Origin of the sequence: Ensifer adhaerens (assembly GCF_000697965.2) — a bacterium.
Lineage (GTDB): Bacteria > Pseudomonadota > Alphaproteobacteria > Rhizobiales > Rhizobiaceae > Ensifer > Ensifer adhaerens.
Window position 1 is genome coordinate 2,962,008 of sequence record NZ_CP015880.1, and the last position, 54,231, is coordinate 3,016,238.

Genomic DNA, 54,231 nt, shown 5'->3' on the forward strand with positions numbered 1-54,231 from the left:
GCTCAATGCGCCGATCAAGGCGAGCGAAGGCGATTCCGGCCAATGGCAGGACTGGCTCGTCGACGATCACGACAACCAGGAAGAAATCCTGATCGAGCAGGACGAGCTCGAAAGCCGCAGGGCGCTGCTAGCGAACGCGATGAAGGTGCTCAACGACCGTGAGCGTCGCATCTTCGAAGCACGCCGTCTGACCGAAGATCCGCTGACACTTGAGGATCTTTCGGCCGAGTTCGACATCAGCCGCGAGCGCGTCCGACAGATCGAGGTTCGCGCCTTCGAAAAGGTTCAGGATGCCGTGCGCAAGGCAGCGCTGGAGCGCGCCAATTCCCTGCGCGTCGTCGAAGGCGCCTGAGGCGACTGCAGCACTTCAACAAAGGTTCTGCTTCAAGAGCGCGAAAACCAACAAAAAACCCGGCGGTTGCTTCCGCCGGGTTTTCTGTATCTACCGCTCTTATCGAGCTTACTGGCTGTTGCTTTCGGCAGCCGTTCCCGTCGTCGACCAGGCGCGCATCGCCTGGTTGAAGGCATCCGTACCGCTCTGCCCCTTTTCAAGCGTCAGCAGCGCGCGGCGGCCGTTGCGATAGGTGAGCGGAATATCGATCCAGCTGCGGCTACGCAGCAGTTCGGTGTTGTTGCCGATGGCGTCCGTCGCATCGTTCAGCGCGATCATGTGGAAATCGTCGGTGATCTTGGCCGGAACCGCGATCAAGGCGTCTCCCCGGTCCTGCTCGGTCCGCTTCATCGATACGCGCTGTACGCTGTCGATAGCGCCGCCTTCGAAGTTCGACGGCAGCGAGAACACGAATTCGATGACGTGACTTGCCGGCAGCGACGGATCCGCATTCCGCTTGATCGTCATCAGCGCGGTGAGGCCACGGTCGGGAACGGTGATCTGGGCCTGGATTGCCGGTTCGGGCTTGGCGTCGCCGCCAGGCGACTCCTCCTTCACCGTCCATGCCACGGTTCCCGGAACGGCCGTGGGCGAAGACTGGCCAAGACGCTCCTCGTAGAGGAACATCTTCTCGCCGGTCGCAAGCGCGACTTCAGGCTGGTTCGGCTGGCCCGCCGGCTGGCCTGTCGCAGGCGCTCCGGCCTGGCCGGCCGTGCCGCCCTGCCCGGCGGCCGCTTCGACAGGCTTGCCTGCCTCCGTCTGCGGCGCCACGGACTTGCCTTCCTGCGCCGCGCTCTCGCCGGTTGGGTTGGCCGGGCCGTCGTCGGTCTCCGATCCGTCCGCCATCAGGCGCTGCGTGAACTTGGTCGAGCTGTTGTCCGGAGCGACGGTATCGTCGTGCGCAGCCGGTTCCTGCGTGGCGGTTTCGCCAGCGGGCTGCGGCGGCGTGCTTTGTTCTGCCGGCGCTCCGCCGATGTTTGACACCACCGAGGTTATCGACGCCACCATGCCGGAGATCCAGGCATTGCCGGCCTCGCGGTTCTGCCAGTAGGCAAACCCGCCGCCGCCAAGCGCCAGCAGGGCGACGCCCGCAATCGCGAGACGCTTAATGCTGAAGCGCGACGGCTTCGGCGTGGCCCGGTAAGATGTCGGCCTCGGCGCCACCGGGCTTGCTTCGCCAGCCCGTTCCGGCTCGCGTGCTGCGGCCGCAGCTCCGGCTCCCGCCGCAGCAGTATTGGCCGCGTCCTCGAAACCGAGCAGGTCGTCGATATGATCCCAGGCGGTACCAGCGCGTTCCTGCTGGTTCTGTGCCGCCGGTGCGGCAGTAGCCTGAACTGGCTTTTCGACCGGCCATGACCAGTCGCTGATCTCCGGTTCGGAAGTCTTCTCGGCCCGCCGCTCTTCGATCGCCGCGAAGGGGTCATTGTCGTCGAACGACCAGCCGCGCACCGGGTCCGCCTTGGGCGTCGCCTCAGGCGCATGTTGGTCCGGCTCGGTAACCGGGTGCATCCCCAGGAGCTCGGGCGCGTTATCCGGTTCGTGGGCCTCGGCGGCACGCTCGTCGCTGAAGTGTTCGGCAACCGGGGCGACGGTCGAAGTCGGACCAACGGTCTCCCACTCGGGCAGGTCCCACTCCGAGAGTGCAGGCTTCTGCTCGGCGCTTGCCGCCGGCGCTTCCTCCCAGGCCGGCTCATGCGCGGCATGGTGCTGCGCCTCGACCGACGGGGAAGGCTCCGATGTGTCCTGCGTTTCTGCCACCGGCTCCGAATACTCGGGCACTTCGTAGGCTGGCGCGTCTTCGTGCGGCAGAGCCACGACGGGATTTTCGTCCAGCGGCGCCGCAACGGCTTCGGCAGGCTCAACGACCGGTTCGTATTCTACCGGCTCGACCGGACTTTCCTCGGCCAGTTCAGCATGAGGCTCGACGACATGCGTCGGTTCCTCATAAGCCTCGACATGGTGGTAGGGCTCGGCGGCGCTTTCCGGTTCCGCGGCCGGCTGTTCGACCTCTTCGGCAACGGCCACCGGTTCGCTTTCGGCAACCGGCGCAGACTGAGCTTCCGGTTCCGGTTCCGGTTCCGGTTCCGGTTCCGGTTCCGGTTCCGGTTCCGGTTCCGGAACGGGCTCGTCTACTGCAGCGTCCGAGGCAACCGGTTCGACGGTCTCCGCCTCGGCTACCTCCGGCTCGTCGAGCGCCGGCAGGGCCTCGGCATGTTCGCTGTCGACCTCGGCGATCGCATTTTCGAGCTTCGCCAGCTGGCGATTGATCATGTCGTCCGACGGACGCGGGTTCATGTTTTCGAGTTGGCGGCGCACGGCCGCGCGCGCCTTCTCGTATACCCTGTCCCGCATTTCAGGTGTGTTTTCCGACAGGCCGTCAACGGTCCTGCGAATAACTGCAACAAAGTCCGCCATTAGTACTTTCTCATACGCCCAGGTATGTCTTTGCGATCACGACGCAATGTCAGTTCGCCGACACTAGTCCTCAAAGGGGTCCGTCACAAGTATTGTGTCGTCCCGCTCCGGGCTGGTCGAAAGAAGAGCAACCGGTGCACCGATCAGTTCTTCCACCTGGCGGACATACTTGATCGCTTGCGCCGGAAGATCTGCCCAGCTGCGCGCGCCAACCGTCGATTCTTTCCATCCTTCAAGCGTAACATACACTGGCTTTGCCGAAGCTTGCTGCGCCTGGCTTGCCGGCAGATGGTCGATCTGCTGCCCATCCAGAGTATAGCCGATGCAGATCTTCAGTTCGTCGAGACCATCGAGAACGTCGAGCTTGGTAAGCGCGATGCCGGTGATGCCGTTGGCGGCGACCGACTGGCGCACCAGAGCCGCATCGAACCAGCCGCAGCGACGCTTGCGACCCGTGACCGTGCCGAATTCATGGCCCTTTTCACCGAGGAACTGGCCGATTTCATCGGTAAGCTCAGTCGGGAACGGACCTTCGCCGACACGCGTCGTATAGGCCTTGGTGATGCCGAGGATATAGCCGAGCGAACCCGGACCCATGCCCGAGCCGGCGGCAGCCTGGCCGGCGACCGTGTTCGACGAGGTGACGAACGGATAGGTGCCGTGGTCGATGTCGAGCAGCGTGCCCTGCGCGCCTTCGAACAGGATGCGGGCGCCCTTGCGGCGAGCCTTGTCGAGCAGCACCCAGACGGTGTCCATGAACGGCAGCACCTTGGCGGCGACCGACGAAAGCTCCTGCATGATCGCGTCATGGCTGATCTCGGCTTCGCCGAGGCCGCGGCGCAGCGCGTTGTGGTGCGTCAGCAGGCGATCGACCTTGGCCGGCAGCGTGTCGAGGTCGGCAAGATCCATGACGCGGATGGCGCGACGGCCGACCTTGTCTTCGTAAGCCGGACCGATGCCGCGGCGCGTGGTGCCGATCTTCGTACCGCTGTTGGAGGCGGCGTCCTCGCGGATGCCGTCGAGCTCGCGGTGCAGCGACAGGATCAGGGTGGCATTGTCGGCGATGCGCAGATTGTCCGGCGTGATCGCAATGCCCTGCTTGCCGAGCTTGTCGATTTCGGCGATCAGCGCGTGCGGATCGATCACGACGCCGTTGCCGATGACGGCAAGCTTGCCGGGACGCACGACGCCGGAGGGCAGGAGCGACAGCTTGTAGCTGACGCCGTCGATCACCAGGGTATGGCCGGCATTGTGACCGCCCTGAAAGCGCACGACGATATCCGCGCGCTCGGAGAGCCAATCCACAATCTTGCCTTTGCCTTCGTCACCCCATTGGGAGCCGACCACTACGACATTCGTCATAATTCTCTTCCTGTTCAGGCGCGCAACCGAGGCTGCGCTGTTCTCAAACCCGCGCATCTATACTGTGTTGTCATCTGGAAAGCGACCCCGTTATGTCGGGCGTTCCGCCCTTTTTGCATGACAAGGCCGGGATTTAGAGCCTATATCTTGCGCTCTCCCGCCATCGCGACAGCCGGTCGCCATCCCCATGCAGGTCTGAGCATCGTGAATTCCAGGGCCTACTTCTATCTGTGCATCACCGCTCTCTTCTGGGGCGGCAACTCCGTCGCCGGAAAGATGGCCGTTGGCCATGTGAGCCCAATGATGCTGACGACCCTGCGCTGGGTCTTCGCGCTCATCGTCATCCTGGTGCTGATGACGCCGCAGATCCGCCGCGACTGGGACAAGATCCGCAAGCACTGGCTGCAACTTCTTGCCTATGGCGCGATCGGCTTCACCACCTTCAATGCCCTGCTCTACTCGGCGCTCAAATATACGAGCGCCATCAATGCCGTCATTCTGCAGGCCGGCATCCCGATGCTGATCTTTCTCTTCAACTTCGTGCTCTTCCGCACCAAGGCGTCGATCGCCCAAGTGATCGGCTTTACCGTCACCCTCGTCGGCGTGCTGGTGACGGCGGCCCATGGCGACGTCACCAGCCTGCTGTCGCTCGAATTCAACTTCGGCGATGCGCTGATGATCGCGGCCTGCATCGTTTATGCCGGCTACACCGTGGCGCTGCGCTACAAGCCGACCATGCACTGGCAGAGCTTCATCGCCGCCCCCGCCTTCGGCGCGCTGTTGAGCGCCATCCCGCTGTTGTTCTGGGAGATCGGCACAGGCACGGCGATAGTCCCAGATACCACGGGCTGGGTCATCGTTCTCTATGCCGCGATCTTCCCGTCGCTGATGTCGCAGGTGCTTTATGTGCGCGGTGTCGAGATGATCGGCGCCAACCGCGCCGGCCTGTTCATCAACGCCATTCCCGTTTTCGGCACGCTGCTGTCGGTGATGCTGATCGGCGAGACCTTCCACCTCTTCCACCTCGTCGCCCTGCTCTTGGTGCTCGGCGGGATCGCGATCGCCGAAAAAGGTCGCCCGCGCTAGAGAAGTCTCGCGCCTGCCGGGCAAGTTTCGGGCGATGCAATCGCTAGAACTCGGGAGGCGACTTAAGGCTTGATTAGCAGATGGGTGTTTCTGTCGCCGCCAGGATTTTCCTTGGGGCTAAGGCAGTGAAAAATATTAGAATTTCGACACGTATCTACTTATTGACGGCGATGGCGCTGGTCTTCATGGCAGCCGCCATGGCCTACAAGACTCAAGTCGCCAACTCGGAAGTCAGCGACGAGCGCCGGCAGATGCTGCGCAACGTCACCGAAGCGGCGATCTCGACGATCGCAAGCTTCGAGGAGCAGGAGCGCAATGGCACGCTCTCGCATGAGGAAGCCCAGAGCCGCGCTATTTCCGCCGTTATGGCCATGCGCTTCGGCCAGGACGGCTACTTCTTCATCAACGGCTTCGACGGCATGATGATCGCCCACCCGCTCGCCAAGAAGCTCGTCGGCACCGACGTGCGCGGCCTCAAGGATACCAACGGCAAAGCCTTTAACGTCGAGCTCATCGCGTTGGCGCAGAACCCCGGCAGCGGCATCGTCAACTACTATTGGGACAAGCCCGGCCACGAGGAGCCGGTCGAGAAGTACTCCTACATTCAGGGCTTCAAACCCTGGGGTTGGGGCGTCGGCACCGGTGTCTATGCCGACGATCTCGCCGCCAAGTACAATGCGTCTCTGCTGATGACGATCATCACCACGGCGATCGCCGCGATCGCGACGCTTGCTGCCGCCATGGCGATCGGCCGCTCGATCAGCCGGCCGATCAACCGGCTGAAAGACGTGATGCTCGAAGTATCGAACAACGACACCCGTTCGGAAGTTCCGGATACCGACCGCCGCGACGAGATCGGCCACATGGCCGATGCCCTCGTCGTGCTGCGCGCCTCGGTGATCGAGCGCAACGCGCTCGAAGTTCGCCAGCGCGAACAGCAGGTGGCGCTCGACGGCGAGCGCAGCGCCAACGAGGAAATGCAGCAGGCGACCGCCCGCGTGCAAGCCCATGTCGTCAGCACGATCGGCGGTGCGCTCGAGCGGCTCGCGAGCGGCGACCTGACGACCCATGTCCCCGATCTCGGCGCCGACTACGAAAAGCTGCGCCAGGACTTCAACACCGCCGTCGCCGCACTTCGCTCGACGGTGAGCGCGATCGCCGATTCCACCTCAGTTGTCACCGGCAATGCCAATGAGATCAGCAGGGCAGCCAACGACCTGTCGCAGCGCACCGAGCAGCAGGCAGCGTCGCTCGAAGAAACCGCAGCCGCCCTCGACGAGATCACCTCAGCAGTTCAGAACTCCACCAACCGCGCCGAGGAGGCGACCCGCATGGTCGCGGAGGCCCGCAAGGGTGCGGCCACCTCGAGCGAGGTCGTTCGCGACGCAATCACCGCCATGGGCCGCATCGAAAACTCGTCTTCGAAGATCGGCGAGATCATCGGCGTCATCGACGACATCGCCTTCCAGACGAACCTCCTGGCGCTGAACGCCGGCGTCGAGGCGGCACGCGCCGGTGATGCCGGCAAGGGCTTTGCCGTTGTCGCGCAGGAGGTGCGGGAACTGGCGCAGCGTTCGGCAACGGCGGCCAAGGAGATCAAGGGGCTCATTACCGCGTCGGGTGTCGAGGTTTCGGCCGGCGTGCGTCTGGTCGAGGCGACCGGCTCGGCGCTCGGCGACATCGAGCGGCGGGTCAACGAGATCAACGACCGCATCGTCGCCATTGCGACGGCCGCCCGCGAACAGTCGGTCGGGCTGCGGGAGATCAACACCGCCGTCAACCAGATGGACCAGATGACCCAGCAAAACGCCGCCATGGTCGAGCAGACCTCGGCCGCAAGCCAGGCGCTCGCCGGCGAAAGCAACGTGCTATCCGGTCGGCTCGCCCAGTTTACCGTCGAGGAGAAGGTATGGCGGTCCGCTGCGCAGCGCGCAGCTTGATCCATCCCGAGACGAAAATGGCGCCAATCGGCGCCATTTTCATTCAGACGAGATGCCGCTCCATATAGAGCGCATCATCGCCATAACTTGAAAGCTTCTGCACCAGCCGTTCGTCCATGCGAACCTCGAAGCCCTGTCGCTCCCAGAAGCGGCGGGATCCGTTGACGGAAACGAGCGACATCGACCGGAACCCTTCCGTCCGTGCAACATCGGCAAGCATCGGCAACACGCCGCCCCCTGCCCCGGAGCCACGCATTTCGGGCAGAAGGGCGAGGTCATGGATGTACCAGGTATCGGCAGCCTCAGGGATTTCGCCAAGCATGCTGTTCAGCGACGGCGGCGCACCGCGAAGCCAGGGGTGGCTCAACACATAGCCGCGCGACAGGCCCTTTGAGTCCAGCATGAAAAAACCGGCAGGGCTGAGCGCGATGCGGTCGGCGAGCACGGCGTCATCCTCGGGAAAGGCCTGGTGAACCACGAGCTGGATCTCCGATACGGATGCGAGGTCGGGCAGGCTTGCCTCACGCCAGCGGAATGTCATTTCGGTCATATCTCGTCACATGCGTTCGAAACAGGAAAACGCACCGGCGGTCGGCCGGTGCGTCCTCGATATGTCCCGCGAGTGGGTCGGCAAAGTGGCAGACCGTGCTGCCACTTGCTGGGCTGGTATCAATCGATGTTGAAGACCAGCGGCTTTGCCTGGCGAATTGCCGGATTGGCACGCAGCTTGTCAAGCACGGCCTCGGAAACAGCGCCATCGACGTAGAGCAGCGCGATCGCGTCACCGGCTTCCTTCTCGCGGCCGAGCTGGAAGTTCGCGATGTTGACGCCCGCATCGCCGAGCGTCATGCCGATGAAGCCGATCATGCCGGGAACGTCGGTGTTGGTGATGTAGACCATGTGGTTGCCGACATCCGCATCGAGGTTGATGCCCTTGATCTGGATGAAACGCGGCTTGCCGTCCGAGAACACCGTGCCGGCGACCGACCGCGTCTGGTTCGCCGTCTTCACCGTCAGCTTGATGTAGCCGTCGAAGACGCCGGTCTTGTCGCGCTTGACCTCGGACAGGATGATGCCCTTTTCCTTGATCATGACCGGCGCCGAAACCATGTTGACGTCGGCGACCTGCGGCCGGATCAGACCGGCAAGCACAGCACTCGTCAGCGCCTTGGTGTTCATGCCGGCGGTCGAGCCGTCATAGAGGATCTCGATTTCCTTGATCGCGCTTTCGGTCACCTGACCGACGAAGGCGCCGAGAACATCGGCAAGCCGGATGAACGGCTTGAGGATCGGCGCTTCCTCAGCGGTGATCGACGGCATGTTGATGGCGTTGGAGACCGCACCCTTGACCAGGTAGTCCGACATCTGTTCGGCCACCTGCAGCGCGACGTTCTCCTGGGCTTCCGTGGTCGAAGCGCCGAGATGCGGCGTGCAGACGACGTTCGGCAGGCCGAAGAGCGGGCTTTCGGTTGCGGGTTCGACCTCGAAAACGTCGAAACCGGCGCCGGCGACATGGCCCGACTTGATCGCTTCTGCAAGCGCCTTCTCGTCGACGAGACCACCGCGGGCGCAGTTGACGATGCGCACGCCGGGCTTGGCCTTGGCAAGCGCTTCGGCGCTCAGGATGTTGCGGGTCTTGTCGGTCAGCGGCACGTGCAGGGTGATGAAGTCAGCCTGGGCGAGCAGTTCGTCGAGTTCGACCTTGGTGACGCCCATTTCCTCGGCGCGCTCCTTGGAGAGGAACGGGTCGTAGGCAAGCACATGCATCTTCAGGCCAATGGCGCGCGAGCAGACGATCGAGCCGATGTTGCCGGCGCCGATGACGCCGAGCGTCTTGCCGGTGATTTCGACACCCATGAAGCGGGACTTCTCCCACTTGCCTGCCTGCGTCGAGGTGTCGGCAGCCGGAAGCTGGCGGGCAACGGCAAAGAGCAGCGCAATCGCGTGTTCGGCGGTCGTGATCGAGTTGCCGAAGGGCGTGTTCATCACGATGATACCGCGGCGCGAAGCGGCCGGGATGTCGACATTGTCGACGCCGATGCCGGCGCGGCCGATGACCTTGAGGTTGGTCGCAGCGGCGATCAGCTTTTCCGTCGCCTTGGTGGCGGAACGGATGGCAAGACCGTCATAGTTACCGATGATTTCGGCGAGCTTGTCCTTGTCCTTGCCGAGCTTCGGCTGGAAATCGACTTCGACGCCGCGGTCGCGGAAGATCTGGACGGCGGTTTCCGACAGTTCGTCGGATACGAGAACACGAGGTGCCATGGGAGGCCTCCTTAAAGATCAGGTCTGAATGGGAATGCGGGTAGCCAGGCCTCGCTCCCATGGGGAGCGAAGCGGATCACTCAAATCAGTGTGAGATGCGGGCGAAGTTCATTGTCCTCACCCTTTGTCCGATCAGGCCGCGGCCTGTGCCAGCGTTGCCTTCTGGCTCTCGAAAGCCCAGGTTAGCCATGGCATCAGCGCCGTCATGTCGGCGGCCTCGATCGTGGCGCCGGCCCAGATGCGAAGACCGGACGGGGCATCGCGGTAATGGCCGATGTCGAAGGCGACGCCTTCCTTTTCGAGGAGCGCAACCACGCCCTTGGCAAAGGCCGCCTGTCCGTCGGCGTCGAGCGCGAGCACGTCCTTGTCGACGATCTTCAAGCAGACCGAGGTGTTGGAGCGGGTCTCGTCCTTGACCGCCAGGTTTGCGATCCAATCGTTGGCGGCGACGAAATCGAAGATTGCCTGCGCATTGGCATCAGCCCGGGCCATCAGGCCCTTGAGCCCGCCGACCTGCTGCGCCCAAAGCAGCGCATCGATGTAATCTTCGACGCAAAGCATCGACGGCGTGTTGATGGTTTCGCCGGTAAAGATGCCTTCAATCAGCTTTCCGCCCGAGGTCATGCGGAAGATCTTCGGCAGCGGCCAGGCCGGCACGTAGGTCAGCAGCCGTTCGACGGCGCGCGGCGACAGGATTATGACGCCATGGGCGCCCTCTCCGCCAAGAACCTTCTGCCAGGAGAAAGTGACGACGTCGAGCTTGGCGAAATCGAGGTTCTGCGCAAACGCGGCAGAGGTCGCATCGCAGATCGTCAGGCCCTTGCGGTCAGCCGGGATGAAGTCGCCGTTGGGCACACGCACGCCCGAGGTCGTGCCGTTCCAGGTGAAGACCACGTCGCGGTCGAAATCGACCTTCGAAAGGTCGGGAAGTTCGCCGTAACCGGCTTCGAACTTGCGTACGTCGGCGAGCTTCAGCTGCTTGACCACGTCGGTCACCCAGCCGGCGCCAAAGCTTTCCCAGGCGACCATGTCGACGCCGCGCGGACCGAGCAGCGACCAGAGCGCCATTTCGACGGCGCCGGTGTCGGAAGCGGGCACGATACCGATACGGTAGTCGGCCGGCACTTCAAGAATGTCACGGGTAAGATCGATGGCCTGCTTCAGCTTCGTCTTGCCGATCTTGGCGCGGTGCGAACGACCGAGCGGAGCATCGGAGAGAGCGTCGAGCGTCCAACCGGGGCGCTTCGAGCAAGGGCCAGAAGAGAAATGGGTATTGTTCGGACGGAGGTCCGGCTGTGCAGGCTTTGCCATGTGCTATCCTTCCAGATAGATAGCCCTTCGTTGGGGAAGGGTGTCCCGCCGCTGTAGCTACTGGAAAGCCCGGAATTCCGCAATAGCCAAAATGAAAGCCCTGCAAGTTTGAACAGAAGTCGTCAGAACGATTCCAGAACGTGTCAGCCGGATTGGCACAAAATTGACACACCCGAGTCCTGATTCGTTCTCATCCCTCCTTCTTATAATTATCGACGGCCTTGCGGATGAGCCCCATAGCAGACCAGCTCACGAATGAGGCAGTGCAGAAGGCAGCCACAACGTTGTCGTACTGAACCTGCCAATCCATGAAGTCGAGGACCATTGGGCCGAAGATGTAGCCGAAGACGATGGAAGCAGCGAAGCGGCGGGCGAACCCTGAGCGGGTACGAGGTGGATCGAAGACGAGGGCGAGGAATGCCCCTGAGAAGACACCCAGGAGCTTAGGAACGAGACCGTCGTCCATCATTAGCTCTTATGCCACGGATGCGAGCGGCGAGACGCGCGTAGAGCAATGTGAGAGCGATGAAGATTAGCCCACCTGCGATCATGAGGGTTGCCCGCATTGCCCTTGATCCTATCCCAGATGGCCGTCCCGCCAATCGTTAGCAGAGCAGCCCAATTGAGTAGTTCAAGAGATACGATATACAACCAATGGTCGGCAATGACATTTGACATGTAGAGAAGGCTAATAAGCACCGATAGTTGGAAAATGTTGTAAATTCTCTCTTCCCAGCGCTCCCGAGCCCAAGCGTATACCGCCAGGCACACCGAAGCATCGCAAACGAGGGTGAATGCGGGGTAATATGGCAGCCCGTATCGGGTGTAGGCCGTCGAGGCCGCGAACGATACGAAACCGGCCGCAATCCATCTCCACGCCCTCGGGAGGTGGAAGGAGATGATCGCAGTGATAAGCGCCCCGATCAGGAGCGCTAGCTGGAAATCATTGATCATAGGGATCACCTATCGCCGCCACCAAACACCACTACGCCGCCTACTGACGTGACCGGGGGAATATCGCACCCATTTTCGGCACAAACCATAGTCTGTTCTTTGTGAAGCACAGCGAAGGCGTAAGCCGCTGAGGATACGGCACCAGTGGCAGCGCGAGCCTGGGAAAGGAGGACCTTGCCGCGGATGGGCTTTACCATGCCGAGTTCTATTCCGCGTTCTGTGACCTCTTCGAGCCGGCGAGCGGCCTTGATGGCTTTTGTCAGGAGCTTGTCGAGATCGGTTTGAGCCTTAGCGCCTTCGATGGCTACTTCAAAGATATCCTTCATTGCATGTCCTTTAGATGGTGAGGAGAACGAGACCGGCTAGGCATATGATGAGCAGGCCGATCAGGATGGGGAGGATGATGCGAGCGGGCTTGATCATCGACGCAGGCCCTTGAGGATCGTTTCGCCAGCCTTCCCGATGAACAGAGAGCCGATGATAGCGCCAATCCAGGGGTCCAGAGATGGAGGAAGGGCAGCGATCGACCAGTCTTGCGGGAAAGCACATGAGCGGCACCATAGGACGCTGTAGACGCATACCGAGGCGAACCAGAAGCCGACAGGGATATAGAAGAGCAAAGGCGCCCATCCCCATTGCGATGTCTGCACCCGGGCCAGCTGCTCGACGTAGGCCGAAACCGTCTTGTTGCGGATCTCCTCGCGCGCCGTCTCGTTGTCCACCTTGTTATCGATCGTCGAGAGGATGCGGTCGAGCGGGCCAGAGAGGAACGACAGGAGGAGCTTGAACATTACTGTCGGCTCTTATTCGGTATGGCAAAAACAAGGATGGACGTGATCGCGCCGACAAGGGCCGTCATGGTCGATTCATCAAGACCGAGGTCGATGTTGTAAGTGACGCGGATCCATTCAAGGACGGCCATGGAGAGGGCCACGATGAATTTGTTATAAGACGCGAGCATGAGGGCTATTTCCTCTTGAAGAGAGCTGCGAGGGCTTGGAGGAGACGCGCTAGCCAGTGCGTTTCGGTAGTAGGAGGCTCTGAATTGGCAGGCGAGACGGGCTTAGGCGGCGCTAAAGTCGGTTCAGCGCCGGGTGAAGCCGGTTGATAACGCGCCTCAGTGAGGGCGCTTTCGAATGCCTTACCGTATTTGTCGATGTCCCCGCCGTTCGCAGCCAGATCTCCGTTGATGATGGCGCGGGAGGCGTAATACTTGAATGCAGGCTTCGGGGGCTGGACGAACAGCATATAGTCGTAGTCGGACAGCTTGCGGCCGGTGAACAGACCCTTCTCCATGCCGTCGAAAAGGATGCGGACGGCGGTTGCCATGTCCTTCGCGGCATCAGGGTTGCCGGCGATCCCGAACTTGGCATAGTTCGTCTTGCCGGTAATCTGAGCGAGGCCCCTGCCCCGATATGTCCAACCGTCATCCGGGCCGTCATTCCCAAGCCTGCCGCCATAGACCTTATTGGCAAGCCGTCGCGGGTTGTTGGCATATGGCTTGGCGCTGGCGACGGTCGGGAACCGGTTCGGCCATACCTGCGTCATGCGCTGTGCCGAATAGTTCAGGTTCTCCTCTACGGGCTGCATTGCGCCGCCCGTCTCGTGATAGGCTTCAGCTAGAATAGCCGCGAGGTGAAAGAGGCTTGTGCCGCGCTTCTCAGCCTCGTCGAGGATGGCATTGACGCCATCGACCTGTTTTTGGCTGAGAGAGGTTCCGAATACGCCTGACGTGCGTCCGCGCAGTGCTGCGTAAAACGCGGCTCTGTTCATGAGTTCACCTTTTTCTGGATACGAAAAAACCCCGCTCGATGGCGGGGCTCTTGGAGGCGGCTTGGTCTGGTTATTTCGTCAGATGGCTCTGGACGAGAAGAGAGGGCTGTCGGCCTTTACGAAGAGGCAATCCCAGAACATGTGCACGCGCCATACTGGGTTTAGCGTTTCGATGATCTCGAACCCGTTCTCGCGCATGAACATGACAATATCGCTGAAGCGGTAGCCGCCCTCGAAGCGAGTCTTGATCGACACTTCGGCAAGCACAAACTCGGTGCGCTTCAGTGTTTCCGTCGCACCGGAAAGCACCTCCAGCTCAAAACCTTCAGTGTCGATCTTGAAGCCTACCTTGCCGGCGAAGTCCTTCGCGATGTCGTCGATCGTTCGGATATCGACCTCCACCTCTTTGGCGGTGTTCTGCCCTTGGATGCGGGTCGGCTCTGCCAGGGTGGACTTACTGGCGTTGTCAGACTGCACCTTTAGAGAGGCTTTCCCTGGTTCGCGACCGGCTGCGCAGTGGAAAAATTCGAAATCGTACTTGGCGCCGAATTTGCGCTTGATGTTTGCTTCGAAGTCCGGAAGCGGATCAACCAGAAGCGTCTTGGCCTTCGGGAAAAGCTCATACAGAAAGTCGCTGCCCCTCGAAACGCCTACGTCGATAACGACATCAGGGGAAAATGCGAACCGCTTCAGATAGCCCGCTGTCATTTTGTCTGGAAGGACATACACCCCGCGACGTGCGTGGGCCTTCAGTTTTTCCTCAGTCAGGTCTTCCGGTTCGAAAATCATTGGTTGGTTGTCTCCCTTGCCACGCCTTTTAAGCAGATGCGTGGCAAGGTTGCAATCAGGTGTCGACCACTATGGTTTTCACGGTTCCATCTCCGAACTTGATCTTCAGATCTCCATCGGCGGAATCCACATACAACACCGCATGGCCCGTAACTGTGGCCGGAGCCGTGATGCCATCGACCAGAACGAACTGGTTGGAATACACGGCTCGATAGCGCAAAGTGGTCGAGCCAAAATCGTAGGCCACGTCAGAAACAGGCAGCATAGCAGAGCTGAAGATATCAAGCGCGGGGACGTTGCGCGTCGTCGATGAGCTGGCGGCAATGCGCCAGTAAGAGCCAGCCCCAGTGCTCGTCTGAGGGATGAGCGTCCACGAGCCGGCAATCCCGACCCCGCCGCCAGATACGTCAGCAGTGAGCGCAGTGAGCCTGTAGAACCACTCAGATCCGTCAGTCGCCCATGTACCGTTCTTGCGCGAGTAAGTTGCCTGGAAAGGGTTCGTATCGGAAATAAATTGCGCAACCTTGACCGCGCTTTGCGCCACCGGGATGTCGCGGCCGCGGATCTGCGGGGCTATCCAAGTGATTTCGATCGCTGCGCTATTGGTCCCGCCGACGATATACGAACTGTCGGTGCCCGTTAGGTCGGCAGAAAGGTTGATGATAGCCAGTTCAACACGTGTGAGAGTGCCGCCGCTGTCGAATACGCTGATAGGTGAATATCCAGCTCCGGTTGTCCGTGCCGGCCTGTCCAGAGAACAGCCAATCAGTTTTATCCCATACATCGGGCCTTCACCGAAGAACTGCAAGCCGTCACGTTGGCAAGGGCCGAAGGACCCAATAAACGTTAGGTCCCGCGTCGGGTTCGCCGTGGAAGTGGCGACCTGAACGCAGTTGTTCGGCATTCTGCTTGCCGCGCCCTCAAGGATGCCGCCAACTCTGGCGCCGATGACGGTGGAGTTGCGCGAACCGGCATGAAGCTTCAGAACGGTTGCCGAGGTCGCCCCGATATTCGAGTTGTTGGCGTCATAGGTGCTGTCAACCAAGCAGCCCTCAAACGGGCAGCCGCCGATGTCGCCCAGATTCCCCTTCATCATGATGGCGCGAACGTATTGCTTGTTGGTCCCGGTGTTCGTCACCCAGGTTGCAGTGCCGTGGAAAAGGCAGTCCTCGATGACATAGGAACGCCATGCCGTTTCCTGAAGGTCGTTGCTTTCGCCGTTCGGCACCCAGCTTGCGGGAACGTCGATCGCAATGCCGCGCGTAAGGTTGCCAAACTCGCATTTGAAGACATGAAGGCCGCGACCGACGACGGTGCACCCCAAAGTGATACCGCCTTCGAACGCGCAATTGAAAACGCGGCAGTCAACGTCGGAAGCGGAACCGCTTGGTCTCTGAAAAAGAAGGGGTTCTGCCGTGGTCGCGCCATTGCTGGTGAACTTGATGCCAGAGACGACAACGTTAGTCCCGGTAAAGTGGAAGGCGTAGTCAAGGCTGCCATTGTCGATGAGGATGGTTGCCGACCGAGCGGCATCGCTGCCCACTCGCGGGTAACCTTGAGCAAATATGTCTTGGTCAGAAACGGCAGACGTGATTTTCGACGTTATGCGATAAATGCCCCAGCTGAGATCGACATTGAAGCCAGAAGCGATTGCCGCCGAGATTTCGGCTGTGTCATCGGCAACACCGTCGCCAATGGCTCCATACCACTGAGGCCGAACCGTGCCGTTAAAGTCCCGCACCCAGGCGCCAGACGTAGCAGCGATGGCATCAGCCTTGATGTACACGCCCTCTTGCGTATCCGCGGCGATCTCCGCTGAATAGTCGCCAGACCTCCAAAGGAACGTTCCTTCCCGACCGTCTTCGCGCAAATATGCGGTCGTGACTTTGGTCGAATCAACGGCCTTTAACGCTGTTCTGGTCGCAACATTCGAGCCCTCCATAAATCCGGCCTTTGCCTGGGCCATGAGGGTTCGGAACGCACCATCAAAGCCGGAGACCACGGCTGTCCCGAGAATGCTGATACCAGCAATATCCTGGTTCTGAGAGGGCGTTTCCGACCAATCAGCAACGCTGTTCTTAGCCATTCAATTCAACCCTGGAATAGAGACGATCAGGCGGATTCGAGGGCCGCAATGCGGGCCCTGAGAGATTTGATTTCCGCCACGAGGTAGGGGATCATGGGCGTCCACGAGCCTGACCATTGCTCGAACCCCTCATCTCCGGGGCGCTTGCTCGAGTCGCTGTCGCCGACGTTGACGCATTCGGGGAGGATTTTGGCAACTTCCTGCGCGATAAAGCCGACTCCCTCGATATCGCCGGGGACGTGGTTCCATACGTACTTTTTCGGCTGCAAAGCGTCGATGACGGCGCCTGGATCTACGAAACTCTCCAACGGCACCTGATTGCTTTTCAGTCGTCCGTCTGAGGTGGTGTTATAGGTGGTCGCCGTGGCAGTAACCGAGACATCGCCGACCTGCGTCGTTGCGCGGAACCACAATAGAGCCGTTCCGTTGCTGGTGTTTCTCTGAATCGCGGCGGCGGGGCCACCACCGCGGGAAAAACCGGAAGCGCTGGCGTTATCCCCGAGGAAGTGACCTGCAGTGGAAGAGACCGCAAAATCTGTCGGAGCCGACAGGCCAGACGAAAGGACTGTCGTAGACGATTTCAGCGTAGGAGCGGACATATCGACGCTGAAAGTTGCCGTGGTTTCGCCGATGGAAAGTTTGTTGGTGTTCCGTACCTGAAGGATAACCTGAGGAGCAGAGCCTACAGACGTAGAATCCGCGTTTAGTGCCACACTCCCGACGCTGCTGGCTGCGCTCAACTGCGAAACGGCGGACGTATCCGTGTCGGTCAGAGAAAGGACGGGAGAGGAATTGCTGATGGCCGGGTTCGCTGAAAACGTCTGCGTTGCCGACCATGCCTGAGCCAGACCGAGCAGCGCAAGCGTCCCCGAAGCATCCGGTAAGGTGTACGTGCGTGTCGTGGCGGTGGTGATGCCAGAGCACTCGAACTGAGCGAGTTTTGTCGCATCCGCATTATCCGCGAACTTCGTTACGTTGTCGGTAAAGGTCTTGTTCGTGAGCGTCTGCGTTGTATCGGCCCCGACAAGCGTCAGATTCGCATTTGGTATGGTGACAACGCGAGTGGTAGCGGCCCCAATGCCGCCGGCATCAAATCGGAAGATTTTTGTGGGGTCGGCGGGGTCGCAAAAGCTCCAAGTGTCGTTGACCGGGGCGACTCCCCCATCAACGTCGGCGATCTGGGCCATGAGTGTACGCAGGGCATTGTCAAAGTTGTTGACCTGATTGGTGCCCTGGATGCCAATTCCGGCGATGTCAGTATTGTCTGCCGCGGTGGAATCCCAATCGCGAACCGTATTCTTAGGCATGTTTCACCTCACCAAAGGCCTGAGGAACCGGAGCGAACAGCCCGGTCGAATTGTCCGCTTTCGCGCTGCACTTGCCGCCCATAGTCGGTCAGACGCCCGTCGCCCTTGGGCGTGTTCTGGGGGGCTGCTGGGAAGTTCGGGGATTGCGTGACGGAATTGAGAATTGTCGGCCCGAGAAGGCCACCAGCGACCGCGCCAAGCGGACCGAGAAGCATCCCGCCGAGAAGACCGCCGCCGAATGCGCCGAGACCCTTTTTAGCCGCCTTGGCGAGCTGTGCGTTTCGGTTCGGGCCCATTCCGGCAACACGAGCCTGCTGCGCGGCCATCATTTCTTGCTCTTGAGGAGACAGAAGGCCCTGATTGCCCATGACCGAATTGAACGGCGAAGCATCTGCTTGTGGGGCCTGATCGTAGGCGGTTACGACCGGAGAGCCAGCAGCGCCTTCGACGCCGACCGTTGCCACGGGGGCCTCCGGGAGGGCTTCGAGCAAGCCACCGGGAGCGGGAGCCGTCGCCATCTCATAAGCCTTGTTTCGTGCGATCAGATCTCGCTTCAACTGGCCCATAGGGTCTTGAGCGGCTACGTCCTGCCGCAACAGACCAATATCGCGGGCTGCCGTTCGGCCTGCGTCATACAGGCCGTATTGCTCGGCCAAGCTCATAGGTCTTGCCATGGGTGTTGCACTCGCTGGAGGGTTGACGGCTGACATGATGCCGGTAGTGGCTGAGGCCTGAGGGCCGTACTTCGCGTCGATCGCGCGGAGCTTCGAGCCGTACTTACGATCGGTGGCATAGCCGCCCTGACGCCCGTAATTCAGCCCTTCGACGGCTTCGTTGAAGGTCGGGGCGGTAAAGGCATCGCTCCATTTCCGGCTGACAGTGCGCGCCCAATCGCCAAAGGCATTGACCGGGCTCTCATAGGAGCGGAAACGAGCCCGCTCGCGGACAGGGCCATTCGCAGTGTCTTCCCAGGTGCCTGCCGTGACAGTCGGTCCATTCCAGGACGACCCGGCTTTAATGCCGAAGTAGTTGTTGCCAACGACACTGCGCCCATAGCCGGTCTCTAGCGAAGCCTGAGAGGCGGCAAGACGCGCCTGGGCATCGTTCAAGCCTGCCTGCCGTGCCTGGCTATAGGCCTCGTTGTAAAAGCGCTCACGCCGTGACGCCATGGCTGTTCACTTCCTTGTGCACTCGTGTATGTTGAGGGGATGAACGAAACACCCGACGCTCTCACGACCATCAGCTACCTGATCGCCGCCGCCCTTCTTTTGCCGCTCGGTTGGTGGTTGAAAGCCAACTACGCCTCAGATGTCGGCGGCTTCATCCTGTCGTTCTTCGGCTACTGAGCCGTAGCAAGAGCCCCAGACCTAGCCGGGACTGCCAAGGCGTTCGACAACCGGTCGAGAGCCTGCATGTACGATGGATTGCGCGCGGCCAACTGGACTGCACCTCGCAGCGCCCCCGGGTTATCCTGAGACAGGAGGCGGGCTATATTTTCCATTACGCGAGCATCGGCGCGCTGACCGACCATTCGCGTTCCACGCGCCAGAAGGGCGCCTGTGATGCCTCCCGATATATCTCCGGTATAGGCATAGCCCGCACCAGCACCCAGCCCGAGTTCCACAAGCTGCCGCGCGGTCGTCGAGTTCCCCATTGAACCGCGCAAGCGGTCGGCCAGATCCTCAACGCGCACGTAGGCTTCGATCTGACGCATGCGCTGCGGGCCAAACACCATCTCCATGCTCTCACGAGACGCCTGATTACGGAAAATCGTGCTGATGACGTTCGTCCGATCGGGAGAAGCGCGAATCTTGTCGATCAACTCCGAAGCGTATCCGGTTGCAAACGCCTGGCGCTCTGTCGGGTTGAAGCCTCGCCAAGCCCTTTGTGCCTCTGGAATGCCGCGGGGTGTATTGGCAAAATTCCGACCTGCATCAACGGCGTCGTCAGCGCCGAAGAAGCCAGCAGCCCCTTGGCGCGCGCGCTGGAATGCAGGAACGGCAGTGTCAAGGTCGCCGTTGAGCGCCTGCCTCAGTGCCGTGATCTCGGAAGCCGTCGTGTTGTCGCCGGCCCTTGCGGCCTTGTCGGAGAAGCTGCGAAGGTTGCGCTGCACATGGTCCCAAAACTCGAGATTTGGCGAGACAAGCGTCCCATCAGCCCTCTGTCTTAGAACGTATTGGCCTTGGCTGTTCTGGGTGAAGGGGTTCGGGATCTCGCGGGCACCAGATACCGCGCCACGATCGGCGCTCTTCCGCGGCACCATATCAACAGCTCGGCGGAACGTCGGCGACTGCATTAGTTGCTGGATGCGAGGCGTAAAAACCTGCTGCGCGGCCGGATCGCGGTAGGCAGCGTTGTAGGCTGGAGCATTAGTAGCACGTGCCGTCTGCCGAAGGTTCTCCTGAAAGGCAAGGTCATCAGCATTCCCACCAGTAAGGCGGCGAACGAAGTTCATGGCGCGCTGGCTCTGCGCCCCGAAACGATCACTTGCCGTGTTCTCGATGATGGCACGTGCCTCGGGCGACTGGTTTGCAACAGACCGAGCAAGAGCCCGCGTCGTCTCGCCGCCCCGATCGGCATTCACGAGCGGGATGTTATTTGCGCGCGCTGCTGCCTCGTCGGCCTGATTGAGGATCATGGTCGGGTTTGCGCTCACATCGCGCGTGATGGCCGCACCGACGCGCCTCTCTGCCTCTTGGGCAGGGTTGCGAACCGCATTGATGAACGGAGATATTTGCTCACCAGCGGCTTGTCCAAGACGGCGAAGACCTGCACCAACAATCGGGATAGCCCCGCCAATGCCGCCGCCGATCGCTGCGCTACCGACAATTTCCTTTGCGTCACCACCACGAGCCGCCGTGTCAGCGCCCGAGATCAACGCCGAAGAGGCCAATGATGCCCCGGCTCGCGTTCCAAGGCTTCGGCCAGTGATGCCGAGCGCACGAGCCCCAAGAGCCGTAGACCCGCCCGCAGCCATAGAGCCAACGTTCCCGGCAAGCTGACCAGCGAAATTGATGCGCGGGTGCTTTTCCTTCGCGGCTTCAGAGATCCGCTGCGCTTCCTTCACGTTCTCGTCGTAGTCGCTGCCCTCGATTGCCGACGTGAGAGCCGCAGCGCCTCGCTGAGTGCCGCCGAGCAACATGGGCCCGAGGACCGGAACGCCTTCAAGCATGCCGGTCAGGCCTGCGCCTACGCGGCCACTGGCGGATCCCAGGTCTTCCTTCTCAAGCTCTTTCAATCCCTCCTCATAGGAGAGATGACGGCCAGCGGCGGGCTTATCCTGTGGCTGGGAACCGGCCGGCAGAGATGCCGCGATTTCTTCCACCGTGGCGTTCTGCTGCTCGGGCGTCATCTGAAGGAAACCGTCGTCAACAGTGACGCGGCGACCGTTGATGTTGAGTGTCGCCATTATTCAACGCTCCACTTCACGCCGTTTCCTGTTGTTCCGCCAAGGCGAGCGCCTTGAGTGGCCGCAGGGGCGCTGGATCCGCCTTGAAGGCGCGACTGTGCCCTGGCAATGCCTTGGTCGATGATCTTTTCATAATCGTTCAAGGCCTCGACGAACGCCTCTTCAGAGGTCGCCGTATCCATGCGGGTGACCGCCTTCGTTGCCGCATCGCCTTCAGCGTTCGAAAGGGCGCCGAGGCCGCGCATCTGCTGAATGGCCGTGAGGAACGCGCCGGATTTCGCCTGATTGACCTTGTTCTGGTAGTCGTAGCCGGGAGTAGCCGGAACGCTGTTGAACGCCCACCCGCTCCAACCGGTGCCAGCCTGCCGGTTGGGATCGGTCTTCAGCTGCGTGATGATATCCTTGGCGTTCCTGCCGGCCTGAAGGTCACCCGGTGCAGCGGCGATGTTCTTGCCTTCCGCAGTTCCGATTTCCTTCTGGCGTTCGGCGCCTGCGAGATCCTTCGGGACTTGCTGGATGATCGCGCCGCTCTTGTTGTCGCGGATGCCGATCGAAGTTCCAAGATCAACCGACGACGTGCCGGGGGTAAGCCTGACGCCTTCCGGGACATCAACACGACGCAGACCGCCACTCTTCAATGGCTGGAAGCCGACCGTGTTCCCTTCAGTGTCTTGACCGTAAACGAGGTTGAGACCGGCTTCCACATCATCACCGCCGACACCTGCCGGTGGCGTGACCCACTGGCCCGTTTCAGCGTTGTAGAGGTTCTTGCCGACTGCCATGAAGTTGTTCTTCGGCTTGGCCGCTTCAAGCTTCTGCGTATAGGCCATCTTCCATGCATCCCCCGGAGACATGGCCCCCGACTGCACCGCCTGCGCGAGATCGGGATACGACTTCGCCAAGAACTGCATCGTCTTGTTCGTATTGATCCCCTGAGCAAGCCCTTGAGCGCCAAGCGCGGCCTGCTGCTGGGCGTTTTGGCCCGAGAGGAGGCCAAGCCCGAGCTGGGTGAGCGCCATATTGTTCGTGCGCAGGAAGTCCATCGGTCCAGCCATCGTCTACCCCTTAAAAGAGCCCGCCAAGGAGGCCTAGGCCTGTCGTGCCGTACCCGAGCGCGGTCAAGAACGGATTCTGACCCGGCTGAGATTGCGTCTGACTGCCACCGAGTGCACCGGCACCCGATGCGATGGCGTTAAGCCGCCCGAGCTGGTTCCAGCCAGCATTGTTCTTGTCATTGAAGATGCGCAGTTTGTCGTTCATCTGTCTGGTTGCCAGATCCTCGTTCATCGCCCCGATCTGCATCAAATCCTGCGCCGGCTGCCTTAGCCCCTGATAGGCTGTCCCGAGGTTGCCAATGCCCTGCTGGCCCATGTTGAAAAGGTTCGAGTTCGCAGCGTCACGGCGGTTCTGCCAGTTCTGGTATTCAGAGCCCACCATTCGCGATGTCAGGTCGCCGACTTCGCTGGCAAGGTTCCCTTGGTGCACCCCGGACCCGTAGCGGCCCGCTCCACCCGCAGAGAGATTGACGGAATCGCGCGCAGCACTCTGAGCCTGCTGCAACACCTGCTGGAACGCTGGGTTGGCGTTGATGTCGAAGTTGGAATTTGCGGTGGCCTGCGTGTTGTTGAGAGCGGCCTTCTGCGCGTCGTTGAACCCGCCTTGATTGATGATATCGCGGTACTCGCCAGACGTGCCTCTTCCCCCGGCATTTCCGAAAGCGATGTTTTCCATGCCTCCCATTGCCTGTTTGGTCTGCTGCGACCAAGGGACGACGGTAGACCCGGTGTAAACGCTCTTCTGGCCGGTCGGGTCTTGATTGAACAGCTTTTGCGCCTGGTTGAGGCCGAGTTGCAGCGCGGGCTGCGCGGCCTTCCAGGGGGCGTTGTTTGTCGTGGTAGTCTGCTGTTTGCTTCCACCGGACATTGGCTATACCTCGATTTCGTAAGTGACGCGCAGCCTCTTGGCGCCTGGGAAAACTCGGGCCCACCCTTCGCGACCATCCGCCACGAGGCAGGATGCGCCGTTTTCTCGGGCCATCTTTGAAGCGAATTCCATTGCCTGAGGGAGCCAGAAGCTCATCTCCTCTCCGGCGATCGACAGACAACGCAGCACGCTCTTCCCGCTCCAGTTCTGGAACTGGAGGATGATTGTCGCGATAGGCTGGCCCTCATCATCGAGGACAGCGACCAGAAAGGCGCTGCCAGAGCGGCACATCTGCCAGAGATCCCCGCTGGACATATCGCCCCCAGTTTTGCTGCACGAGTCCTGAACGCGAGTGGCAACTTTAGGCCAAAGCGCATCGACTTCAGCCGCGTTCGCAATACCAATCCTCATCGGGTCAACGCGAAGTTGAGCATGAAAATAAGAGTGACGTGCACGGAGGAATTGCCCACCACTCGGATTTCGTCGCCTTCCCGAAGTCGCAGAGGAAGGCTTTCGACAACCTCCGTCGCGTCCGTCGCAACCGGCTTCTGCCAGATAAGGTGTTCCGTCGTGTTCGCAGCGTCGTACCAATAAAGCTGACAGACCACGGCAGAGGCGTTGTCATTGCAAAAGGCGAAACTGGCGAGCGTCAGCGTGTCGTCGTCCATCGCCGTTCCAACGGCAATTTTCGTCGTGTTGGCAAGCGTCTGGCAGATCGGAACGTAGACGTTGCCGGCGTAATTACCTGTGACCGCCATTATTGCTCACCACTCGGCTGCGCGTTGGCGTTCACGGCGCTTGCAATGCTCCATGTCGTGCCATCGGAGATGACAAGACGGAACTTGTGCAATCGGCCGTCTGAGCGGAACGGTACGAGGCCAGCGCGGTTCGCCGCATTGGCCGTTGACCACGTGACCGAATCCCCATGGTATCCATACGCGCCGTCAGCCAGCGTGAAGCCAGTAGCGTCGGTGATGACCCGAGCCCCGTTGACGAACGCCCGCGCCATGCCATCGATCTCCACCACAGCCGTGTCGATCGTGGCTTCGAGGTTCGGACCGGTGAAATAAGCCAGCTTGTTGTCGCTCGTGAACGTCGCAAACGTAGGACGACCCCCGGAAAACAATCGGCTGTCGAAGGGCTCGATTGCGGCGTCTATGTTCGCATAGAATGCGTCAAGACCATCCCAGGTGATTGCCGGGGTAGCAAGCGCCACCATCTCACCCACCTGAAGGTCAGTCGTGCACCACCGGTCAAGCTGCCAGTCGTAGCCGAGCCGGTAATAGTCCCCGTTCGCCACCCGGTATTTCCACCAAACGATCTTTTCAAACGGGTCTGCCACGCCTTGCACGTCTGCCAGATAGGTCTGGTCGATCTGGTCTAGAAACCACCGGTCAACGCGTTCTGCGCCGATTGGCTTGCGATCAACGCCACCGAAAAACCCATCTTCCGACAGGTAGAAAAACAGCCCCGGCCCCATGGAGACGATGGATCTAGGCGCAAGCGTGCCCTGCTTTGGGTTGAGAACCTGACGGGTGAAGGTGAAGCCAGAGGACGGCGCAAAGGGGAAGAATTGCATGGCGTTGCGCTGGATGACCGTAAAACCACCCTGTTCGCCAAATCCGCCCATGATTTCGTCGCCTTCCGGCAACTCCTGAACGTCCGAACCTTTCTTGCCGATTACCCAATGCTCAATATCGTTGATGCCAGACCAGCGGATTGTCTTTTCCCCGGCCGCGCCTTCGAGATAGCCGAGAACGAGGAAGTCACCAGACACCCACGAGTATTTTGCCCTCGGGGGGCTGCCGGCCAAGTCTGCGAACGTGCCACCAGCTTCAATGTCAAAGACCTGAATGGCGTCAGTGAGATTATGCGCCACCAATTTGTCGCCAAAGCGGGTGAAGGTCCAGGAATCCTGCAATGGGACAGCATACGGAGCAGACGGGCCGGAAATGTCCGTCCACGAAAAATCAGTGGTGTCCAACTGGTAAAGACCGGTCTCTGTGCCGGCGATAATGATGTAGTTGCCGGCTGCCGTGCGCACATAAACGGCGCCGCGGCACTCGTCGGAAAGGGCCTGCGTGATTTCAGTCAGCCCTGGCATCGGCCCCCAGCCATCGGCGACAGGCAGCGCATTAACCACGTTGTCACTGCTGGCAATATCAAACGGGCTCTTGTCGGGCTCGAAGGGAGGAAAAGGGATGTTCACGCTTCAGAATCCCTGCCAATGCTGTAGCGAAGGCGTCCGATTACCCCCAATGCTGGATCTACAGTCAGTTGAGACCGCTTCTTGCGCGAATTCTCGTGCGCGACCTCTGCCGTGAATTCGTCAAGCATCTGCTTCCACATTGCAGCCTGCGGCAGATCCTTGGTGTAGACAGAGCCCCAGACGATCGAGGAGGCCATATACAGGTCAGGATTATTCGTCAGAAACTCGTTGGTCGGGGCGGCGTCGGAGAGCGCAAATCGGCCGAGATAGACGAAGCGGAAAGAATAGGCCTCATCAAGCTCCCGATCTAGCGTTATGGTTTGGTTCTCGATGGCCCATATGGAAGGCAATCCGGCAACGGTGCTGATTGAATACGTGCCGAGTGCACGCGGAGTGAGATAAAATTCCTCCTCGCCGCTGGTGACATAGAGGTTTTGCGGCTCCTGCACTGAGAGTGAGGAAATGTCGATGGTTTTGCTGCCGATCGTGCCCGTGAGGGGCGCTGTCGTCGCGACAGGGTCAAGCAGACGGTTTAAACGGGCCTCGCCGAGCGTAATGAAGTCGGCAGCACTACCGCTTACGTCAGAACGAGCCATCCAGTCGGCGATTGCGGCCTGCAACTCAGTGTAATTGCTGATTGCCATTGCCCAAGCTCTCCATGATGGCGCGGGAGACCTTCAAGACCTCATAATCACCGTGTTCGATCAGCGCCGGCAGAAAGCCGCGCCCTCGCACATTGATGAAAAAGGGAAGTGCTCTCGCGATTTCCGCGATGTATTCGGCCTGCATGATAAGTTGCGGAGTGGTCAGGTACTCTTGACCGCCGCAGACGACTACGGCCCGCGATGTATCCTGCGACGCCCAGTCGTATCCGTGAATTTGCGTCTCAAAGCTGCTTTCGCAGCCGAAAAAGGTGACGTGTGCATGGCCTCTGACAGCAGCCCCCATAGGCGCCGTTGAGGCCGAAGTTGATCCGTTTGGCAGTTCTCCAAGCGGGAAGACCTCAATAGGCCCATCAACCGCGGCGAACACTTCAGGGTGGCAGCAGGACGCCAGAACAGCGCGCTTTGCGCGGATAGCCATGTCTTTCAGGCTTTCGGCTGGGTCTATCGTGTAGAACGTCGCATCAACGCCATGATCAATGCACCAACCGAAGGCGCCATTGACGCCCCATATTTCCCCGTCCCATGTCCGGAGTTCATCCAGGTAATCTTTCGCCCAAGGCGAGCCGCCGACAACGGCAAGACGATGTGCAACCGGCCCAGATTGCGTAATGAGCGGAAGTCCAAGCCGGCTGCAGTGTTCGATATTGCGGGCGACGGCCTCTTGACCAGCCGCCGCCTGCGCAATGAACTTGATGTTACGGGCCACTCGCGATGAGGCCCTTTTCCGTCAGTGCGGTCAGAATAGACCGAACAGCGGTGCGAACCGTGCCGGCGGTGGCGTTGGTTGCAAGGGTGATGCCAGCGGCCTGGTCAGCCGGGGCTTTGCCGTGAAAGCCAACCAGATCAGCCGCATCGCGCCCCATAACCACGCCATCAGGGTTACCGGTACCGAGATATTCAACAGCCATTGTCGTTACTCCTTAGTTGAAGTGCAGGCGCGTAGACCATTCCGGCCGCAGCGACTTGTAGCCGTAGAGCACGTCAATGCGGCACGGCAGGTTGTCGTTGTTGATGTCGTAGGCGCGGACGATGCGCATGGAGATGCCGTCCTGGACCTCGCGACGGGCGAAATCGACGCCATTCGGCATGACCAGATCGGCCGTGGCGAAGGTGAAGGCGTCTTCATGATACAGGAGCGACGTGCCGTCCTGCCCCGAAGCCGTACCAGCAAAGGCGATTGCCTTGCCTGCGCCGGCCGAGTTGATGACGACATTCTGTCGAGCACCGGAGGTGACCGGCGTCGGAGACACGGTGATGTTGCCGGCGCCGCCCGAGTAGTCGGCAGCAACAACGAACTGCTGTTGACGGCCGGTGTCGATCTTGGTTTCAGGGTGGACGGAATTGACGCCAACGATGGTGAACACGTCACCTTTGTTCATCGCGCCAGTGCCGGCCGTGACCGCGACAGTTGCCGAGCCCGAGGTGATGCCGGTCGAGGTGTTTACCACGTAGTTGGCATCCGCCGCGCCGCGGGTGTGACCGGGCCAGAGGGTGTTTTCCATGAAGTCGTAGCCAGCGGCACGACCCATGAAGCCCTCCTTGTACTGCTTGGAGAGCTGCGCCTGGTCGTTGAACAAGGTCTTGGTGTCCTTGACCAGATCCGCCATGTCCTGAGAGTTCAGGTTGGCAGAGCGACCGCTGGTCGGGGCAAGGCCACCGTTCATCTTGACGCGGCCGGAAAGGATATCGTTGTACGTGATCGCCGAACCAGAGGTCCATTGAGCGTTGTACACGTCCTTGTACATGCTCATGGCGTCGTACTCGATGTTGGCAGCGAGAACGGCCATGGCCGGGTCAAGAATGCGCTTCGAGAAGTCGTCGAGCGAGAGCGTCAGGTCGGCAGACGAGAAGTTCGTGTCAACACCCTTCTGGGTGGCGACGGTGAGCGTCTGGCTGATTTCCTGGGTGTCCTGCGTATCGATCGTCTTGCCGGTACGAACCGTATACTGGTTAGGCATACGAATTTTCAGGCTGTCGCCGATCTTGGCGCCCGACTTGGCGAAGCTGTCATCATACTGGCGATTGATCGAGCCGATGAAATTGAGCTTCTGGTGGAGGATGCGCAGCGCCTCTCGGGTCACTGCGGTAGGGGTAAGAATCGTATTCGACATTGAACTGTCTCCTTGGCCTCATCGGGCCGAGTGGGTTCCGATCAGCCCCGCTTCTGGACCTGCGCGTTCCGGCGTTTCAGCCACTCGTCGGAAGTCAGGCGATCATCGAGGCCCGCTAGAGGCGGGTTGGCTCGTGCCGAGACTTTCGAGAGGGGCTGTGCGGCCGGCGTTGCTGGCTTGGGGGCGGCTGCTTGCTTCTGGAGAGCGAGATGGCCGAGATGGGCAAGATACAAGGTCTTGTAGACCTGTGGCGAATACGAGCTTCGCAGGGCATCGACAGTGAAGCCGAGGTCCTTGGTCGCAAATTCCGTGATCTTGTTGTCCAATTCGGGCGTCCAGCCCTTGAGTTCCTTTTCCGCAAACGCTCTCGTTTCCCGCAGCCGCTTGTCAGTTTCCTGGGCGACCTTTTCGGACAGTTCGTGTTGCGTCTTGTCGAGGTATTGAGCGACCTGACCGCGCTGCTCCCTGAGCGTCTGGAAACGACGCCAGTGGCTTTGGGCGCCGAGCGGGTCTTCCTGCTCTAGCTGATCCCAGTTGACGTTCTCGTACTGCTGGAGTTGCCCGTCGATGTTGATGATGACTGAGCGGGCCTCAAGAACCTCTTGCGAGGTCTGGTAGGCCTGCGCCGCCTCTTCTCGCTTCGCTTCCGCTTCCTTGCGGATATCCGCGACTTCCATCGACTTCTTGGTGTAGTCGGCTCGCATAAGGAAACCGTCTCTCAGATCCGGGTGGATCTTGTACGTCTTCCCGTTGAACTCGACTTCGGTCTCTTCCGGCTCGGGCTGTTCGTCGCCTTCGCTTTCAAGGCCATCACCTTCGATTTCTGAGGTGTTTTCGAGATCCTTGTCGTCGCCGGGGATCTCATTTGTGCTGTCCTGAGGCTCAGGCGCCTGGGCAACAGGCGTTGTCTGGCCTTCGGCAACAGCCGTAAGGACCTCATCCATAGAGGAACACTCCTTCAGGTTTTGAGAAAGCGCCGCTTACCCTTGGCGCGTGGGATTGTTCTGCGAGGCCAGCGAGGCTCGCTGATGGGCGTTGAGTTGAGCCTGATCGGATCGTTGCTTCGCTGTGATCATGTGGCCGGCGACCTTCGTCTCGGCATCCATCTTGATCTTGGCGCGATCGTTCTCCAGATCGCCGACAACACGCATGCGGTCAGTCTCGGCGTTGAACTGGTCAATCGACTTGTCAGCCTTCAAGCTTTCTACTTCCTGCTGAAGCTGCTGGATTGCCTGCTGGCCCTGCTCGATCATCTGCTGAACTTCCGGTGGCAAGCCCTGGCTCTGCTGCTGAAGCGCAGGGTTGATCGACTTCAAGCGCTCGCCGATCTCGTCAGCGCCAGGCCAGTCAAGGTTCTTGGCCAGCAAATCGCCAATGACAGGTGCCGCAGCCGGGAAGGCTCTCACAAACTCCGTCATCTGGAAGGCCGCTTCCTCGCGACGGGTGGTGAAGCTCGGGCCGCTCGTTACCGTCAGGTCGTATTTGCCGGCCGTGAGGTTATAAACCTCGGCGATCGGGTTGCCTTCCTTGTCTTGCTCAGGCTGCCCATCCGGGCCCATCTGCGGAACCGGCTCAGAGGTGTTGATACGCCGTGTCTTCGGCACACCATCCTCACCCAGAACGCGAATGATGCGCTCTTCGCTGTAGACCTTTGGAATGAGGTCAATCAGGATACGGCCCGTATGACGAATGGCGCGCGACAGGTTGTCGATGAAGTGGAACGTCGCAACGTCCCCCTCTCGCTGCCGTGCCATGATGGCCTTACCGCTCGTCTCGTTCGATCTGGCGCCGAGGGAAGCGTCATAGATGCCGATGATGGCCTTCATGTCGTCCGAAGCGTTCAGCGCTTCCTGCAATGCCCCTGCGGCCGGCCCAACATCGAGTGGCTGGCGCTGTGGGGGCTGCATGCCATCGTATTCGAGATACGAATGACTGACTGTGTTCGCAGTAGCCCAACGATCTGCGTCAGTAGTGAATGCTCCCTTGGGTCCGATGAAAGGCACCCGCGGCGCCAGCGCGACAAGCTCTGTGCTGGTAGAGCGCCAGTAGTTGAACATGCGCTGCGCGTCTTTGGCGCTGTGGATCAGGCTTCGGAAGTACCGCTTACCCTCCACCACAATCTCATCACCATAGACAGGAACGATCGGGATATATCGGCCCAGCCATTCCTTTTCCTCGATGATGTCAGCACCGCTCATGATGCGCTGTGTGACCTTGTGGGACCGCGCCACACGCGGCTTGCCGACGACCTGAATGGCATTCGTCGCCAGAAGCGCAGACAGAAACGGGTTCGTCTCAAGCTCTTCAACGCCGTATACAGCGCCATTCGAGCACTTGACAATTTCCCGGTCGACCTCCTTGCGGCTCCACCACTCGGCGAGCATGACCGTTTCATCATCGAGCCACGTGCCGGCATTGCTCCATGCATCACTCTCGAAGTCCGTGCAGACCTCATCGCCAAGAGATGTCTTCTTGCCATTGTACCGAGCCTTGTAGTCGTCCTTACGGATCGGCTCGACGACAAAGGCGACATTCCAATCAGCGGAATCGGCTGACATGCTGTCAGGATCGCCATAGACAGCGAACTGGTTCGCTATCCGATCAATCGACAGGTCGAGTTCGAAGGAGTCGTCATATGCGTAGTCAAGACCGATGCGCCAATAGCCGAAACCACCTGATACGCTAGCCTCAATAGCTGTGTCATAGGCAACGTCAGCGTTCGAAGTGTATTCGATGTTTCGAATGAGCCCGTTGATGACCTCGGCTGTCTTCGGGTCCGCGTTGCTATCTACAGGGTGAACCTTGATCGATGGCCGGTTCTGACGGGAATCGTTAACAACCTGGCGGATGAACGCTGGCATCTTGTTAATCGTCAGGCTCGGGCGCTGCTCAGTGTTGCGCTGCTTGATGATTGAGTCAGGCCACTGCTCTTCGAGACGCGAAAACCGGATATCGTCAAGCGCAGTCGTGCGATTATCCTGCTCCGCATCCTGGCAGCGCTCGAAAGCGTCACGGCCCTCGGTTAAAAGGTCTTTGGTTTTATCGCTAGCCATCAACCCATCCAACTTCCAGCGCCACCGGGGCGACGATCCCGCTGTCTCTTGACGAACGGCTCTTCATAAGCCACGCACATCAGGCCGAAGGCGTCGGCGCCGTGCGAAGCCCAATCATGTTCAGGCCCGAGGCCAATATTCCGAGTCTCGTCGCGCTTCTCGTGATACCAACCGAGGGCATCGCGCCCCGCTTCCGTGGTTTCTGCATTGAACCAGACGCTCGGGAACAACCTTCGAGCAGCTTCAACGCGGGCAGCAGCAGCGCCCTTGCCCTGATTCGGAACAACCGTGACCGTGTAACCTGCCTGCCTCAGCGCGCTCTCGTAGGAGACATCAAAGACCTTATCCTGAGTGCTCCCGTCATGAGGAAGCCAGAACTGCGCCTTGTCTGGCGTGTAGCCTTTGCCCCGAAGCCATGCGAGATGCGTAGCCAGCGGCTGTCCCTGCGCCTCGTAATAATCAAGGACCCGGATCTCCTTGCCGATGAACTGGGCAACCCAGATGACGAAGCTGTCAGCCTTGGCACCCGTACCGCCGATATCGACGAAGAGGCGCAGCGTCATCAATGGGTCGGCAGCAACACGACCGATGCGGCCTTCTGTCTTCGCCGCGTTCAGATGGCTAGCGAAGTAAGCGCCAGACGCTACTGTCACGTATCCGCCATCCCAAACATGATCGTAATCGTCAGGCGTGATGCGGAGGCAATCGAGCCGTTCCTGCTCAAGCTCTGCGTTGAACCAAGGATTATCCCGCCAGTTGGCATTGACGACGATGGCACCCGTTGGCTTCTCTGGCCCGCGGAGCATGACATCAACCGGGTCAGTCTTTCGGCGAGCATTCCAACTCCACCACATCTGAGCGCCTGTAGCGCGCATTGTCGGGCGGAGCATCTTGATCGAGGTTGCCGAGGCTGATTGCGCCTCTTCCCACCATGCCCGCTTGAAGCCTTCGAGCGACTTGATGCTCTCAGCCGTATAATCCTGCATGCCCTTGAAGATGATCAGGCCATCCTTCGGGGTCGTGATGCAGTCTCGGTAAACCTTGAAGCCGTCAGCCTCACCAAGGCGAAAGTCGTTCAGCTTCGATTCAATAAGCGCCTTGGACGATTGTGCCAGATCCTTCTGGACCTCGCGAATGCAAACGCTGCGCAGCCCCTCTCCGCTGTTGCCAGGCTCGCTCAGACTGTCCTCTAGCAGCAGGCCGGCGAAGAAGTGAGACTTGCCAGACCCTCGACCTCCCCAAGCCCCCTTGTCACGGGCGGGCTCAAGGAGAGGCACGAAGACCTCAGCTGTTGGTATCTGAAGGACGGACAATGCGCCGCTCTATAGCGTGGATGATCGGGTTGTCAGGATCGCCCGCGATCTGCATCGGCAGAACCTTGCCTAGCAGCGCCATGAAAGGCCCTGGGTTAGTGCGAGCCTGAAGCGTCAGGTACTCGACCATATCGCCATCGCCAGCTTGTTCAGCGGCCTTGAGGATCGCGTCCTTCAACAGCGCGGTCGTTTTGTTCTGTGCGCCCTTGGGCCTCCCCATCCCTGCCCTTGGCGGCTTGCGATCAGTATCAGCCACTATTTTACTGGCCTCTTCGTGGTTTTGGGGAATTATTTTTTATCCGCTCGCTGGCAGATTGGCATTTCGCGATATGAATTTTCTACGAATACCACTTATCTACCTTGCGCCATTCTGCGACTACGGCGTCAAAGCCCAATTCGATCAGCAGTTCGCACAGGATTTCATCTGCATCGCTGTGGGCCATCTCTGGATCGAGAGGCCCTTGCAGCGCTTTAAGCTTGGCGACCGCGTCTTCTTTCAGCTTCAGGGATAGGACAGGCACTCTATCTCACTTCCCTGTTGTTGGGTTGGTCAGAAAAACGGCGTAGCCGACCGAGCGCCGGTCAGTGGATGCCAGCCCGTCGGGCGCATATTTGCCTTCTTCAGAAACTCGCTCATCGACTTGCGCGGCTTGTTCTTCACCTTGCCAATCCTACAATGGCGCAGCACGGCGTTGATGCGGTTTTCGAATTCGCGCCGCTCTTCGGCGTAATCGCGGATGATGGTGTAGCTCACCCCTTCCCTCCCGTTGGCTTTGGGTTTCCGAGCGCATACGACGGGTCGCCGTGGTTCTCAGGGCCTCGATAGGCGATAACCTTGGCCTTCTGCTGTTCGGTAAGCGATGAAAACAGCCCGAGAGGCATTCTCTCCCGCTGCCTTCTGACGGGGCACGGGTCAACGCGGCGAAGAGACATGTAGAACTGACCGCAATACCGGCAGTGGTCGTTCTCTGCCCAGCTATGGAGGCTCACGCTCACCCCCGGGCGAGTTGGATGGCGTACAGCGCGCCTTGCACGTTAGGCCATGCGTCGTATTCGCCAGAAAGGATCATCTTGGCGACGGTCGGATTGACTTGGGCCTTCGCGGCGGCTTCTCTGGCTATCTCAATGTCAGTGCGCATCTCATCTCCCAAGAGGCAAACATGGAACTGAACAAACTTCACGAAAGCTTTGTCGTCATCATCTCAGACAAGCCACGTCTGGCGATCCTGCAACTAGAGACCGATAACGGCCGGGTCGAAGTCGAGGTCAATGAGACCGTCGCGCAAATCCTTGCGGATGAGATGCAGAAATTTCTCGCCCCGAAGAACTGATGAAACCCCGCCCTCGGGTTATCCGGGGACGGGGCTGGGAATAAGCAAGGCATTCGCGCCTTGAGCCCGCAGCTTGCTACGGGTGGGTGGGTATCAGGAACGCCTTCGCCACCGCGCGGATACCGCGTCAATTCGCGGATCATCCTGATGAGTAACCGGCTTGGTGAGCCGAAGCTTGGCCGGTCTTGTTCCTCGAATTGTCTGGGGCCGGTATTCGTCTGCGCTCGGAGCGCTGGCTACTGACCGGTTTCGCATCCCCTCTGGCATCTAAGGGCCTTGACCTCTAAGGGCGCATCCTACTCTGCCAGTACGCTCCGAGAATCTAAGGCCGCGCACTGTCGGAAGCGCGTAACGCGGAATCTCTACGGTCAAAGACCGACCATGCAATACACTTACACAGCCTCTTTCGATTTGGCAAGACCGAGTTGGAAATGCAGTTCCTTCAAACCTCGCTTAAGCCACAACAATTGTGCATCTGGCATAGTGCGCATGATTTCTAGGTCAAGCAAGCACGTGTTGTAGATAGTCGTCTTTACTCTTGGGCCGTCTTCAAGCCTAAGCAAAGTTCCCTCAAGCGCCATCATGCGGTTCGACGCTTCTCTGGCCATTCTTGCGCGCTCCGAGGTCGTTTCGCCGTCGAAACCTTTAATACTGAACAGCGATTGAGCCCGAGCTGACGGGAAAGAAATGCCCGTGAGCCCGTAATACCGCACCATCTGCGTTGCGTATGCGTCCCCTGCTTCGCGTTCGCATTCGGTTATACGACCATCGAGGAACAGGCGCCCCAAAACGTACCCAGCGTATGGGCTTGACACCATGTCGTTGCTCACTTCCTTGCCTTTGAAATAGACACGCTGCCTTGCCTCGATGGCGACGGCTCGGACTTCCTTCTCGCGCTCTGTGTGCTTGATCTGGCCACCTGGATAGCGCTCTACGCCTTCCTTTGCGGGCCTACCGGCATACTGGCGCTGCTTGATGCGCTTGGAGCGGAGGCGTTCGGCTTGTGAGGTCATGCTGTTTCCCCTGTGGATTTCTTCGCTCCGAATGGCTCTCGATCAGTCCCTGTGAAGCCGAGAGCCCTTTCCGCCGCCTTGCGGGCGATGGCTGCTTCGTGAAGTGTCTTGAACTGGCCTAGATAAACGTGCTTCGGTCCGCTCCAAATGCGCGCTACCCATCGACCATCGCCCTCTGTCTTATTGTATTTCGGCTTCCAACTTACGCCGTGGATGCCTGACGTGTTGTTCGCCCGTTTGCCACCGTTGCGCTGGTTCTCGCTCTTGGAGACCTTGCGAAGATTCACCCAGCGATTGTCGCCTCGATCGCCGTTTAGGTGGTCGATCTCCCATGCAGGGTATTCAGGCCAGTCCCCCGTCATTATGAGCCATGCGATGCGATGGGCGGAGTAATAGGTCCCGTCCATATGAACCTTGAGATATCCTTCATTGTTCGGACATCCTGCGACACGCCCGACATCATTGTTAACATGGCGTGTCCAAATCGCATGGTTAGAGAACTCATCGCGCGCCCTCTCCCGTAAAAGGAGATGACCGCTGTCCTTGTCGTAATCGAAGAACTGCATGACGCGGTTTCGGCTAGGGCCCATTCACAAGGTTCCTGCTTTTCGAGCTTTGTTCCGGCGATGGTTGTCATTCATCCTCCCCTGCCTCTTCGCGCACCATGCAGCCGCCCCAGCATCGCCTCTAGCTGCAGCGCCCTTCCTGACGGCGTACATGGCGCCGGTATGATCCTTCATGCCGAAGAAGTTCGCCAATCGGGGGAAAGAGATATCTTTTCGCTCGGTGTAGATCGCATGCATGCATGCCTGGCGGGCGGCGACGATATTGCGAGCGCGATGAACTCCGCGGACTTCCTCGAACGTGACCCCCGGGAAATCCTGCAATACCGCAAGGCAGATATCCTTCATCGGCCTGCGGGTCATAACCTCGTCGGCATTGTCCTTGCTTTCGACCAAGGCTGCGTGCTGCTCCCAATCGATCGTGGCTGGGAATGACGCGCTTGTGCTGGACAGGCTCAGGAGCCGCTTCATCTCAACCCACTTGCGCCAGGCATTCACATGGGCATCGAAATCGCGGACCAGAAGCAACTGAGGAGCCAGCTTTGGGGCAACGACCTTCTTCGGTGGGTGGCTATTAAAGAGCCGCTCTCTCACAGCCTTGTAATGCTGGGCTTGCGTTGTGAGTGCTGAGTTATGCTGCATTGCGGTCGTCCTTTTTAGCGGAGCCGATAGGTCCATACACGGCGTCTAACGCGAACTTGTGCACGCTGCCCTCTGGATAGGCTTTCGCCCTGCACTGGATGATGAATTTGTCCCTATCTACGCCAGAGGCTATGAGGGCTCTTTTCTCTCTGTGCATTTGGGAGAGTTGTGATTGGCGGAGGTCCTTCATTCCCAGCCTACCCATTCGTTCGCGTCGGCCTTGCGCCGTATGTTGGATAACTCGTTGTTCCACCGTGCCAGCGTCGGCTCTGCCTTCGTGCCTGCCCTATCTTTCAAGGCAGACTGCATGATCTCTTGCAGCAACCGCGCTTCGTCGTGATTGGTCGCGTAGATGCCCGCTAGGACGCTGCCGTACTTCACTGCACCATCCTCCCCGACATGCCGGCAGCCGTGCGTCTTGCCATCTCTGCAAGCTGACGGCGGCGCTCTGGGTCTACATTCGATGATGCGGGCTCTTGAGGCTTGATAGGCTCTGGACGCCCGTAGTTAGCGAACGATGGGCGCTGGACACGCGCTTGAACCGGCTCCCACTCGTCATCCCAGCACTCCCCATTCAGCCAGGTCGCAGGGTGCTTGAAGTCGATCTTCTCGGGCTTCTTGGCGACGTATTCGGTGATCGCCTTGAGCATGTTTTCGAGGGTTGTTTTCTTGATGGCCTTATCCCAAGCCTTACGGGCTGCGCCTTTGGCTACGCGGCGCGGGTACGATTTCCAGAACGATTCGAACTGTTCTTCCTTGGTCACGCTGCCATCCCTTCTTCCGATAGCTGCAAAATCACGACGCATTCGGCTGGCAATTCCTCACACCAGCACATGGTCAATCGTTCGCAGAGGTTGTCGTTTTTGATCACTTGGTAATGCTGAAGGCAGTCCAAGATTGCCTTCGATCTGTTGTCGAGGTCCTGGCGCATGTTCTGGCGCCGCAGGGCTATGGCGATCGAAAACGGGGTGTCGATCGGCTTCTCTGGGATCTTGATGAAATAGCCAGCGTCCTTGCGCCACTTCTTGTAGGTGCTGGACAGAGAACGGGTCTTCCCCCAGCCCCGGTACAGTTCCCAGCCGCTCGGCGGATAAGGAAGAAGGAATTTCATCAGGCCGCCTCATCCCGTTTAGCGCCGCGGTCAAATATCTCTTTCGCCTTAAGCACCCACGCCAGACGGCGTTCCTTGTTCGAGATATTGATCTCGGGCCAAGGCTTCTTGCTCTGCCTGCCGTGATCCTCGAACCATGTTTCAAGCTCTCGGATATAGCGGCCAGCTTCCTCTGACATTTCTGCGAAGTTGGAGAAGGAGCCCGTCATTCCTCGTCCCTAAGCTCCGGTGCGATTTTGAATGCCAACCATCTGGAGCAACGCAGCAACAATCTCGCCAAGGAGATGCGGATCCTGGCTCCCGAGGAGAGCTTCGGCTCTTGCGATTGCGTCATCATTCTTGCGGATCTCCTGACGGGCTTGGTAGATAATGCCGCTCACGTCCTCGACGCGGCGAAGCTCATCACCTCTGATCGAAATCTTGGGGTCGGCGTACCAAACATCGCGGGTGCGGGTGAAAGACCACCCGAGCCGAGCGGCGGCTTTGCCGATTCTCTTCTTGACGCTGCCAAGCGAAGGAGGGGCGATCTCGTCCCGCAACGCACTCTGGCAAAATACAGCTACTGACATTTTACTTTTCTCCGACGCTTTATCGGGCATTTCCGACGCCTCCTGTGAGATTTTTAAATCGCACAAGGAAAGAGGCGAAAGAGATGTTCAAACTCATCACATTCCCGGGACCAGGCGGCGCTGACGCCAATCAAGAAGCCGATCTGGTTCCGTTCGTCGCTTTAGGAGAGGTCGCTTTGGCCGTGGTTTTGAGGCTTTCGAGCGATCTTCCCAGAATTAGGGTGCTAGCCCATCTCAACTCTTCGGAGGGAGACAGAGGAGACGGGCTAGCCTGACTGCCGGCGGAAAGGGAGGACACCGGCAGGCCAGTTCTTAATCAGGATATTTCGGAGGACGAGGCCTGAAGGGCCCGCTGGCTGCCGATGCGGCCACGCCGATGAACATGCCAATGACAATCCCAGCCACCATGCCGACGCCGAGATATGTTTCAGCCAGAGCGCAGAGAGTGTTTCCCATCACAGCACCCGAAGCGTACCGGCCTCTACGACCGTGCCCATACCTACGAGGCGAGCAGCCCTCACTTCGTCGGAAGGCGTGCCGAAAAGGGCATCCAACTCATTTTGAAGAGCGGCTTCATCGACGCGCGGCTCAGGCTCGGGACCGAAAATCTCAATCGCCGCAGCAAAGGCCCCAGCGCCGCAGAACATGCCGGATACCAAGCACGTAAGGCCGATGAGCATTGCAGATTGGAAGGTGATCATCGTGTCAGCCATTGAGGCACCTGTCATATTCGGAGGATTGATCGTGGAGGATGGCTGCGGCACTGCCGGGGTGATGTGGCCAGCGCATCCATGCGACAGGCTCTTCTCCACCCTTGAAACCGGCCCAACGCTTCTCATCAGGGAGCCAATAGGACCTGATGACCTTGCCGCATTTGCTCGCTAGGATGACGATATCTGGCTGAAATTCCTCGTACTGCTTGATGCCGTCTTTGGTTTTGACAGTACGGTCAACCATGCTGCCGAGAGGCATTCCCGTGAGATTGAAGTTCCATTCGCTCATCGTCCCGCCTCCTCTGCCGAAAGGGAAATCTGATGCCCATTGTCGGAAAGTTTGCTGATGCGAAGCCCCCGGTCGTCGTGTTCGACGAAGGAGCCCCGAACGCTTACGCAAATTTCATCACTGAGATGGCCGACGATGGCGACGTTGTCCGAGTAGGCTTCGCTGCCCTCAGCCAAGACGGCGACGGGCAGATGAAGGCTATGATCGTCGTCAGGCTGAACCTCAAACGAGAGATCGCCTGGGAAATGTGCCGCGAGCTTCGCAAGATCGAGGAAGCCATAGCGAAGGGAAAGAAAAGGTGAGGAGGTCATGCCGTCTCCTTGGATGCGCAAACATCCTCGACATCTTCCAAAGACAAGTTTTCAGCCAAAAAGAGGGGTGCAGCAGTAATGAACATCAACCGAGCTTCACGGCTGGCCTTGTTCCAAGCTCTGCACAATCGATCTATTTTCCGAGAGCGTATTTCAGGATTTGTCTTGTTTATTTTCCGGCCCATGCCGGTCTTATTTTCTTTTGCCCAGCCCTTGGACTCAATCTGGCGAACCCTTTCGCGAGTTAGCCAAAACATCCGCCCAATTTCAGACAGGTTTACCCCCTGCCCCCTAAGCCTTTTCATCTTCTCTGAACGCTGGAGATCCAAAGACATTATTTCAGCTATAGCTGATGACCGATCGGCCGCCACCTTCGCCGCCTCAGTCTTTTCTGAGGCATCCCGCTGCTTCTGCTTGGTAGCTATAGCAGTGATGAACGCGTCCATGCCCTTCTCACGAAGCACATGAGCAAGTTCTTTGTTCTTATTTATGAGACGAGTGGTGCTGGCATCTCTGGTCAGCCCGAGCTTGAAGGCTCGAAGCCTAATAGTGCTCTCAGTTCTGCCTATGACGGATGCTATTTCCGCCGTCGAGTAGAACAGACCCCACATCCGCTTAAGGGTTTCAAGGTCTTCATCGGTCCAATAATAACCAGACCCCTTGTCTCCCTTGGATTTATTTTTTGCCTGTTCAACAGAAGTAGCCCACCTACAATTGCCGGGCTCGTAGGGACCATCGTTATCTATACGGTCGATGGAGTGTTTAGAGCTTGGCCGTGGACCCAGGTCATCGAAGAAGTTCTTAAAATCATCCCGCCAACGATCGCATACAGTGATGCCCCTGCCACCGTACCGCTTGTAGGAGGCCACGCTATCGTTGTAGCAGCGAGCGAGCATCCCAGACCAAATCTTGTACTCTGGCATAGCAGTTCTAGGAACGCCGGCTACCAGGTCTCGCTTGACTACCCTACGGGGAACAAGCGCTATCTCCGTATTAGCTTCGCGATAGGTCATTGCGCGACCTCCTTTGCGAAGTCTTTCGCCGTAACTTTCCCGGCCGTGAGGTTTTCAATCTTAAGAGCCAAGTCGAAGGAGGGGGTGGCCTCTCTCTTCTCAAGCCTGTTGACCCACCAGCGCGAAATGCCGAGCTTCTCGCCAAGCGCCTCCTGCGTGAGAGGCGTCTTCTGGCTGTTTCTCCAGATGGAAAGTGCGTGTTCGTTTGACATGCTGTTAGGTTGGCACATAGCCAACTTCATTGCAAGAGGGGTCGTCAAAAATAGTTGTCTTCATGGCCGTCTACAGTTGCTACAAGACCAACTAAAATTCTGACATGGTTACGAGAATCGGCCCAAAGAAGCCTTTCCGGCACTATCTGAAAGAATGGCGCGTGAAGATGGGCTTGACCCAGCAGCAGCTCGCCGATCGCCTCCCTGCTGGCGATGACGGGAAACCGACTGGCAAGGATCAGATAAGCCGATGGGAACGCGGTGAACGCGATATGACCATGAGCGTACAAGCAGCGCTCGCGGAAGCTCTAGGATTCCCTGAAGACCCTGGCCGTCTTTTCCACGACCCGGACCAGCCCAGCATCGACGAGCTGCTCAAGACGGCGCCACCCGAGCGCCGCCGCGATATCTTCATTGTTGTGGAAGCGATGCTAAAGGCCGGCTAGTCTCTGTAAGCGAAGATCATTAGCGGCATCCGCGGATCTTCAGGCCGACAACATACCTCTATTCGGCTGACGCCATGTATGTTGCTCTTGATCGATGACTTCAGGCTTTCGATTGCTGATTCTAGGTCCGGCGGCCTCGCAATCGCCATCTGCGGGGCTGAAATAGCGGCCCCCGCCGCCGCGAACGATAAAAACTCGCGTCTCTGCACAATGCTTTCTCCCCAGAACACTCGGTAAGTGCATCGATCACGATAGTGAGGAATAACCCGTACGGGTAGGGCCATTTTAGGCTATTCGAAAAATGACAAATGTAATTTGTCTGTCATATTCAGCCCAGCCCGAGTTGTGGTCACTCAACTTTTATGACACTGACACAACTGTTTCAGGTCTATTTGCCGTCCCTTTTTAGGGGTGAAAGGTGAATTGGTTTCCAAGATGCAACCGAGTCACATTGTTATTTCTTAATTTGACACAGACTGTTTTTCATCTTGTCTCGTTCACATTTTCGTTAGAACGGTAACAGTGTATTACTAAGTTATCTCTAGAAGGCGGTTATGACCGATGGTGAGCCCTGAACTCCGAACATAGGAGGACTAAGCCCGCCGTCTTTCGACGTACAGGTTAGCCCCTATGCAGGTAGTGATCTTGACCGCCGGAGCCGCCCGTCACCCCTTCCGCTCTGCTCAAAGCCAGTGGCAGAACTTGACCGCACTATTTCGTTTCGCCTGGTAGCGACACGGTAGGCACCCCTTCGGTCTTTCGGAGTGGGGCTTGTCTTTGCCTACGCCCAGTGGTAAACATTAACTGGTTTTAAAACCAGAGCAGCGGCCACTGTCTTCAACCGTCCCGCTGCCTTTCAGAGCCTCGGCCAACCCGCCGGGGCTTTTCTTTTTTCCGATACCAGAACTACCATAGCGCCAACTCGGTTGTCTAGATGCCAACTTTATTTCGGTAGACCTCTTGCACAAGAGTTGTCTATGTGCCAACATCTATTCATCAGCAGCGGCACGAAGAAGTCTCGACCGATCTGCCCGCTGAGACAGTCAACCGAACGGACGGAGAGAGAAATGAACGCAGAACAAATCAAGGCAGCAATCATCCGGTGCGCAGCATCCCTGAACGCAGCCTTCAGCGATCACAACGCTCGGCTTCTGAACGCTCATTGCTCGAAGCTCCTTGAGGTAACCGGCGAAGTCTACTCGCGCGGCCAGTTCGTGAAGGTAGGTGCGTGATGAGTGCTCGAAGCCAGACAGTGGCCGAACGCGACGATTTCTACCTGATCGAAGCCCTTCGCGAGTGCGAGGAATATTTCGATAACCGCGCCGACGCCGAGTATTTCCCGGACAGCGCCGCTCCTCGCCCCAACGAAGAAATGAAGCTCCTACAGGTGGTGCGAGACGCGATCAGAAAGGCAGGTGCGTGATGTCCAACTTAACGACATTTAGGCTTCTGTTCGAAGGTGGCCTTCTGGTTGCGACGGCAGACGGCAAGGGCCCATGGGTCAGGTCGCATCAGGCAAAAGAAGAGATCGACCGCCTGAACGACGAGATGACCTGCATGAGCGAGGCGTTTCAATCTTGCCTTCTGGTCTTCCGAGAAGAGGTCATGAACTGGCTCCCCGACAGCGCCGAGGGTGACGCTTTCAAGGCGAAGCTCATTTGCCAGATCGATACCGCCCTTTCCAAAGCCAAAGATTAACCGCCCTACGGGGCCTGAGACAGTCAACCGAACGGAGAACGATGATGGCGCACACACCCGGCCCTTGGCATCTCGAATTCGGCCACCAGCAGCGCGAAGGAGGCATGGCCTACTGGCAGGTTCACGACGGTTCCGACGCCATCGCATGCAACCAGTTTTGCTGGGCGTCTAACTCAGAAGCTAACGCCCGCTTGATCGCATCGGCACCCGATCTTCTCGCCTCCCTGAATGAAGAGCGCCGCATCATTGGTGATCTCGTAGGGCACGCGAGCTTCGTCGAAGCCAACTTCCAGATTGCATACGCCCATCTGCACGAAGCTGAGACCTTTCTCGCGAGCAAAGGGCAGCGATTTTCCGAAGCGGAAGCCGCCTAACCCAACCACTCCACACCCCCACGGGGGAGAGCAACGAGGAATGACCGTCATGGCAAGAGCATTTCAGGTTTCCTACGGCTTCGACGAGGTAAGAGTTTTCGGCGAAGGGCTTCTCGCCTACGGCACGGCAACTCTCGTCCAGGATGGCGACGAAGGCTTTTACGTCTCGACCATCGTCCTCGATGACGGGACACGTTTTGACCGCCGTCATGGCTCGGGAGCCCTCGGGAGCGAGTTCACCAAGCGCCTTTTCGATCTGATCGCAATCGAGATCGAGAACGACAGCCACGCTCAGGATTTCTTCAACGAGAAGTACGCCGAGTACAGCGAGCCTGTCGACGACGACTACCAGTATCAGGCTTGGCGAGACCGCCAGCTAGACGCTGATTGGCGGGAGGCTGCGGAATGATCAGCTTCTTCCACGAGCGCTCGACAGAGCTTTCTTTCGCAATCGCCGTGTTCGCATGGCTTGGGTTTTCTTTCGCAGGAGCGATCTAATGTCCGCAATCGTCAAGCATGAACAGCCGGCAGTCCCGTCAGTATCAGAGAGCGCCGCCATCATTCAGGTGATCGAGCGCGCCGCCATGAACCCGAATGTCGACATCGACAAGATGGAGCGCCTGCTTCAGATGCAGGAACGCATCATGGAGCGTCAGGCTAAGGCCTCCTACATGGCAGCACTCGCTGAAATGCAGCCGGATCTGCCGGAAATCCCTGAGAACGGCAAGGGACATGGCAACATCAAGTATGCCCTCTGGGAAGATATCAACGAGCTGATCAAGCCAGTCCTTGGCAATCACGGCTTCTCACTGAGTTTCCGCACCGGTCAGGCAGACGGCAAGATCATCGTTACCGGCGTGCTTTCGCACAGAGACGGCCATAGCGAAGAAACAACCATGCACCTTCCGACCGACACCAGCGGCAGCAAGAACGCTGTCCAGGCTGTCGGATCATCGACCAGCTACGGAAAGCGATATACGGCTCAGGCTCTCCTGAACCTCACCAGCCGCGGCGATGACGACGACGGGCAGGCAGCAGGCGCCAAGGCCGACAATGATCCTACTGTCACCGAGGCTCAGACGAAGATCATTCAGGAGCTTATCGAGCAGGCTAAGCTCACGACGGAAGGTTTCTGCAAGCGCTGGAAAATTCAGTCTGTAACGCAGGTTAAGGCCAAATCCTACAACGAGGTTATCCAGTCTCTCCGTGCTCGCATCACAGCAATCAAGGAAAAGGAAGCCGCAAATGGTTGATATCGTACAGGGCTCCGATGCCTGGCACATGATGAGGCTCGGGAAGGTTACGGCATCCCGAGTGGCTGACGTGATCGCAAAGACGCAGAAGGGCTATGCCGCCTCTCGTGCCAACTATGCCGCCCAGCTCATCACCGAGCGCCTGACGCTCACGCCGACTGAGGGCTTCACCAATGCGGCCATGCAGTGGGGAACGGATATGGAGCCGGAAGCGCGCTCCGCATACGAGTTCTACCGCGCCGAGGAAGTCGAGCAGGTGCCTTTCGTCAATCATCCGACGATTGGTGATGCTGGCGCCTCCCCTGATGGTCTCGTTGGAACAGACGGCCTTGTCGAGATCAAGTGCCCCCTGACGGCAACACACATCGAGACGCTGACCGGTCGCGCCGCGCCGGCCAAGTACATCACGCAGATGCAATGGCAGATGGCATGTACGGGCCGCAAGTGGTGCGATTTCGTATCATATGATCCACGCATGCCGGAATCCATGCGCTTCTTCTGCGTTCGCGTCGAACGAGACGACCAGTTGATTGCCGAGCTTGAGGCCGAGGTCATCAAGTTCCTGGCAGAGGTCCGCACCAAGGTGGACGAGCTGAAAAGGCTCTACGACCCCGAGCCGGTTTCCCATGAACAAGAATATCTGATGGCAGGTGAGTGATGAGCGGTTCCGTCAACAAAGTGATCCTAATCGGCAACGTCGGCGCCGATCCAGAAATCCGACGTACTCAGGCGGGAACGCCGATTGCGAACCTTCGCATTGCCACGTCCGAGACTTGGCGCGACCGCAACAGCGGCGAGCGTAAGGAAAAGACCGAATGGCACACGGTCGTCGTGTTCAACGAAGGCCTGTGCAAGGTCGTAGAGCAGTACGTCAAGAAGGGCTCGAAGGTTTACGTCGAAGGCTCACTTCAGACCCGCAAGTGGCAGGACCAGAACGGCAACGACCGTTACTCGACCGAAGTCGTCTTGCAGGCATTCAACGGCACGCTGACGCTTTTGGATAGCGCGCCGAGCGGCAACAGCAGACAGCAAGAACGCAACGAAGGCAGCTACGGCAGTCAGCCTGCGGATTTCGGTGACGAAGACATTCCTTTTGCCCCTGAATGGCGGTGATCTATGTCGAAGAGCGAAGCGGCCCCAATCTACGTGATGCGCCAAGGCGACAAGCTGGCCGGCGAAATGCAGATGGACCGAGACGCCATTGCCAAGTTCAAGGCTGGCGACCGGGTCAAGGTAACGCTTCACACTGGCCGCTCCCCTACTCGCCTCCGGTTCTACTGGCAGATGCTTGGGAAGTTGGTAGCCGGGACAGACTGCGCGCCGAACTCGGAAGCTCTGCATAGCGTCATCAAGCTTGATCTTGGATACGCAACGCCGGTTCGCCTGAAAAACGGCATGACCGTGCTTGTCCCAGGATCCATCGCCTTCGACCGCATGACCGAAGAGGAATTCGGCAATTTCCTTGATCGGGCAATCGCCTGGATCGGGACCAACTACGGCGTGACGCCGGAAGAGATCATGAACAACGGAGTTGAACATGAACAGCATGGAACGTCACTTGCAAAAGTTTCCTAACGCACGGCCGGCAACGCTCCGACAGATCCAGGCCACAAACGCCAAGACCGAGCAGCTACGGCGTGAAGTCGGCATGGACGCCATAGTTGATCGCCGGTCTCGGTTTGTAGCTGAGAACGAGCCGAAAGAGACGGTGTTGCAGCGGCTGCTTAGAAAATTCGTGAGGACTTGATGCGCGCGGAGTTTTCGAAGCCAACCAAACGCGAGGCCCTGAAGCGGTCGCGCATGCACTGCGAGGCAGTCGGCAAGATGTACGGCCTTGAGCGTGGTCAGCGTTGCAATGCGCCTCTCGGCTTCGGCGTCGAGTTCGATCACATCGTTCTGGATGCCAATTCCAAGGATAACAGCCTGGATAACTGCGCCGCGGTCTGCATCCGCTGCCACCGCTGGAAGACCGCCAAGCACGACACCCCGATGGCTGCCAAGACGGTTCGCATGCAGGACAAGGCGAACGGGATCAAGAGCAAATCGAAAGGCTTTCAGAAGCCTGCCGGCATGAAATTCAACTGGTCAACAGGGCGATACGAACGGGTCGAGGCGTGATGGCCTTCCCCTCCCCCTTCATTCCCATAGGAGCAGTACAGTGAGCGAGACGAAAGAAAGACTTGGCCGCTTTGGTCACCACCCTGATCCGGCAATCGACTTCTGCGTTGAAGTTGAGACGATCGAGGGCGAACACCTCAACATCAAGATTGGCTTTGAGAACGGGACGCCGACCCTCGACGAGATTCGGAAGCGCGTTGATCGAGCCATGTCCTTCCGCGTCGGCGGCGATCTCAACGCGATAGAGGCCAAGCGCCTATTGCGTAGCATCGAAGCAGACATCGCCCGCTCGAAGGATCGCTGACATGACCGACATCACCGACGAAATGGTCAATGCCTACAAGGCAGCATACAGAAAGCACGTTGACGATTGCCTTCTTGGTCTCATACCGGCTCAGACGGATGATATTATGGTCGAGGCTACACGACGGGGCCTTTCCGCCGCTCTCTCCCGCCCTATCGATCCGAAGGCGGAGGTGGAGCCGGTGGCGTGGCGCTGCCGAGACGAAAAGTGGAGCGAGAAATACTGGCACTACTTCACGAAAGAGCCACGCCACAAAGAGCCCAACGAGGTATGGGAACCCCTCTACGCCTCCCCCTCCATTGTCGCGCCGGCGGGTGTGAAGCCGAAGCCGCTGGAGTGGCAAAACGCGTCCACAAATTGGCGTATGGCCAAGAGCATCATTGGGACATACGCGGTTTGGCCCTCTTCGGCGACGAATTTTCTCGGTCAATGGCTATTGCAGCTTAACGCCGAAACCCTTGCTCTCTACCCTTCCGAGGGAGAAGCAAAAGCCGCAGGCCAAGCACATTTCGATGCGGCGATCCTCTCCGCCCTCACCCCGGCAGAGAAAGCGGGCGTGGGAGATGGGGATGCTCGGGCCGCTGCGATCGAAGATGCTGCCAGCCTAGTTGAGGATATGGTTGATGATGATTGCTTCCCTTTAGCCGAACGTCATCGGATTGCTTCGGCCATCCGCGCCCTCTCGACCACCAAGCCAGCGCAGGGGGATGGAGAGTTGCCCGACGGCTGGAGAATGGATCGTCGCACTTGGCGTCGGTATCCGTTCTACATCGGCGAGGAGGAAGACTTGTTTTTCGTGCGAATGCATCACAAGACCGCTGGTGTCTCATCACATATCGGCACGGCTAACACCCTGACTGGTGCAATCAAGCTCGCGGACAGCCTGGATCTTCCCGACCATGCAGCCGCCCTCGCCGCACAGGAGGGGACGCGATGAGCGGTGCGGCCTACTACAACGAGATCGACCCCTACGCCGCCGCTTGGCTGAGAAACCTGATTGCCGCGGGCCACATCGCGCCAGGCGACGTTGACGAAAGGAGCATCGTGGATGTCCAACCGGACGACCTCAAGGGCTATACGCAGTGCCATTTCTTCGCAGGAATTGGCGGATGGTCACTCGCTCTCAGGCTCGCCGGATGGGCAGACGATCGCTCAGCCTGGACAGGCTCATGTCCCTGTCAGCCGCTTTCGCTCGCGGGACAGCAAAAAGGCCATGCCGACGAACGACACCTCTGGCCCGCTTTTTACAGCCTTATCGAAGAGTGCCGGCCTTCAGAGGTCTTTGGAGAGCAGGTTGCAAGCCCGGATGGGCGGGAATGGTTCGCCGGAGTACGCGCTGACCTGGAAGACGTGGGATATGCCTGCGGGTCCGCCGATCTGTGCGCTGCGGGCGTCGGCGCGCCACACCCACGGCAACGGCTGTATTGGCTGGCCCACCTTAATCAAGCGGGACGGCGCTACGCTTCTCAGAGCGCGTCGAGCACCGAACGCGACGGGCACCGAGCCGATGGCGTGGGTCGGTGGATTGGTCACTGGGATCGTGACGGAGAACAGGCCAGGTTTGCAGATGGAAGCACCCGTAGGACTAAATCCGGCGTGGGCATCATGGTTGATGGGTTTCCCGGCCGAGTGGCCGCAGTCGGCGCCTTCGGAAATGCGATCGTTCCTCAGCTGGCGGCCGAGTTCGTCGGTGCCTACCTCGATATCGAAAGGCTAGCAGCATGACCGCCAAACACCTCCTTTCTGAAATCGTGGCGGGGCTCGATGGGGTGACAGAGGGGCCGTGGGTCGCCAGCGGTGTAACCAGCGTCATCGGCGGCACGCGGTTCATGTTCATCAACAAGGAACCGCTCGGCGAGTTGGTTCGCATCTGCCTGCCGGATCGACCAATCAAGGGCTTCGGCTCCACCGTCCGTGACCAAAAGCACATTGCGAGATGTGACCCGGACAGTCTCCGCGCCATCGCTGCTTATGTCGGACGTCTTGAAAAGGCGCTGGAGCGTATTTCCAGCCCAACGCAATCAACCGATCTCCTTTGGTGGCAGATCGAAGCCCGCGCCGCCCTTGGAGGTTCGAATGAGTGATCTGATCAAAGCCCTTCAATACGAAGGCGAACGGCGGGTGAACGAAAAGGAAGCTGAGTTCGGCAACAGCAAGAGTCGTGCTGACCGTGTCGCTGACGATATCTGCCATCAGGCAGCGAGCCGCATAGAGCAGCTTGAGCGAGAGTTGGCCGCGATGAAGCAGACCTTCGAATTCGTCGTGCGTCAGGCATGGCGAGAAGACCCTCCCCACGCCAATCACAAACTGACCGACACGGAACGCCTTTCCGCGATCAAGTTCTATCCGAGGATCAAGGCAGCGCGACAGGAGCAGAGATGAGCGACATTCTCAGCGAATATGCAGATATCATCAAGGGCGCACAGATCGGTTGCGCAATTCGCGGCCACATGGACGAGGGTGAATATCTCGACCCAGCGCTTTGGGAAGAGTTGCGCTTGCGGTTGCAGAGCATCTATCGCCGCGCGACTGGTGAGCCCATGGCCGTGCTGTCGGTCGATGCAGCATTGCAGGAGGCCCCATGACCTCACCCCTCATCCCACAGCGGGTTAGCGTCGGAATGCTTAGGCGGCTTCGGCTGTTTGACCGGCTTCGGCTTTGGCTCGATGTCTTCCAGAACGGATTCTGGAACCGTCACAGGGTAGCTGTAATCCCGCAAATGCAGCGTCACCTTCCCATCCGGCCATACCTTCGCGATCTCCGCCGATATCCGGCAACGGTCGCCTTTGGTGGGTTTTCTATTAGCCATCACGGATATTTGGGGCGGGAAAGGATCTCGACAAGATGAATACAGCAGAGTTCATCACCCCGGAGCAGTTCGCCGAGCAGTGTGGCGCCTCTCCTCGTAAAATACGGTCGATCGCAAGAGAGATTGGCGCATGCCGAATTATCGGCAATCATATGTTCCTGACACCCAAAGACGTTGATGCAATCCTGGAGGCCAGCCGCCCATGCCCCTCACCATCTACCGCCGTGGCGACATCTGGCACTACCGCGGTACAGTTGCCGGCAGGAGGCTACGAGGCTCTACTGGCACAGCTGTCAAGGAAACGGCTCAAAGAATCGCAGCGGAAACAGAAGCCGAAGCCTGGAAAGGTCATCTTGATGGCCCGGCAGCAATCCTGACATTCTCGCAGGCCGCGGGGCTTTATCTCGCGGCGCAGAAGCCTGACAGGTTCATTCCCGAGCTTGTTTCGTATTGGAAAGACACGCCAGTCAAATCCATCAACTCGGGCAGCGTCAGGCAGGCGGCAATTGTTCTCTATCCCAAGGCCAAGGCGTCAACTCGCAATCGGCATGTGATCGCGCCAACTCAGGCGATCATCAATCACTGCGCCAGCATGGATCTCTGCAACCACCTCAAGGTGCCGCGATTCTCTGTCGACAAGAAGGAGAAGACGCCGGCAACATGGGAATGGGTGCAAGCGTTCATGGCGAACGCAAACCCGCACCTTGGGGCGCTATGCTGCTTCATGTTCCTGACAGGCGCCAGAATCTCAGAAGCTCTGAGCGTGCTTTGGGAGGATATCGACTTCACGACGGGAAAGGCGCTCATACGGCAAACCAAGGTAGGTTCCGAGCGCAAGGCTCATATGCCGGCCGTATTGGTCGCGGCGATTGCGAATATTCAGAGCAATCGAGAGTCAGGAGAAAAGGTCTTCAAATATTCGACGCTTCACACGGCTAAGCCGCAGTGGAGGAAGGTTATCAAGCGGGCGAAGATAAAGCCCCTCACCTATCACGCCTGCCGCCACGGCTTCGCTACGTCGATGCTGCACAATGGCGTTGACCCGATCACGGTCGCCAAGCTTGGCGGGTGGAAATCGGCGCAGCACGTATTTGCCACATACGGTCATGCTATGAGCGACGAAACGCTCGCAGATCGCATTGTTGGCACACCAGCGACACAGACGAAATTGGCAATCGTGGAAAACAAGGCAAAATCAAACGGTTAGAAACCGGAAACTAAAGCCTTCGTTGGGGAAGGGTGTCCCGCCGTCGTCGATATTGGCGGCGGGATCGGAAGTCAAGCGCTTTGTCGCAATCGACAAAATTAATGGCGTCGCGGGCAACATATGAAAATACAGACAGCCACCGCCGAACGATTATTGCCAGGCAACGCCTTCATGTGGGCAACAGGTTGAATCACTTAGGGAAAGAACGCAGCGAACCTGCTCGACTTTCCCGCGGCCGATGGCGCTAGAACGAGAAGCGCAGGCCCGCTCGGATTTCGTGACGGGAAAGACCGTCGTCAAAGCCCTTGTCGCCACGTGCGCCCGCAAGCGCCTCAGTGCCGAAGCCGAACATCTCGCCGTCGGCGATATGGGAGTAGCGGTAGCCGACATCGAGCTTCAGCTGATCGCTGAGGTCGTAGGAAACGCCGGCCATCAGCGCATAGGTGAACCGCCAGCTGTCGCGCCCCTCGTAAGAGGTGGAGCCGGCCGCTCCGGCGCAGGCGCCGCCACCGGCAACGCAGGTGGCCCGTTCGACCGCCGTATCCCAATTGAGACGCGTCACGCCGAGACCGGCGCCAACGTAGGGGGTAAAGCCGGCGAGCGTGCCGAAGTCGACATAGGCGTTCGCCATCAGGCCGAGAGCGGAATAGTCGGCCCCGGTCGAAAACGCGCAGGATGTTCCCGCCCCTTGCCCCGCGCACGGGCTTGCCGATGAGGATGAACCGTTGAACCGGCCCTCGAAATACTCCGCCGTCAGGTCAGCGCGGAACGTGTCGGTAAACTGGTAGCCGACGCCAAGCGACCCGGAAAACGGCTTGTCGAAACGGGCGTTGTCGAAGGTGGTGCTGTCGTAGGTCGACGTGCCCGCATCGAAGGTCCGGTAATAGGGATCGCCTTCGCTACGCCAAGGCGCATAGCCGATATCGCCGCGCAGATAGATCGCACTCGCGCCAGCCGATTCTTTTTCGATGGTGATCTCCGGCGCATTCAGGAGATCCTCATCGGCAGCGAATGCCGCGCCGGAAAGGAGCAGGCCGGCACCAAAAGCGGCCCCGCAGAACCCGTTTCGCCAATCCATGCCCATGCCCTTTCACCACTGCTATCGGTGCGGGATGGCGCACTGCCGTCACCGCTTCGTTCAGCGTTAACTATTGGCAGCGACTGGTTAACCCCCGGTTAACCATGCCTGTTAGGAAACAAGCAAAGAATGGCGGCAACGAAAAAGGCCACCCGAAGGTGGCCTTTCGTATCATCTGGTCTGGCCGATCACTTGTAGACGATCGGCTCCGGCTCGTAGGGCACTTCGCAGACACTGCCGAACGAGTAGCGCAGACCAGCGCGCGCCTCGTGGATGTAGAAGCCTTCGTCGGAGCCCGGACCGCCACCGTTGGCGTAGCCGAACATGTCGCCATCGTCGACCTGGCGGAAGCGGTAGCCGACGTCGGCCTTGAGATTGCAGGTGAGGTCGATGGCAGTACCGGCCATCAGCGCATAGGTGAAGCGCCACTTGCTCTCGCCGTCATGACCGGTCGTCGGGTCGCATTGGCTGGGATCGGCGATGCTGCAGCTGGTGTTGCGCAGCTTGTCCCACTTGACGTGGGTGGCACCGATACCGGCACCGACGTAAGGCGTGAAGGCGCCGTAGGTGCCGATGTCGACATAGGCATTGGCCATCAGGCTCCAGGCGGAAACGGAGGTGACGTCACGCGACCGGCAAGGACCGACCACGCTGCCGCAGTTGCCCAAAGTCGAGCCAGTGAAGTCGGCGCCGCCCCAGTAGTCGGCCGTGATGTCGGCGCGCAGATAGTTGTTGAACTGGTAACCGACACCAACGCCGGCGACCCAGGAATCATCGATATCGGCGGTTTCGAAACTGGTGATGGAGCCGCCAGGCCCCCCTTGGTAGTAGTTCGCGCCGCGCAGATTGTTCCAGGCGTAGCCGACGTCGCCGCGTAGGTACCAGCCGCTGGTCTGGATGACCTCGACCGGCTGTTCCGGCACCGGCTCGATAGGCGGTTGATAGACATCCGCAGCAAAAGCTGCCGTGCCGCTGAGCAAGATCGCAACAACGCCACTCAAAATTCTCTTCATGGCCCACTCCAATAGATTCCGTTGCTTGGATCACCGTGAAAGCGGTGCCCAAATCCCGTTGTTGTTGTGGATAATGAGGAGCAAAGGTTAAGTTCCGATTAACTACAAACGTTTACCGCGTTTGTTAAGGAATCGGCATATTCTTGTAGTTGTCGTGCAGTTTACTGGCTGCTGCCCGAGATCACATAAGGTAGAGCTAAATAGAACGGCAGAACAACACTCTCTTTTGTCGTGATGGTTGCAGGTTCTGTTCCCCAGCGGAGTTCTAACGGGAAAATGGCCCGGACCGCGGCGACACTACCGGGCAAAAGCAACAGGCAACGGGAAAAAAGAGGCCGGCGCTTCGCACCGGCCCTGGAGGGAAGTCGATTGGTACCGGCTTAGGCGGCGTTGCGCACGCTGCCGATGACATTGACCAGTTCGTCGACGATGCGCTCGACCTGGCCGCGATCGTCGCCTTCCGCCATCACGCGGATAAGCGGCTCCGTGCCGGACGGGCGGATCAGCAGACGACCGGATTTCGCAAGCTCCGCTTCCGCATCCGCAATCGCCTGGCGCACGGTCGCGTCTTCAAGCGGCTTGCCGGCCGAAATGCGCACGTTCTTCAGCACCTGCGGCACTGGCTCGAAGCGGTGGCAGACCTCGCTCACCGCCTTGCCCTGACGCTTGATAACCGCAAGGATCTGCAAGGCCGCAACAAGACCGTCGCCGGTGGTGCCGAAATCGGAAAGCACGATATGCCCCGACTGTTCACCGCCGACGTTCAGTCCGTCCTGGCGCATCTGCTCGACGACATAGCGGTCGCCGACCTTGGTGCGGCGCAGGTCGATGCCGCGCCCTTTAAGGTAACGCTCGAGACCGAGATTGGACATCACGGTCGCCGCAACGGCACCGCCGCGCAGCATGCCGTCCTCGGCCCAGCTGTCGGCAATGACGGCCATCAGTTGATCGCCATCGATGACGGTACCGTTCTCGTCGACGATCAGCACGCGGTCGGCGTCGCCGTCGAGCGCGATGCCGATATCGGCGCGCACTTCATGGACCTTCTTGGAAAGAGCAGCCGGATGCGTCGAGCCGCAGTCGAGATTGATGTTGAGGCCGTTCGGCTCCGTACCGATGGTAACGACTTCGGCACCCAGTTCCCAAAGGGCGGTCGGCGCCACCTTGTAGGCCGCGCCATTGGCGCAATCGACGGCGATCCTCAGGCCCTGCAGCGTGACATCGCGCGGCAGCGTGCGCTTGGCATGTTCGAGATAGCGATAGATGTCGCCATCGACGCGCTTCGCGCGGCCGATGTCTTCCGACTTCGCCAGCTGGCCCGAGAGATCCTGGTCGAGCAACGCCTCGATCTTCTGTTCGATGTCGTCGGAGAGCTTGTAGCCATCGGGGCCGAACAGCTTGATACCGTTGTCCTGGAAGGGATTGTGGGACGCCGAAATCATCACGCCGATATCGGCGCGCAGCGAGCGGGTGAGCATGGCCACACCCGGCGTCGGGATCGGCCCGAGCAGGAAGACGTCGAGACCGGCCGCGGTGAAGCCCGCCACCATCGCGTTTTCGAGCATGTAGCCGGAAAGACGCGTGTCCTTGCCGATCACCACCCGGTGGCGATGGGCGCCATTGCGAAAGATCGTACCGACGGCGATGCCGACCCGCATCGCCAGATCCGGTGTCATCGGAAACATATTGGACTGGCCGCGAATACCGTCGGTGCCGAAATACTTGCGCTTCATAAGAGCTCCATCGTTCTGCCGGGTCAGCGCTGGCTTTGCCAGTTTCGCCTGTCTGCGGGGTGCGCGACT

General features: G+C 59.2%; 70 protein-coding genes (1 of these 70 cut by a window edge). 24 read left to right on the forward strand and 46 right to left on the reverse strand.

Annotated features, from left to right (window positions below):
- A protein-coding gene (gene rpoH, locus FA04_RS14465) for an RNA polymerase sigma factor RpoH (protein WP_034806441.1) crosses the window boundary here: on the forward strand, positions 1-352 show its final stretch. It extends 554 nt beyond the left edge of the window; only the last 352 of its 906 coding nucleotides appear in the window; the start codon falls outside the window, past its left edge; its stop codon occupies positions 350-352.
- Between the two features lie 108 nt (positions 353-460).
- Here rpoH and FA04_RS14470 read toward each other — a convergent pair whose 3' ends face one another.
- Both FA04_RS14470 and FA04_RS14475 read right to left on the reverse strand, forming a co-directional pair.
- Positions 461-2,806: a hypothetical protein gene (locus FA04_RS14470; RefSeq protein ID WP_034806439.1), complete on the reverse strand. Its 2,346-nt coding sequence runs from the start codon at positions 2,804-2,806 to the stop codon at positions 461-463.
- 63 nt (positions 2,807-2,869) lie between these two features.
- Complete coding sequence (locus FA04_RS14475; RefSeq protein WP_034806437.1) at positions 2,870-4,168, reverse strand: adenylosuccinate synthase; 1,299 nt, start codon at positions 4,166-4,168, stop codon at positions 2,870-2,872.
- 204 nt (positions 4,169-4,372) lie between these two features.
- On the opposite strand from FA04_RS14475, the gene FA04_RS14480 reads away from it, so the two are divergent.
- On the forward strand, positions 4,373-5,254 hold the full coding sequence (locus FA04_RS14480; RefSeq protein WP_034806435.1) for a DMT family transporter: 882 nt from the start codon (positions 4,373-4,375) through the stop codon (positions 5,252-5,254).
- Positions 5,255-5,379: 125 nt separating this feature from the next.
- Positions 5,380-7,194 (forward strand): methyl-accepting chemotaxis protein, encoded by a 1,815-nt coding sequence (locus FA04_RS14485; protein WP_034806432.1) that lies wholly within the window; start codon positions 5,380-5,382, stop codon positions 7,192-7,194.
- Positions 7,195-7,237: 43 nt separating this feature from the next.
- Here FA04_RS14485 and FA04_RS14490 read toward each other — a convergent pair whose 3' ends face one another.
- The 12 genes from FA04_RS14490 to FA04_RS14545 form a co-directional block, all read right to left on the reverse strand.
- Positions 7,238-7,744, reverse strand: coding sequence for a GNAT family N-acetyltransferase (locus FA04_RS14490; protein ID WP_034806429.1), 507 nt, complete (start codon positions 7,742-7,744; stop codon positions 7,238-7,240).
- A 119-nt stretch (positions 7,745-7,863) separates the two neighbouring features.
- Positions 7,864-9,459 (reverse strand): phosphoglycerate dehydrogenase, encoded by a 1,596-nt coding sequence (gene serA / locus FA04_RS14495; protein ID WP_034806426.1) that lies wholly within the window; start codon positions 9,457-9,459, stop codon positions 7,864-7,866.
- A gap of 132 nt (positions 9,460-9,591) precedes the next feature.
- Positions 9,592-10,770, reverse strand: coding sequence for a phosphoserine transaminase (locus tag FA04_RS14500; RefSeq protein ID WP_034806423.1), 1,179 nt, complete (start codon positions 10,768-10,770; stop codon positions 9,592-9,594).
- A 190-nt stretch (positions 10,771-10,960) separates the two neighbouring features.
- Positions 10,961-11,236 carry a hypothetical protein gene (locus FA04_RS14505; RefSeq protein WP_156552985.1) on the reverse strand — a complete coding sequence of 92 codons (276 nt, stop codon included), beginning with the start codon at positions 11,234-11,236 and terminating at the stop codon, positions 10,961-10,963.
- Positions 11,237-11,729: 493 nt separating this feature from the next.
- Complete coding sequence (locus FA04_RS14515) at positions 11,730-12,050, reverse strand: hypothetical protein (RefSeq protein ID WP_034806415.1); 321 nt, start codon at positions 12,048-12,050, stop codon at positions 11,730-11,732.
- Positions 12,051-12,143: 93 nt separating this feature from the next.
- Positions 12,144-12,515, reverse strand: coding sequence for a hypothetical protein (locus tag FA04_RS14520; protein ID WP_034806412.1), 372 nt, complete (start codon positions 12,513-12,515; stop codon positions 12,144-12,146).
- Positions 12,515-12,685, reverse strand: a complete 171-nt coding sequence (locus FA04_RS35165; protein WP_156552987.1) for a hypothetical protein — start codon at positions 12,683-12,685, stop codon at positions 12,515-12,517. Before FA04_RS35165 ends, FA04_RS14520 begins: the two co-directional genes overlap by 1 nt.
- A 5-nt stretch (positions 12,686-12,690) precedes the next feature.
- Complete coding sequence (locus FA04_RS35655; RefSeq protein ID WP_051659741.1) at positions 12,691-13,497, reverse strand: hypothetical protein; 807 nt, start codon at positions 13,495-13,497, stop codon at positions 12,691-12,693.
- A 78-nt stretch (positions 13,498-13,575) separates the two neighbouring features.
- Positions 13,576-14,286, reverse strand: a complete 711-nt coding sequence (locus FA04_RS14530; RefSeq protein WP_034806409.1) for an FkbM family methyltransferase — start codon at positions 14,284-14,286, stop codon at positions 13,576-13,578.
- Between the two features lie 55 nt (positions 14,287-14,341).
- Complete coding sequence (locus FA04_RS35810) at positions 14,342-16,372, reverse strand: hypothetical protein (protein ID WP_034806398.1); 2,031 nt, start codon at positions 16,370-16,372, stop codon at positions 14,342-14,344.
- Between the two features lie 26 nt (positions 16,373-16,398).
- On the reverse strand, positions 16,399-17,679 hold the full coding sequence (locus FA04_RS14540) for a tail fiber domain-containing protein (RefSeq protein ID WP_034806395.1): 1,281 nt from the start codon (positions 17,677-17,679) through the stop codon (positions 16,399-16,401).
- An 8-nt stretch (positions 17,680-17,687) separates the two neighbouring features.
- Positions 17,688-18,848 (reverse strand): glucosaminidase domain-containing protein, encoded by a 1,161-nt coding sequence (locus tag FA04_RS14545; RefSeq protein ID WP_051659740.1) that lies wholly within the window; start codon positions 18,846-18,848, stop codon positions 17,688-17,690.
- Positions 18,849-18,887: 39 nt separating this feature from the next.
- Between FA04_RS14545 and FA04_RS35180 the strand changes: the two genes are divergently transcribed.
- Positions 18,888-19,025: a hypothetical protein gene (locus tag FA04_RS35180; protein ID WP_156552989.1), complete on the forward strand. Its 138-nt coding sequence runs from the start codon at positions 18,888-18,890 to the stop codon at positions 19,023-19,025.
- On the opposite strand, the gene FA04_RS14550 is transcribed toward FA04_RS35180, so the two are convergent.
- From FA04_RS14550 to FA04_RS35190, 17 genes are all read right to left on the reverse strand, one after another.
- A complete protein-coding gene (locus FA04_RS14550; protein WP_034806392.1) occupies positions 19,019-21,088 on the reverse strand; it encodes a hypothetical protein in 2,070 nt (689 codons plus the stop codon). The two genes, FA04_RS35180 and FA04_RS14550, sit on opposite strands and share 7 nt — an antisense overlap.
- Positions 21,088-22,143 carry a hypothetical protein gene (locus FA04_RS14555; protein ID WP_156552991.1) on the reverse strand — a complete coding sequence of 352 codons (1,056 nt, stop codon included), beginning with the start codon at positions 22,141-22,143 and terminating at the stop codon, positions 21,088-21,090. The genes FA04_RS14550 and FA04_RS14555 overlap by 1 nt, the downstream gene beginning before the upstream one ends.
- 10 nt (positions 22,144-22,153) lie before the next feature.
- A complete protein-coding gene (locus tag FA04_RS14560; protein WP_034806390.1) occupies positions 22,154-23,011 on the reverse strand; it encodes a hypothetical protein in 858 nt (285 codons plus the stop codon).
- Positions 23,012-23,014: 3 nt separating this feature from the next.
- Positions 23,015-23,326 (reverse strand): hypothetical protein, encoded by a 312-nt coding sequence (locus FA04_RS14565; RefSeq protein WP_034806389.1) that lies wholly within the window; start codon positions 23,324-23,326, stop codon positions 23,015-23,017.
- 92 nt (positions 23,327-23,418) lie between these two features.
- A complete protein-coding gene (locus FA04_RS14570; RefSeq protein WP_034806387.1) occupies positions 23,419-23,769 on the reverse strand; it encodes a hypothetical protein in 351 nt (116 codons plus the stop codon).
- Entirely contained in the window at positions 23,769-25,220 is a 1,452-nt protein-coding gene (locus FA04_RS14575; protein ID WP_034806376.1) for a hypothetical protein, read from the reverse strand. Before FA04_RS14575 ends, FA04_RS14570 begins: the two co-directional genes overlap by 1 nt.
- Positions 25,217-25,864, reverse strand: a complete 648-nt coding sequence (locus FA04_RS14580; RefSeq protein ID WP_034806373.1) for a phage adaptor protein — start codon at positions 25,862-25,864, stop codon at positions 25,217-25,219. The genes FA04_RS14575 and FA04_RS14580 overlap by 4 nt, the downstream gene beginning before the upstream one ends.
- Complete coding sequence (locus tag FA04_RS14585) at positions 25,842-26,591, reverse strand: hypothetical protein (protein WP_034806370.1); 750 nt, start codon at positions 26,589-26,591, stop codon at positions 25,842-25,844. The genes FA04_RS14580 and FA04_RS14585 overlap by 23 nt, the downstream gene beginning before the upstream one ends.
- A complete protein-coding gene (locus FA04_RS14590) occupies positions 26,581-26,793 on the reverse strand; it encodes a hypothetical protein (RefSeq protein WP_064817008.1) in 213 nt (70 codons plus the stop codon). The genes FA04_RS14585 and FA04_RS14590 overlap by 11 nt, the downstream gene beginning before the upstream one ends.
- 12 nt (positions 26,794-26,805) lie before the next feature.
- On the reverse strand, positions 26,806-27,996 hold the full coding sequence (locus FA04_RS14595; RefSeq protein ID WP_034806367.1) for a P22 phage major capsid protein family protein: 1,191 nt from the start codon (positions 27,994-27,996) through the stop codon (positions 26,806-26,808).
- A 41-nt stretch (positions 27,997-28,037) separates the two neighbouring features.
- On the reverse strand, positions 28,038-28,940 hold the full coding sequence (locus tag FA04_RS14600; RefSeq protein ID WP_034806364.1) for a hypothetical protein: 903 nt from the start codon (positions 28,938-28,940) through the stop codon (positions 28,038-28,040).
- A 36-nt stretch (positions 28,941-28,976) separates the two neighbouring features.
- Positions 28,977-31,049 (reverse strand): portal protein, encoded by a 2,073-nt coding sequence (locus FA04_RS14605; protein ID WP_082936517.1) that lies wholly within the window; start codon positions 31,047-31,049, stop codon positions 28,977-28,979.
- The gene (locus tag FA04_RS14610; RefSeq protein WP_034806361.1) at positions 31,049-32,362 is read right to left on the reverse strand and encodes a phage terminase large subunit; all 1,314 of its coding nucleotides are present in this window, start codon (positions 32,360-32,362) and stop codon (positions 31,049-31,051) included. The genes FA04_RS14605 and FA04_RS14610 overlap by 1 nt, the downstream gene beginning before the upstream one ends.
- Positions 32,334-32,618, reverse strand: a complete 285-nt coding sequence (locus tag FA04_RS14615; RefSeq protein ID WP_234798707.1) for a hypothetical protein — start codon at positions 32,616-32,618, stop codon at positions 32,334-32,336. The genes FA04_RS14610 and FA04_RS14615 overlap by 29 nt, the downstream gene beginning before the upstream one ends.
- 82 nt (positions 32,619-32,700) lie before the next feature.
- Positions 32,701-32,883 carry a hypothetical protein gene (locus FA04_RS35185; protein ID WP_156552993.1) on the reverse strand — a complete coding sequence of 61 codons (183 nt, stop codon included), beginning with the start codon at positions 32,881-32,883 and terminating at the stop codon, positions 32,701-32,703.
- 29 nt (positions 32,884-32,912) lie between these two features.
- Entirely contained in the window at positions 32,913-33,116 is a 204-nt protein-coding gene (locus tag FA04_RS14625) for a hypothetical protein (protein ID WP_034806352.1), read from the reverse strand.
- A 238-nt stretch (positions 33,117-33,354) separates the two neighbouring features.
- The gene (locus FA04_RS35190) at positions 33,355-33,501 is read right to left on the reverse strand and encodes a hypothetical protein (RefSeq protein ID WP_156552995.1); all 147 of its coding nucleotides are present in this window, start codon (positions 33,499-33,501) and stop codon (positions 33,355-33,357) included.
- Positions 33,502-33,522: 21 nt separating this feature from the next.
- On the opposite strand from FA04_RS35190, the gene FA04_RS35195 reads away from it, so the two are divergent.
- Entirely contained in the window at positions 33,523-33,693 is a 171-nt protein-coding gene (locus tag FA04_RS35195; protein WP_156552997.1) for a hypothetical protein, read from the forward strand.
- A gap of 392 nt (positions 33,694-34,085) precedes the next feature.
- Here the strand turns inward: FA04_RS35195 and FA04_RS14630 are convergent, their stop codons facing one another.
- The 10 genes from FA04_RS14630 to FA04_RS14685 all read right to left on the reverse strand — a co-directional run bounded on the left by FA04_RS14630 (position 34,086) and on the right by FA04_RS14685 (position 38,593).
- A complete protein-coding gene (locus FA04_RS14630; protein WP_051659738.1) occupies positions 34,086-34,706 on the reverse strand; it encodes a hypothetical protein in 621 nt (206 codons plus the stop codon).
- Complete coding sequence (locus tag FA04_RS14635) at positions 34,703-35,272, reverse strand: HNH endonuclease (protein WP_167550701.1); 570 nt, start codon at positions 35,270-35,272, stop codon at positions 34,703-34,705. Before FA04_RS14635 ends, FA04_RS14630 begins: the two co-directional genes overlap by 4 nt.
- A 24-nt stretch (positions 35,273-35,296) precedes the next feature.
- Positions 35,297-35,911, reverse strand: a complete 615-nt coding sequence (locus tag FA04_RS14640) for a helix-turn-helix domain-containing protein (RefSeq protein ID WP_051659736.1) — start codon at positions 35,909-35,911, stop codon at positions 35,297-35,299.
- Positions 35,912-36,097: 186 nt separating this feature from the next.
- Positions 36,098-36,292: a hypothetical protein gene (locus FA04_RS14650; RefSeq protein ID WP_034806346.1), complete on the reverse strand. Its 195-nt coding sequence runs from the start codon at positions 36,290-36,292 to the stop codon at positions 36,098-36,100.
- Entirely contained in the window at positions 36,289-36,675 is a 387-nt protein-coding gene (locus tag FA04_RS14655) for a hypothetical protein (protein WP_034806343.1), read from the reverse strand. The genes FA04_RS14650 and FA04_RS14655 overlap by 4 nt, the downstream gene beginning before the upstream one ends.
- Positions 36,672-37,022 (reverse strand): RusA family crossover junction endodeoxyribonuclease, encoded by a 351-nt coding sequence (locus FA04_RS14660; protein ID WP_234798708.1) that lies wholly within the window; start codon positions 37,020-37,022, stop codon positions 36,672-36,674. The genes FA04_RS14655 and FA04_RS14660 overlap by 4 nt, the downstream gene beginning before the upstream one ends.
- Positions 37,022-37,231 carry a hypothetical protein gene (locus FA04_RS14665; RefSeq protein WP_034806337.1) on the reverse strand — a complete coding sequence of 70 codons (210 nt, stop codon included), beginning with the start codon at positions 37,229-37,231 and terminating at the stop codon, positions 37,022-37,024. The genes FA04_RS14660 and FA04_RS14665 overlap by 1 nt, the downstream gene beginning before the upstream one ends.
- Positions 37,232-37,240: 9 nt before the next feature.
- Entirely contained in the window at positions 37,241-37,621 is a 381-nt protein-coding gene (locus tag FA04_RS14670; RefSeq protein ID WP_034806335.1) for a hypothetical protein, read from the reverse strand.
- Between the two features lie 425 nt (positions 37,622-38,046).
- Positions 38,047-38,304, reverse strand: coding sequence for a hypothetical protein (locus tag FA04_RS14680; protein WP_034806330.1), 258 nt, complete (start codon positions 38,302-38,304; stop codon positions 38,047-38,049).
- Entirely contained in the window at positions 38,297-38,593 is a 297-nt protein-coding gene (locus tag FA04_RS14685; RefSeq protein WP_034806329.1) for a hypothetical protein, read from the reverse strand. Before FA04_RS14685 ends, FA04_RS14680 begins: the two co-directional genes overlap by 8 nt.
- A gap of 32 nt (positions 38,594-38,625) precedes the next feature.
- On the opposite strand from FA04_RS14685, the gene FA04_RS14690 reads away from it, so the two are divergent.
- Positions 38,626-38,895 (forward strand): hypothetical protein, encoded by a 270-nt coding sequence (locus tag FA04_RS14690; protein WP_034806315.1) that lies wholly within the window; start codon positions 38,626-38,628, stop codon positions 38,893-38,895.
- A gap of 5 nt (positions 38,896-38,900) precedes the next feature.
- Here FA04_RS14690 and FA04_RS14695 read toward each other — a convergent pair whose 3' ends face one another.
- Both FA04_RS14695 and FA04_RS14700 read right to left on the reverse strand, forming a co-directional pair.
- Positions 38,901-39,917: a sigma factor-like helix-turn-helix DNA-binding protein gene (locus FA04_RS14695; protein ID WP_051659735.1), complete on the reverse strand. Its 1,017-nt coding sequence runs from the start codon at positions 39,915-39,917 to the stop codon at positions 38,901-38,903.
- Positions 39,914-40,129 (reverse strand): helix-turn-helix transcriptional regulator, encoded by a 216-nt coding sequence (locus tag FA04_RS14700; RefSeq protein WP_156552999.1) that lies wholly within the window; start codon positions 40,127-40,129, stop codon positions 39,914-39,916. The genes FA04_RS14695 and FA04_RS14700 overlap by 4 nt, the downstream gene beginning before the upstream one ends.
- Positions 40,130-40,233: 104 nt before the next feature.
- Between FA04_RS14700 and FA04_RS14705 the strand changes: the two genes are divergently transcribed.
- From FA04_RS14705 to FA04_RS14795, 18 genes are all read left to right on the forward strand, one after another.
- Positions 40,234-40,575: a helix-turn-helix domain-containing protein gene (locus FA04_RS14705; protein ID WP_034806308.1), complete on the forward strand. Its 342-nt coding sequence runs from the start codon at positions 40,234-40,236 to the stop codon at positions 40,573-40,575.
- Between the two features lie 1,067 nt (positions 40,576-41,642).
- A complete protein-coding gene (locus FA04_RS35200) occupies positions 41,643-41,807 on the forward strand; it encodes a hypothetical protein (protein WP_156553001.1) in 165 nt (54 codons plus the stop codon).
- Positions 41,808-41,827: 20 nt separating this feature from the next.
- Positions 41,828-41,998 carry a hypothetical protein gene (locus tag FA04_RS14715; protein WP_156553003.1) on the forward strand — a complete coding sequence of 57 codons (171 nt, stop codon included), beginning with the start codon at positions 41,828-41,830 and terminating at the stop codon, positions 41,996-41,998.
- The gene (locus tag FA04_RS14720; RefSeq protein WP_034806299.1) at positions 41,998-42,273 is read left to right on the forward strand and encodes a hypothetical protein; all 276 of its coding nucleotides are present in this window, start codon (positions 41,998-42,000) and stop codon (positions 42,271-42,273) included. The genes FA04_RS14715 and FA04_RS14720 overlap by 1 nt, the downstream gene beginning before the upstream one ends.
- A 41-nt stretch (positions 42,274-42,314) precedes the next feature.
- The gene (locus tag FA04_RS14725) at positions 42,315-42,647 is read left to right on the forward strand and encodes a hypothetical protein (protein ID WP_167550702.1); all 333 of its coding nucleotides are present in this window, start codon (positions 42,315-42,317) and stop codon (positions 42,645-42,647) included.
- A 49-nt stretch (positions 42,648-42,696) separates the two neighbouring features.
- A complete protein-coding gene (locus FA04_RS14730; protein WP_034806677.1) occupies positions 42,697-43,056 on the forward strand; it encodes a hypothetical protein in 360 nt (119 codons plus the stop codon).
- Between the two features lie 88 nt (positions 43,057-43,144).
- The gene (locus tag FA04_RS14735) at positions 43,145-43,900 is read left to right on the forward strand and encodes an ERF family protein (protein ID WP_051659734.1); all 756 of its coding nucleotides are present in this window, start codon (positions 43,145-43,147) and stop codon (positions 43,898-43,900) included.
- Positions 43,893-44,558 carry a lambda exonuclease family protein gene (locus FA04_RS14740; RefSeq protein WP_051659733.1) on the forward strand — a complete coding sequence of 222 codons (666 nt, stop codon included), beginning with the start codon at positions 43,893-43,895 and terminating at the stop codon, positions 44,556-44,558. The genes FA04_RS14735 and FA04_RS14740 overlap by 8 nt, the downstream gene beginning before the upstream one ends.
- Complete coding sequence (locus FA04_RS14745; protein WP_082936519.1) at positions 44,558-45,013, forward strand: single-stranded DNA-binding protein; 456 nt, start codon at positions 44,558-44,560, stop codon at positions 45,011-45,013. The genes FA04_RS14740 and FA04_RS14745 overlap by 1 nt, the downstream gene beginning before the upstream one ends.
- Positions 45,014-45,049: 36 nt before the next feature.
- Entirely contained in the window at positions 45,050-45,475 is a 426-nt protein-coding gene (locus FA04_RS14750; protein WP_234798709.1) for a hypothetical protein, read from the forward strand.
- 171 nt (positions 45,476-45,646) lie between these two features.
- Positions 45,647-46,018: an HNH endonuclease signature motif containing protein gene (locus FA04_RS14755; protein ID WP_051659731.1), complete on the forward strand. Its 372-nt coding sequence runs from the start codon at positions 45,647-45,649 to the stop codon at positions 46,016-46,018.
- Between the two features lie 40 nt (positions 46,019-46,058).
- Entirely contained in the window at positions 46,059-46,322 is a 264-nt protein-coding gene (locus FA04_RS14760) for a hypothetical protein (protein WP_034806292.1), read from the forward strand.
- Between the two features lies 1 nt (position 46,323).
- Positions 46,324-47,259, forward strand: a complete 936-nt coding sequence (locus FA04_RS14765) for a hypothetical protein (RefSeq protein WP_034806288.1) — start codon at positions 46,324-46,326, stop codon at positions 47,257-47,259.
- On the forward strand, positions 47,256-48,047 hold the full coding sequence (locus FA04_RS34315; protein WP_034806285.1) for a DNA cytosine methyltransferase: 792 nt from the start codon (positions 47,256-47,258) through the stop codon (positions 48,045-48,047). The genes FA04_RS14765 and FA04_RS34315 overlap by 4 nt, the downstream gene beginning before the upstream one ends.
- Complete coding sequence (locus FA04_RS14775; RefSeq protein ID WP_034806282.1) at positions 48,044-48,406, forward strand: hypothetical protein; 363 nt, start codon at positions 48,044-48,046, stop codon at positions 48,404-48,406. The genes FA04_RS34315 and FA04_RS14775 overlap by 4 nt, the downstream gene beginning before the upstream one ends.
- Positions 48,399-48,704 (forward strand): hypothetical protein, encoded by a 306-nt coding sequence (locus tag FA04_RS14780; RefSeq protein ID WP_034806279.1) that lies wholly within the window; start codon positions 48,399-48,401, stop codon positions 48,702-48,704. The genes FA04_RS14775 and FA04_RS14780 overlap by 8 nt, the downstream gene beginning before the upstream one ends.
- Positions 48,701-48,907 (forward strand): hypothetical protein, encoded by a 207-nt coding sequence (locus FA04_RS14785; protein ID WP_034806275.1) that lies wholly within the window; start codon positions 48,701-48,703, stop codon positions 48,905-48,907. The genes FA04_RS14780 and FA04_RS14785 overlap by 4 nt, the downstream gene beginning before the upstream one ends.
- A gap of 426 nt (positions 48,908-49,333) precedes the next feature.
- Positions 49,334-50,338, forward strand: coding sequence for a tyrosine-type recombinase/integrase (locus tag FA04_RS14795; protein WP_034806272.1), 1,005 nt, complete (start codon positions 49,334-49,336; stop codon positions 50,336-50,338).
- 244 nt (positions 50,339-50,582) lie between these two features.
- Here the strand turns inward: FA04_RS14795 and FA04_RS14800 are convergent, their stop codons facing one another.
- From FA04_RS14800 to glmM, 3 genes are all read right to left on the reverse strand, one after another.
- On the reverse strand, positions 50,583-51,416 hold the full coding sequence (locus tag FA04_RS14800) for an outer membrane protein (protein ID WP_034806661.1): 834 nt from the start codon (positions 51,414-51,416) through the stop codon (positions 50,583-50,585).
- 188 nt (positions 51,417-51,604) lie between these two features.
- The gene (locus FA04_RS14805; protein ID WP_034806269.1) at positions 51,605-52,429 is read right to left on the reverse strand and encodes an outer membrane protein; all 825 of its coding nucleotides are present in this window, start codon (positions 52,427-52,429) and stop codon (positions 51,605-51,607) included.
- Positions 52,430-52,809: 380 nt separating this feature from the next.
- Positions 52,810-54,162, reverse strand: a complete 1,353-nt coding sequence (gene glmM, locus FA04_RS14810; protein WP_034806266.1) for a phosphoglucosamine mutase — start codon at positions 54,160-54,162, stop codon at positions 52,810-52,812.
- Positions 54,163-54,231 lie beyond the last annotated feature (69 nt).

Coding starts and splice junctions, on each gene's coding strand:
- FA04_RS14470 (WP_034806439.1), bottom strand. CDS start 2,806: ATGGCGGACTTTGTTGCAGTTATTCGCAGGACCGTTGACGGCCTGTCG.
- FA04_RS14475 (WP_034806437.1), bottom strand. CDS start 4,168: ATGACGAATGTCGTAGTGGTCGGCTCCCAATGGGGTGACGAAGGCAAA.
- FA04_RS14490 (WP_034806429.1), bottom strand. CDS start 7,744: ATGACCGAAATGACATTCCGCTGGCGTGAGGCAAGCCTGCCCGACCTC.
- serA (WP_034806426.1), bottom strand. CDS start 9,459: ATGGCACCTCGTGTTCTCGTATCCGACGAACTGTCGGAAACCGCCGTC.
- FA04_RS14500 (WP_034806423.1), bottom strand. CDS start 10,770: ATGGCAAAGCCTGCACAGCCGGACCTCCGTCCGAACAATACCCATTTC.
- FA04_RS14505 (WP_156552985.1), bottom strand. CDS start 11,236: ATGGACGACGGTCTCGTTCCTAAGCTCCTGGGTGTCTTCTCAGGGGCA.
- FA04_RS14515 (WP_034806415.1), bottom strand. CDS start 12,050: ATGAAGGATATCTTTGAAGTAGCCATCGAAGGCGCTAAGGCTCAAACC.
- FA04_RS14520 (WP_034806412.1), bottom strand. CDS start 12,515: ATGTTCAAGCTCCTCCTGTCGTTCCTCTCTGGCCCGCTCGACCGCATC.
- FA04_RS35165 (WP_156552987.1), bottom strand. CDS start 12,685: ATGCTCGCGTCTTATAACAAATTCATCGTGGCCCTCTCCATGGCCGTC.
- FA04_RS35655 (WP_051659741.1), bottom strand. CDS start 13,497: ATGAACAGAGCCGCGTTTTACGCAGCACTGCGCGGACGCACGTCAGGC.
- FA04_RS14530 (WP_034806409.1), bottom strand. CDS start 14,286: ATGATTTTCGAACCGGAAGACCTGACTGAGGAAAAACTGAAGGCCCAC.
- FA04_RS35810 (WP_034806398.1), bottom strand. CDS start 16,372: ATGGCTAAGAACAGCGTTGCTGATTGGTCGGAAACGCCCTCTCAGAAC.
- FA04_RS14540 (WP_034806395.1), bottom strand. CDS start 17,679: ATGCCTAAGAATACGGTTCGCGATTGGGATTCCACCGCGGCAGACAAT.
- FA04_RS14545 (WP_051659740.1), bottom strand. CDS start 18,848: ATGGCGTCACGGCGTGAGCGCTTTTACAACGAGGCCTATAGCCAGGCA.
- FA04_RS35180 (WP_156552989.1), top strand. CDS start 18,888: ATGAACGAAACACCCGACGCTCTCACGACCATCAGCTACCTGATCGCC.
- FA04_RS14550 (WP_034806392.1), bottom strand. CDS start 21,088: ATGGCGACACTCAACATCAACGGTCGCCGCGTCACTGTTGACGACGGT.
- FA04_RS14555 (WP_156552991.1), bottom strand. CDS start 22,143: ATGGCTGGACCGATGGACTTCCTGCGCACGAACAATATGGCGCTCACC.
- FA04_RS14560 (WP_034806390.1), bottom strand. CDS start 23,011: ATGTCCGGTGGAAGCAAACAGCAGACTACCACGACAAACAACGCCCCC.
- FA04_RS14565 (WP_034806389.1), bottom strand. CDS start 23,326: ATGTCCAGCGGGGATCTCTGGCAGATGTGCCGCTCTGGCAGCGCCTTT.
- FA04_RS14570 (WP_034806387.1), bottom strand. CDS start 23,769: ATGGCGGTCACAGGTAATTACGCCGGCAACGTCTACGTTCCGATCTGC.
- FA04_RS14580 (WP_034806373.1), bottom strand. CDS start 25,864: ATGGCAATCAGCAATTACACTGAGTTGCAGGCCGCAATCGCCGACTGG.
- FA04_RS14590 (WP_064817008.1), bottom strand. CDS start 26,793: ATGGCTGTTGAATATCTCGGTACCGGTAACCCTGATGGCGTGGTTATG.
- FA04_RS14595 (WP_034806367.1), bottom strand. CDS start 27,996: ATGTCGAATACGATTCTTACCCCTACCGCAGTGACCCGAGAGGCGCTG.
- FA04_RS14600 (WP_034806364.1), bottom strand. CDS start 28,940: ATGGATGAGGTCCTTACGGCTGTTGCCGAAGGCCAGACAACGCCTGTT.
- FA04_RS14605 (WP_082936517.1), bottom strand. CDS start 31,049: ATGGCTAGCGATAAAACCAAAGACCTTTTAACCGAGGGCCGTGACGCT.
- FA04_RS35190 (WP_156552995.1), bottom strand. CDS start 33,501: ATGCGCACTGACATTGAGATAGCCAGAGAAGCCGCCGCGAAGGCCCAA.
- FA04_RS35195 (WP_156552997.1), top strand. CDS start 33,523: ATGGAACTGAACAAACTTCACGAAAGCTTTGTCGTCATCATCTCAGAC.
- FA04_RS14630 (WP_051659738.1), bottom strand. CDS start 34,706: ATGACCTCACAAGCCGAACGCCTCCGCTCCAAGCGCATCAAGCAGCGC.
- FA04_RS14635 (WP_167550701.1), bottom strand. CDS start 35,272: ATGCAGTTCTTCGATTACGACAAGGACAGCGGTCATCTCCTTTTACGG.
- FA04_RS14640 (WP_051659736.1), bottom strand. CDS start 35,911: ATGCAGCATAACTCAGCACTCACAACGCAAGCCCAGCATTACAAGGCT.
- FA04_RS14660 (WP_234798708.1), bottom strand. CDS start 37,022: ATGAAATTCCTTCTTCCTTATCCGCCGAGCGGCTGGGAACTGTACCGG.
- FA04_RS14665 (WP_034806337.1), bottom strand. CDS start 37,231: ATGACGGGCTCCTTCTCCAACTTCGCAGAAATGTCAGAGGAAGCTGGC.
- FA04_RS14670 (WP_034806335.1), bottom strand. CDS start 37,621: ATGCCCGATAAAGCGTCGGAGAAAAGTAAAATGTCAGTAGCTGTATTT.
- FA04_RS14680 (WP_034806330.1), bottom strand. CDS start 38,304: ATGGCTGACACGATGATCACCTTCCAATCTGCAATGCTCATCGGCCTT.
- FA04_RS14685 (WP_034806329.1), bottom strand. CDS start 38,593: ATGAGCGAATGGAACTTCAATCTCACGGGAATGCCTCTCGGCAGCATG.
- FA04_RS14690 (WP_034806315.1), top strand. CDS start 38,626: ATGCCCATTGTCGGAAAGTTTGCTGATGCGAAGCCCCCGGTCGTCGTG.
- FA04_RS14695 (WP_051659735.1), bottom strand. CDS start 39,917: ATGACCTATCGCGAAGCTAATACGGAGATAGCGCTTGTTCCCCGTAGG.
- FA04_RS14700 (WP_156552999.1), bottom strand. CDS start 40,129: ATGTCAAACGAACACGCACTTTCCATCTGGAGAAACAGCCAGAAGACG.
- FA04_RS14705 (WP_034806308.1), top strand. CDS start 40,234: ATGGTTACGAGAATCGGCCCAAAGAAGCCTTTCCGGCACTATCTGAAA.
- FA04_RS35200 (WP_156553001.1), top strand. CDS start 41,643: ATGAACGCAGAACAAATCAAGGCAGCAATCATCCGGTGCGCAGCATCC.
- FA04_RS14720 (WP_034806299.1), top strand. CDS start 41,998: ATGTCCAACTTAACGACATTTAGGCTTCTGTTCGAAGGTGGCCTTCTG.
- FA04_RS14725 (WP_167550702.1), top strand. CDS start 42,315: ATGATGGCGCACACACCCGGCCCTTGGCATCTCGAATTCGGCCACCAG.
- FA04_RS14730 (WP_034806677.1), top strand. CDS start 42,697: ATGGCAAGAGCATTTCAGGTTTCCTACGGCTTCGACGAGGTAAGAGTT.
- FA04_RS14735 (WP_051659734.1), top strand. CDS start 43,145: ATGTCCGCAATCGTCAAGCATGAACAGCCGGCAGTCCCGTCAGTATCA.
- FA04_RS14740 (WP_051659733.1), top strand. CDS start 43,893: ATGGTTGATATCGTACAGGGCTCCGATGCCTGGCACATGATGAGGCTC.
- FA04_RS14745 (WP_082936519.1), top strand. CDS start 44,558: ATGAGCGGTTCCGTCAACAAAGTGATCCTAATCGGCAACGTCGGCGCC.
- FA04_RS14750 (WP_234798709.1), top strand. CDS start 45,050: ATGCGCCAAGGCGACAAGCTGGCCGGCGAAATGCAGATGGACCGAGAC.
- FA04_RS14755 (WP_051659731.1), top strand. CDS start 45,647: ATGCGCGCGGAGTTTTCGAAGCCAACCAAACGCGAGGCCCTGAAGCGG.
- FA04_RS14765 (WP_034806288.1), top strand. CDS start 46,324: ATGACCGACATCACCGACGAAATGGTCAATGCCTACAAGGCAGCATAC.
- FA04_RS34315 (WP_034806285.1), top strand. CDS start 47,256: ATGAGCGGTGCGGCCTACTACAACGAGATCGACCCCTACGCCGCCGCT.
- FA04_RS14775 (WP_034806282.1), top strand. CDS start 48,044: ATGACCGCCAAACACCTCCTTTCTGAAATCGTGGCGGGGCTCGATGGG.
- FA04_RS14780 (WP_034806279.1), top strand. CDS start 48,399: ATGAGTGATCTGATCAAAGCCCTTCAATACGAAGGCGAACGGCGGGTG.
- FA04_RS14785 (WP_034806275.1), top strand. CDS start 48,701: ATGAGCGACATTCTCAGCGAATATGCAGATATCATCAAGGGCGCACAG.
- FA04_RS14795 (WP_034806272.1), top strand. CDS start 49,334: ATGCCCCTCACCATCTACCGCCGTGGCGACATCTGGCACTACCGCGGT.
- FA04_RS14800 (WP_034806661.1), bottom strand. CDS start 51,416: ATGGATTGGCGAAACGGGTTCTGCGGGGCCGCTTTTGGTGCCGGCCTG.
- FA04_RS14805 (WP_034806269.1), bottom strand. CDS start 52,429: ATGAAGAGAATTTTGAGTGGCGTTGTTGCGATCTTGCTCAGCGGCACG.
- glmM (WP_034806266.1), bottom strand. CDS start 54,162: ATGAAGCGCAAGTATTTCGGCACCGACGGTATTCGCGGCCAGTCCAAT.